Annotated in this window: 60 protein-coding genes and 1 other annotated feature (1 of these 61 running past the window's edge); of the genes, 52 read left to right on the forward strand and 8 right to left on the reverse strand. The window is 38.0% G+C overall.

The genetic code is table 11. The features are described 5' to 3' along the window. Positions 1–99 precede the first annotated feature (99 nt). Positions 100–408: a hypothetical protein gene (locus tag KC820_RS01190; protein ID WP_212367337.1), complete on the forward strand. Its 309-nt coding sequence runs from the start codon at positions 100–102 to the stop codon at positions 406–408. Between the two features lie 56 nt (positions 409–464). Here KC820_RS01190 and KC820_RS01195 read toward each other — a convergent pair whose 3' ends face one another. After that, positions 465–1,382 carry a COX15/CtaA family protein gene (locus tag KC820_RS01195; protein ID WP_212367339.1) on the reverse strand — a complete coding sequence of 306 codons (918 nt, stop codon included), beginning with the start codon at positions 1,380–1,382 and terminating at the stop codon, positions 465–467. A gap of 405 nt (positions 1,383–1,787) precedes the next feature. On the opposite strand from KC820_RS01195, the gene cyoE reads away from it, so the two are divergent. The 10 genes from cyoE (at position 1,788) to KC820_RS01245 (ending at position 12,860) form a co-directional block, all read left to right on the forward strand. Beyond that, positions 1,788–2,726, forward strand: a complete 939-nt coding sequence (gene cyoE / locus KC820_RS01200) for a heme o synthase (RefSeq protein ID WP_212367340.1) — start codon at positions 1,788–1,790, stop codon at positions 2,724–2,726. Positions 2,727–2,810: 84 nt separating this feature from the next. Further along, a complete protein-coding gene (coxB, locus tag KC820_RS01205; protein ID WP_144088703.1) occupies positions 2,811–4,004 on the forward strand; it encodes a cytochrome c oxidase subunit II in 1,194 nt (397 codons plus the stop codon). 48 nt (positions 4,005–4,052) lie between these two features. Next, the gene (ctaD, locus tag KC820_RS01210) at positions 4,053–5,918 is read left to right on the forward strand and encodes a cytochrome c oxidase subunit I (RefSeq protein ID WP_144088704.1); all 1,866 of its coding nucleotides are present in this window, start codon (positions 4,053–4,055) and stop codon (positions 5,916–5,918) included. Beyond that, positions 5,911–6,531: a cytochrome (ubi)quinol oxidase subunit III gene (locus KC820_RS01215; protein ID WP_144088705.1), complete on the forward strand. Its 621-nt coding sequence runs from the start codon at positions 5,911–5,913 to the stop codon at positions 6,529–6,531. Before ctaD ends, KC820_RS01215 begins: the two co-directional genes overlap by 8 nt. A 3-nt stretch (positions 6,532–6,534) precedes the next feature. Further along, positions 6,535–6,867, forward strand: a complete 333-nt coding sequence (gene ctaF / locus KC820_RS01220) for a cytochrome c oxidase subunit IVB (RefSeq protein ID WP_144088706.1) — start codon at positions 6,535–6,537, stop codon at positions 6,865–6,867. Between the two features lie 255 nt (positions 6,868–7,122). Further along, complete coding sequence (locus tag KC820_RS01225; protein ID WP_144088707.1) at positions 7,123–8,136, forward strand: ABC transporter ATP-binding protein; 1,014 nt, start codon at positions 7,123–7,125, stop codon at positions 8,134–8,136. Further along, on the forward strand, positions 8,117–9,085 hold the full coding sequence (locus KC820_RS01230) for an ABC transporter ATP-binding protein (protein ID WP_144088708.1): 969 nt from the start codon (positions 8,117–8,119) through the stop codon (positions 9,083–9,085). Before KC820_RS01225 ends, KC820_RS01230 begins: the two co-directional genes overlap by 20 nt. Positions 9,086–9,131: 46 nt before the next feature. Next, positions 9,132–10,835, forward strand: coding sequence for an ABC transporter substrate-binding protein (locus tag KC820_RS01235; protein WP_212367341.1), 1,704 nt, complete (start codon positions 9,132–9,134; stop codon positions 10,833–10,835). Positions 10,836–10,916: 81 nt separating this feature from the next. Continuing rightward, the gene (locus tag KC820_RS01240; protein WP_212367342.1) at positions 10,917–11,918 is read left to right on the forward strand and encodes an ABC transporter permease; all 1,002 of its coding nucleotides are present in this window, start codon (positions 10,917–10,919) and stop codon (positions 11,916–11,918) included. Positions 11,919–11,930: 12 nt separating this feature from the next. Further along, a complete protein-coding gene (locus KC820_RS01245; RefSeq protein WP_212367343.1) occupies positions 11,931–12,860 on the forward strand; it encodes an ABC transporter permease in 930 nt (309 codons plus the stop codon). 213 nt (positions 12,861–13,073) lie between these two features. Here KC820_RS01245 and KC820_RS01250 read toward each other — a convergent pair whose 3' ends face one another. Next, positions 13,074–14,264 (reverse strand): IS256 family transposase, encoded by a 1,191-nt coding sequence (locus tag KC820_RS01250; RefSeq protein WP_212367344.1) that lies wholly within the window; start codon positions 14,262–14,264, stop codon positions 13,074–13,076. Between the two features lie 234 nt (positions 14,265–14,498). On the opposite strand from KC820_RS01250, the gene KC820_RS01255 reads away from it, so the two are divergent. The 4 genes from KC820_RS01255 (at position 14,499) to KC820_RS01270 (ending at position 17,094) form a co-directional block, all read left to right on the forward strand. Then, positions 14,499–14,816 carry a PadR family transcriptional regulator gene (locus tag KC820_RS01255; protein ID WP_212367430.1) on the forward strand — a complete coding sequence of 106 codons (318 nt, stop codon included), beginning with the start codon at positions 14,499–14,501 and terminating at the stop codon, positions 14,814–14,816. Positions 14,817–14,976: 160 nt separating this feature from the next. Beyond that, entirely contained in the window at positions 14,977–15,351 is a 375-nt protein-coding gene (locus KC820_RS13145) for a DUF2812 domain-containing protein (RefSeq protein ID WP_336511004.1), read from the forward strand. Positions 15,352–15,726: 375 nt separating this feature from the next. Then, positions 15,727–16,638 carry a cytochrome c oxidase assembly factor CtaG gene (ctaG, locus tag KC820_RS01265; RefSeq protein WP_212367345.1) on the forward strand — a complete coding sequence of 304 codons (912 nt, stop codon included), beginning with the start codon at positions 15,727–15,729 and terminating at the stop codon, positions 16,636–16,638. 6 nt (positions 16,639–16,644) lie between these two features. After that, positions 16,645–17,094, forward strand: coding sequence for a DUF420 domain-containing protein (locus KC820_RS01270; protein ID WP_144087628.1), 450 nt, complete (start codon positions 16,645–16,647; stop codon positions 17,092–17,094). Between the two features lie 190 nt (positions 17,095–17,284). On the opposite strand, the gene ytvI is transcribed toward KC820_RS01270, so the two are convergent. Then, a complete protein-coding gene (ytvI, locus tag KC820_RS01275; protein WP_212367346.1) occupies positions 17,285–18,343 on the reverse strand; it encodes a sporulation integral membrane protein YtvI in 1,059 nt (352 codons plus the stop codon). 245 nt (positions 18,344–18,588) lie between these two features. Next, complete coding sequence (locus KC820_RS01280; RefSeq protein WP_144087630.1) at positions 18,589–18,960, reverse strand: YugN family protein; 372 nt, start codon at positions 18,958–18,960, stop codon at positions 18,589–18,591. 176 nt (positions 18,961–19,136) lie between these two features. Here KC820_RS01280 and ylbD point away from each other — a divergent pair, with 176 nt between their 5' ends. The 3 genes from ylbD to KC820_RS01295 all read left to right on the forward strand — a co-directional run bounded on the left by ylbD (position 19,137) and on the right by KC820_RS01295 (position 20,348). After that, a complete protein-coding gene (ylbD, locus tag KC820_RS01285) occupies positions 19,137–19,514 on the forward strand; it encodes a spore coat protein YlbD (RefSeq protein ID WP_186279517.1) in 378 nt (125 codons plus the stop codon). Between the two features lie 61 nt (positions 19,515–19,575). Further along, positions 19,576–20,022: a YlbF/YmcA family competence regulator gene (locus KC820_RS01290; protein ID WP_144087632.1), complete on the forward strand. Its 447-nt coding sequence runs from the start codon at positions 19,576–19,578 to the stop codon at positions 20,020–20,022. A gap of 41 nt (positions 20,023–20,063) precedes the next feature. Next, entirely contained in the window at positions 20,064–20,348 is a 285-nt protein-coding gene (locus tag KC820_RS01295; RefSeq protein ID WP_236782462.1) for a YlbG family protein, read from the forward strand. 58 nt (positions 20,349–20,406) lie between these two features. On the opposite strand, the gene KC820_RS01300 is transcribed toward KC820_RS01295, so the two are convergent. Then, complete coding sequence (locus KC820_RS01300) at positions 20,407–20,796, reverse strand: DUF7147 family protein (RefSeq protein WP_144087634.1); 390 nt, start codon at positions 20,794–20,796, stop codon at positions 20,407–20,409. A 437-nt stretch (positions 20,797–21,233) separates the two neighbouring features. Here KC820_RS01300 and rsmD point away from each other — a divergent pair, with 437 nt between their 5' ends. After that, complete coding sequence (gene rsmD, locus KC820_RS01305) at positions 21,234–21,818, forward strand: 16S rRNA (guanine(966)-N(2))-methyltransferase RsmD (RefSeq protein ID WP_289037237.1); 585 nt, start codon at positions 21,234–21,236, stop codon at positions 21,816–21,818. Then, positions 21,811–22,293, forward strand: coding sequence for a pantetheine-phosphate adenylyltransferase (gene coaD / locus KC820_RS01310; protein WP_212367348.1), 483 nt, complete (start codon positions 21,811–21,813; stop codon positions 22,291–22,293). The genes rsmD and coaD overlap by 8 nt, the downstream gene beginning before the upstream one ends. Before the next feature lie 5 nt (positions 22,294–22,298). Here the strand turns inward: coaD and ylbJ are convergent, their stop codons facing one another. Next, positions 22,299–23,528 (reverse strand): sporulation integral membrane protein YlbJ, encoded by a 1,230-nt coding sequence (gene ylbJ, locus KC820_RS01315; RefSeq protein ID WP_212367349.1) that lies wholly within the window; start codon positions 23,526–23,528, stop codon positions 22,299–22,301. A gap of 146 nt (positions 23,529–23,674) precedes the next feature. On the opposite strand from ylbJ, the gene KC820_RS01320 reads away from it, so the two are divergent. Further along, the gene (locus KC820_RS01320) at positions 23,675–24,457 is read left to right on the forward strand and encodes a patatin-like phospholipase family protein (RefSeq protein ID WP_144087638.1); all 783 of its coding nucleotides are present in this window, start codon (positions 23,675–23,677) and stop codon (positions 24,455–24,457) included. Continuing rightward, positions 24,458–25,486 (forward strand): SepM family pheromone-processing serine protease, encoded by a 1,029-nt coding sequence (locus tag KC820_RS01325; protein WP_212367350.1) that lies wholly within the window; start codon positions 24,458–24,460, stop codon positions 25,484–25,486. 117 nt (positions 25,487–25,603) lie between these two features. Here the strand turns inward: KC820_RS01325 and KC820_RS01330 are convergent, their stop codons facing one another. Next, on the reverse strand, positions 25,604–26,815 hold the full coding sequence (locus KC820_RS01330; RefSeq protein WP_212367351.1) for a nucleotidyltransferase: 1,212 nt from the start codon (positions 26,813–26,815) through the stop codon (positions 25,604–25,606). A 157-nt stretch (positions 26,816–26,972) separates the two neighbouring features. Here KC820_RS01330 and KC820_RS01335 point away from each other — a divergent pair, with 157 nt between their 5' ends. The 4 genes from KC820_RS01335 (at position 26,973) to KC820_RS01350 (ending at position 29,427) form a co-directional block, all read left to right on the forward strand. Beyond that, complete coding sequence (locus tag KC820_RS01335; RefSeq protein ID WP_212367352.1) at positions 26,973–27,527, forward strand: YceD family protein; 555 nt, start codon at positions 26,973–26,975, stop codon at positions 27,525–27,527. 40 nt (positions 27,528–27,567) lie between these two features. Continuing rightward, entirely contained in the window at positions 27,568–27,741 is a 174-nt protein-coding gene (gene rpmF, locus KC820_RS01340) for a 50S ribosomal protein L32 (RefSeq protein WP_144159674.1), read from the forward strand. Positions 27,742–28,104: 363 nt separating this feature from the next. Beyond that, a complete protein-coding gene (locus KC820_RS01345; RefSeq protein WP_212367354.1) occupies positions 28,105–28,863 on the forward strand; it encodes an enoyl-CoA hydratase/isomerase family protein in 759 nt (252 codons plus the stop codon). Positions 28,864–28,959: 96 nt separating this feature from the next. Further along, complete coding sequence (locus tag KC820_RS01350) at positions 28,960–29,427, forward strand: RsfA family transcriptional regulator (protein WP_212367355.1); 468 nt, start codon at positions 28,960–28,962, stop codon at positions 29,425–29,427. A 135-nt stretch (positions 29,428–29,562) separates the two neighbouring features. Here the strand turns inward: KC820_RS01350 and KC820_RS01355 are convergent, their stop codons facing one another. After that, positions 29,563–30,042 carry an N-acetyltransferase gene (locus KC820_RS01355; RefSeq protein ID WP_212367356.1) on the reverse strand — a complete coding sequence of 160 codons (480 nt, stop codon included), beginning with the start codon at positions 30,040–30,042 and terminating at the stop codon, positions 29,563–29,565. Between the two features lie 59 nt (positions 30,043–30,101). Between KC820_RS01355 and KC820_RS01360 the strand changes: the two genes are divergently transcribed. From KC820_RS01360 to ileS, 26 genes are all read left to right on the forward strand, one after another. Next, positions 30,102–31,052, forward strand: a complete 951-nt coding sequence (locus KC820_RS01360; RefSeq protein ID WP_212367357.1) for a ketopantoate reductase family protein — start codon at positions 30,102–30,104, stop codon at positions 31,050–31,052. 262 nt (positions 31,053–31,314) lie between these two features. Next, positions 31,315–32,937, forward strand: a complete 1,623-nt coding sequence (gene bshC, locus KC820_RS01365; RefSeq protein ID WP_212367358.1) for a bacillithiol biosynthesis cysteine-adding enzyme BshC — start codon at positions 31,315–31,317, stop codon at positions 32,935–32,937. A 185-nt stretch (positions 32,938–33,122) separates the two neighbouring features. Beyond that, entirely contained in the window at positions 33,123–33,554 is a 432-nt protein-coding gene (mraZ, locus tag KC820_RS01370; protein WP_144087648.1) for a division/cell wall cluster transcriptional repressor MraZ, read from the forward strand. A 17-nt stretch (positions 33,555–33,571) separates the two neighbouring features. Then, the gene (rsmH, locus tag KC820_RS01375) at positions 33,572–34,546 is read left to right on the forward strand and encodes a 16S rRNA (cytosine(1402)-N(4))-methyltransferase RsmH (RefSeq protein WP_212367359.1); all 975 of its coding nucleotides are present in this window, start codon (positions 33,572–33,574) and stop codon (positions 34,544–34,546) included. A gap of 3 nt (positions 34,547–34,549) precedes the next feature. Then, positions 34,550–34,924 (forward strand): cell division protein FtsL, encoded by a 375-nt coding sequence (gene ftsL / locus KC820_RS01380; protein ID WP_212367360.1) that lies wholly within the window; start codon positions 34,550–34,552, stop codon positions 34,922–34,924. A 21-nt stretch (positions 34,925–34,945) separates the two neighbouring features. Then, a complete protein-coding gene (locus KC820_RS01385) occupies positions 34,946–37,150 on the forward strand; it encodes a penicillin-binding protein (protein WP_212367431.1) in 2,205 nt (734 codons plus the stop codon). Between the two features lie 97 nt (positions 37,151–37,247). Beyond that, positions 37,248–39,167 carry a stage V sporulation protein D gene (locus tag KC820_RS01390; RefSeq protein WP_212367362.1) on the forward strand — a complete coding sequence of 640 codons (1,920 nt, stop codon included), beginning with the start codon at positions 37,248–37,250 and terminating at the stop codon, positions 39,165–39,167. A 189-nt stretch (positions 39,168–39,356) separates the two neighbouring features. Beyond that, positions 39,357–40,826 carry a UDP-N-acetylmuramoyl-L-alanyl-D-glutamate--2,6-diaminopimelate ligase gene (locus KC820_RS01395; RefSeq protein ID WP_212367364.1) on the forward strand — a complete coding sequence of 490 codons (1,470 nt, stop codon included), beginning with the start codon at positions 39,357–39,359 and terminating at the stop codon, positions 40,824–40,826. Position 40,827: 1 nt separating this feature from the next. Further along, a complete protein-coding gene (locus tag KC820_RS01400; protein ID WP_212367366.1) occupies positions 40,828–42,174 on the forward strand; it encodes a UDP-N-acetylmuramoyl-tripeptide--D-alanyl-D-alanine ligase in 1,347 nt (448 codons plus the stop codon). Between the two features lie 31 nt (positions 42,175–42,205). Further along, complete coding sequence (gene mraY / locus KC820_RS01405) at positions 42,206–43,189, forward strand: phospho-N-acetylmuramoyl-pentapeptide-transferase (RefSeq protein WP_212367368.1); 984 nt, start codon at positions 42,206–42,208, stop codon at positions 43,187–43,189. Next, positions 43,189–44,541, forward strand: a complete 1,353-nt coding sequence (murD, locus tag KC820_RS01410; RefSeq protein ID WP_212367370.1) for a UDP-N-acetylmuramoyl-L-alanine--D-glutamate ligase — start codon at positions 43,189–43,191, stop codon at positions 44,539–44,541. The genes mraY and murD overlap by 1 nt, the downstream gene beginning before the upstream one ends. Positions 44,542–44,673: 132 nt before the next feature. Next, the gene (gene spoVE, locus KC820_RS01415; RefSeq protein ID WP_212367432.1) at positions 44,674–45,747 is read left to right on the forward strand and encodes a stage V sporulation protein E; all 1,074 of its coding nucleotides are present in this window, start codon (positions 44,674–44,676) and stop codon (positions 45,745–45,747) included. 236 nt (positions 45,748–45,983) lie between these two features. Continuing rightward, the gene (locus KC820_RS01420) at positions 45,984–46,778 is read left to right on the forward strand and encodes a cell division protein FtsQ/DivIB (protein ID WP_212367371.1); all 795 of its coding nucleotides are present in this window, start codon (positions 45,984–45,986) and stop codon (positions 46,776–46,778) included. A gap of 150 nt (positions 46,779–46,928) precedes the next feature. Then, entirely contained in the window at positions 46,929–48,221 is a 1,293-nt protein-coding gene (gene ftsA, locus KC820_RS01425; RefSeq protein WP_212367372.1) for a cell division protein FtsA, read from the forward strand. Between the two features lie 62 nt (positions 48,222–48,283). After that, entirely contained in the window at positions 48,284–49,408 is a 1,125-nt protein-coding gene (ftsZ, locus tag KC820_RS01430) for a cell division protein FtsZ (RefSeq protein WP_212367373.1), read from the forward strand. 216 nt (positions 49,409–49,624) lie between these two features. Next, entirely contained in the window at positions 49,625–50,536 is a 912-nt protein-coding gene (locus KC820_RS01435; protein WP_212367374.1) for a sigma-E processing peptidase SpoIIGA, read from the forward strand. Continuing rightward, the gene (gene sigE / locus KC820_RS01440) at positions 50,536–51,261 is read left to right on the forward strand and encodes an RNA polymerase sporulation sigma factor SigE (protein WP_212367375.1); all 726 of its coding nucleotides are present in this window, start codon (positions 50,536–50,538) and stop codon (positions 51,259–51,261) included. Before KC820_RS01435 ends, sigE begins: the two co-directional genes overlap by 1 nt. Positions 51,262–51,342: 81 nt before the next feature. After that, complete coding sequence (gene sigG / locus KC820_RS01445) at positions 51,343–52,137, forward strand: RNA polymerase sporulation sigma factor SigG (RefSeq protein WP_144087661.1); 795 nt, start codon at positions 51,343–51,345, stop codon at positions 52,135–52,137. A gap of 96 nt (positions 52,138–52,233) precedes the next feature. Next, a complete protein-coding gene (locus tag KC820_RS01450) occupies positions 52,234–52,464 on the forward strand; it encodes a YlmC/YmxH family sporulation protein (protein ID WP_144087662.1) in 231 nt (76 codons plus the stop codon). A gap of 66 nt (positions 52,465–52,530) precedes the next feature. Continuing rightward, positions 52,531–53,331, forward strand: coding sequence for a peptidoglycan editing factor PgeF (pgeF, locus tag KC820_RS01455; RefSeq protein ID WP_212367376.1), 801 nt, complete (start codon positions 52,531–52,533; stop codon positions 53,329–53,331). An 18-nt stretch (positions 53,332–53,349) separates the two neighbouring features. Continuing rightward, positions 53,350–54,024 carry a YggS family pyridoxal phosphate-dependent enzyme gene (locus KC820_RS01460; protein WP_212367378.1) on the forward strand — a complete coding sequence of 225 codons (675 nt, stop codon included), beginning with the start codon at positions 53,350–53,352 and terminating at the stop codon, positions 54,022–54,024. Positions 54,025–54,034: 10 nt separating this feature from the next. Continuing rightward, on the forward strand, positions 54,035–54,466 hold the full coding sequence (locus tag KC820_RS01465; RefSeq protein ID WP_236782464.1) for a cell division protein SepF: 432 nt from the start codon (positions 54,035–54,037) through the stop codon (positions 54,464–54,466). Between the two features lie 4 nt (positions 54,467–54,470). Beyond that, on the forward strand, positions 54,471–54,737 hold the full coding sequence (locus KC820_RS01470) for a YggT family protein (RefSeq protein WP_144087665.1): 267 nt from the start codon (positions 54,471–54,473) through the stop codon (positions 54,735–54,737). Between the two features lie 22 nt (positions 54,738–54,759). Then, positions 54,760–55,533 carry a YlmH family RNA-binding protein gene (locus KC820_RS01475; protein WP_212367379.1) on the forward strand — a complete coding sequence of 258 codons (774 nt, stop codon included), beginning with the start codon at positions 54,760–54,762 and terminating at the stop codon, positions 55,531–55,533. Positions 55,534–55,616: 83 nt separating this feature from the next. Further along, positions 55,617–56,138 (forward strand): DivIVA domain-containing protein, encoded by a 522-nt coding sequence (locus KC820_RS01480; RefSeq protein ID WP_144087667.1) that lies wholly within the window; start codon positions 55,617–55,619, stop codon positions 56,136–56,138. Between the two features lie 72 nt (positions 56,139–56,210). Further along, positions 56,211–56,426: a binding site (T-box leader), on the forward strand. 58 nt (positions 56,427–56,484) lie between these two features. Continuing rightward, positions 56,485–57,671: the 5' portion of an isoleucine--tRNA ligase gene (gene ileS, locus KC820_RS01485; protein WP_212367381.1), read on the forward strand. The gene runs 1,570 nt beyond the window's last position; only the first 1,187 of its 2,757 coding nucleotides appear in the window; it begins with the start codon at positions 56,485–56,487; the stop codon falls past the right edge of the window.

Raw genomic sequence — 57,671 nt, forward strand, 5'->3', positions numbered from 1 at the left:
TATGAAATTACATGCCTAATATAAAATTGAACCGCCGTATACGGAACCGTACGTACGGTGGTGTGAGAGGTCGGAGGCTAACTACCTCCTCCTACTCGATTGAGTAAACGAATTAAATATAAGGTTTTGTTAAAGTCCGTTGTTCAATATTGGTTTCTCCACGATTTATCGACGGCTTCGCCCGGTTTATCGGCGGCTTCACATGGTTTATCGGCGGCTTCACATAGTTTTTCAACGGCTTCACTCGGTTTATCGGTGGCTTTACATGGTTCATCGGCGGAATGCTTTACACAGAGGACGTGTGCGGTTTTGGCGGAAATTCTTTTATATGTTGTCCCGCTAGAGTCGCCATCAATGCGATCCGCAATTCAACTACTCAGTGCTACATTGATTGAAGAACAACAATAACCTTTAACAGAGCCCAAAAATAAAAAAGCCGTCACCTTGTTTGGTGACGACGATTATTATTGCTCATTTGCTAATTTACTTCTCCGTGCCAACATTAAGAAATAGCAAAGGATTGTAAAGAATAATGATATGAACGTAGCGTGCAATAATCCTACGAAGATATTCCCTGTAGTGAAAATAATAAATGCACCAAGCACAACCTGCAACAAAATAAAGATCGTTGCAATTAACCAAACTTTACGAATGAACGGTTGACTTATTTTTCGTATTACCTGAATAAATAAAATAACTACCCACAAAAATAAGATTCCGGCCATTAACCGATGACCCATTTGAATCCACTGATCCGTAGATAATCCAGCCATAGTTGGCGAATTGTTATAGCAGAAGGGCCAATCAGGGCAGACTAAGCTCGAATATTTGTGTCGGACCAACGCTCCAGAATAGACAACGATTAACGTATAAACGAACAATCCCCAAAAGTTTATGCGTAACCATTTTGGTATGTGAACACGTTCGGTGTGTAGCTTGCGATCGACATCAAATATGATCAAAGCTAAAAGTACAGAAGCAGCGAAGGCTACAAGAGATATACCAAAGTGCATCGCTTTAATAATACTTGATTGTTCAAAAAGAACGGCTGCAGCCCCTAGTAAGGATTGGATGATTAAAAATAAAATCGAAAGGTAGACCAAAAATTTTGTTTCTTTGATATCACGATAGTCTTTCCATGCGATATAAGAAAGTAACAAGACAAGAATAATGCCAATACCAGACATGATTCGGTGCCCAAATTCTACGACTAATTCGAAAGTTATGTCGGTAGGGATCAACTGACCATCACATAGCGGCCAACTACGGCCACAGCCAAGGCCCGATTCCGTTTTTGTAACTAATGCTCCACCGATTAAAACGAAAAACATAGAGATTGAAGTGATGATAGCAATCGGTTTCGGTTGTAGTAATTTCTTCATATAATAAATTCACCTTTCTGATAGGCATAAACACATTCATAACCTATTTTAATACAAAATCAATTAGATGGAAATAAACAATGGTTACAACTTTTTAACATTAGCTATAATGTATATATTCAGTAACAAAACAGTGTACTACCGGCTACTAAAAATGAAAAGGGTTTAGTTTCGACAAAAAATAGGTTAGAATAATGGTATAAATACTTACTGAACGTCACGTAGCAGAGTTACAAAAAAGATATTACAGTCACTTTTCACATATTTTTCACACATAAGAAATCAATATATGCTTTAATAGAAGTAGTTGTGTTTACATGGTACAATAACTATGTAAATAAAATGAAACATTATGTAGGTTAGGCTATAAATGTAAAAAGGGTTTAAACGAGAGGGGATCCTACAATGAATGAATCACGCACAGTTCAATCTACGTCCTCACAGTTGATGGATTCACCGAATACTGGTGTAAAAGCCCTGTGGACAGACTTTCTCGCATTGATTAAGATAGGAATTGTCAATTCCAATCTTATGACAGCTTTCGCGGGTTTTTGGCTTGCGTTATACTATACAAATCAAACCTTTTCAAACAACTGGCTTGCATTTATTGGAATGATGGCAGGTACAGCGCTTGTTATCGCTGGTGGTTGTGTCATCAATAATTACTATGATCGTGATATTGATCATTTAATGGCACGCACAAAAGAAAGGGCGACAATTACTGGAACTATTCCTTTATCAGTGGTACTCGCCATGGGAATAGGGTTTTCAGCAATAGGAATGATCGTGTTGTTCCTTGTTTCTCCAGTTGCAGCGTTTTTTGGATTATTTGGTTGGTTTGTCTATGTATTTCTATACACAATGTGGTCAAAAAGAAAGTATACGATTAATACTGTCGTTGGATGTTTTTCTGGAGCAGCTCCACCGTTAATTGGCTGGGCAGCCGTAGACTCTACATTACATCCAGTCGCATTAGTTTTGTTTTTAATTATGTTTCTCTGGCAAATTCCACATTTTCTATCATTGGCTATAATGAAAAAAGAAGATTATTCAACAGCTAATGTACCGATGCTGCCAGTTGTATATGGTAATAAAATTACGAAAAGACAAATTTTCATTTATACGATTTGTCTATTGCCTTTACCATTTTATTTCTTTTCATTAGGCACCATATTTATGGTGTTTGCTACATTATTAACGCTCGGTTGGGTCGTCCTCGCTTTCGCAGGTTTTCGTACAAAGGATGATACCAAATGGGCAAGAAGAATGTTTCTATATTCATTAAACTACCTAACCTTGTTTTTCATCGGAATAGTCATTGCGACAATTCCACAAATCATTTGAAATAATTAAGAATTTATTTCTTAATTCTTTTATAAATTTCATACAACATAAGAATGAATAAGAGAAAGAGAGGTATCCAAAGACATGAAAGGTTTGACTAGTAAGTTTAAAGCCGTAGGTGCTTTAATGACTCTAGCGCTTATTTTGTCAGGTTGTGGTGAAGAATTTCTAAGTGCGCTCCGTCCACAAGGACAAGGTGCAAGTGATATTCTTAGCCTGATGATTTTAAGTATTGCTGTCATGATGTTTGTTTTCGTAGTAGTTATGGTCATTTATGTATTTGTAATTTTAAAATTCCGTCAGAAAAAAGGACAAGAGGACTTTATACCGGAACAGGTTGAAGGAAGCCATACGTTAGAAACATTATGGACAGTTGTTCCAATTTTCCTTATTTTGATTTTAGCTGTACCAACCGTACAATATACCTTCTCCTTGGTAGATACTTCGCCACAAGTAAGTGCTGAAGGTGAAGAAGATCAAATTTGGATAAACGTAACTGGTAAACAATACTGGTGGCATTTCGAATATGATGGAATGGACGTCACTACAAGTCAGGAATTATACATTCCAACTGACCGCCGTGTATTCCTATCATTGCATTCAGAAGATGTCATTCACTCTTTCTGGGTTCCTACATTACAAGGTAAGATCGACGTAAACCCAACAGGTAACCGGAATGAAATTTGGATAGACGCTGAGAAAGAAGGCGTTTACTGGGGTAAATGTGCTGAGTTCTGTGGACCGTCACACTCATTGATGGACTTCAAAGTAGTTGCAGTAAGCCCTGGAGAATTTGAACAATGGGTAAAAGACATGCGTAACATTGATCCGGAAGCAACACCAGAAAGTGAAGTTGCTGCAGCTGGTCAAGAAGTTTTTGCTAATAACTGTATGTCTTGTCACGCTAACGGAACTTCTCCAAACAAAATCGGGCCGAACGTGTCCAACTTTGGTGACCGTGAGCGAATTGCAGGAGTTCTTGAATATAACAAAGAAAACTTAATTGAATGGATTGAAACAAAAGGTAAAGATATGAAACCTGGAAACTTGATGACAAGTGCAGCTTACGACCTTTCTGATGAAGAGTTGGAACAAGTAGCTGAATACTTAATGTCATTGAGCCCAAGTGAAATCACACCTGAAAATGCAAATGATAATGAATACATCGAATCTGATTTAAGTGATTTATTTGTTGATGAAGAAAAAGATGAAAGTTCTCAAGAAAAATCAGAGGAAGAATCTGAAGAAGATTCAGAAGAGGACTCTGACAGTAATTAATATAACTATATTTCAGATGAATAGAACTAACATAGGGAGGTTAATATCGTGAGTGCAACAGCTAATAAAAAAGCTGGATTCGGTTCCGTATTATGGGATTACTTAACCACTGTAGACCATAAAAAGATTGCCATATTGTACTTGTTTGGTGGATTCTTTTTCTTCATTCTCGGTGGTTTGGAAGCTATGTTGGTCCGAATCCAATTAATACAACCAGATAATAACTTTGTTTCGGCTCAGTTTTATAACGAATTAATGACAATGCATGGTACAACAATGATTTTCCTTGCAGCTATGCCGTTGTTGTTCGCTTTAATGAACATTGCGATGCCACTCCAAATTGGAGCACGTGACGTTGCTTTTCCATTTGTAAACGCCTTAGGTTTTTGGCTGTTTCTAGTTGGTGGTATTGTTGTTAATATTTCATGGTTTACAGGAGGAGCACCAGACGCTGGTTGGACTGCTTATACTCCATTATCGATATTCTCGGAAAGCCATGGACTTGATTATTATTCCATCGGTCTACAAATTGCAGGTTTTGGTACATTAATGGGTGGGATTAATTTCCTTGTAACAGTTATTACAATGCGTACTCCAGGTATGACGATGATGCGTATGCCACTGTTCTCATGGACAACATTTATTGCGAGTGTATTAATCCTATTTGCATTCCCTGCATTGACTGTAGGTCTGTTCTTACTAACATTTGACAGATTGTTCGGAGCAAACTTCTTTGATCCGTCCATGGGTGGTAACGTCATTATCTGGGAGCATTTATTCTGGATATTTGGACACCCTGAAGTATATATACTGATTCTACCGGCATTCGGTGTGTTCAGTGAAGTTATTTCAACATTTTCTAAGAAACGCTTATTTGGTTACTCTTCAATGGTGTTCGCGACCGTATTAATTGCCTTTTTAGGATTCATGGTTTGGGCACACCATATGTTTACAGTTGGTCTTGGACCAATCGCTAACTCAATTTTTGCGATTGCAACGATGGCGATCGCTGTTCCGACAGGGATTAAGATCTTTAACTGGCTATTTACAATGTGGGGTGGGACGCTCCGTTTCAACTCACCAATGTTATTTGCTTTAGGTTTTATCCCGTCATTTACGATTGGTGGAATGACAGGTGTTATGCTAGGTGCAGCAGCTGCTGACTTCCAGTATCATGACACATATTTCGTTGTTGCTCACTTCCACTATGTAATTGTGGGAGGAACTGTATTCGGAATTTTTGCAGGTTTAATTTATTGGTGGCCAAAAATGTTTGGTAAAGTACTCAACGAGACTATGAACCATTGGTTCTTCTGGCTATTCTTCATTGGTTTCCATTTAACGTTCTTTTTACAACATTTCTTGGGACTAATGGGTATGCCTCGTCGTTACTGGGTATTCTTGGAAGGCCAAGGATTAGATTTATTCAACCTAATTAGTACGATAGGTGCATTCTTTATGGCAGCAGGAACAATCTTGTTCATCTATAACATGATTTGGACTGCTCTGAAAGCACCTCAAGCTCCTGCAGATCCATGGGATGGTCGTACACTTGAATGGGCAATTGCTTCACCGCCACCATTCTATAACTTTAAACAGTTGCCATTGGTACGTGGATTGGATCCTTTATGGATTGAGAAGACTGAAGGCAATGGTAAGATGCAACCAGCTGAACCTCTAGGTGACGTTCATATGCCGAATAACTCATTCATTCCTTTCGTCATGTCTGTTGGCTTAGGTATTGCAGGGATCGGTATTATCTATCAAGTGGATAATCCAATGTGGTGGATTGTCGCTGCAATCGGATTTATCATCTTCTTCGGTAGCATGGCTGTCCGTTCCTTGAAAGATGATTTAGGTTATCATATTCACAAAGAAGATTTTGAAAAAGAGGGGGATGGTTCTAATGGCTGATGAGCTTTTGAAATCAACTAACTTGCCACATGATCCCGAAAGAGCCACCCTTGAAGGAAAAAACAAATTCTTAGGATTTTGGTTCTTCCTTGGTGGAGAAACAGTCTTGTTTGCAAGTTTATTTGGAACTTATTTAGCACTGAAAAATTCTCATTTAGACGGAGTCCCGGCCAGCGAGCTTTATGGCCTTGGACTAGTCTTCATCATGACAATGATTCTTTTGACAAGTTCCTTGACGAGCGTTTATGCGATTTATCACATGAAAAATAATGACCATAAGAAGATGATGCTTTGGTTAGGGATCACAGTTCTATTAGGTTTCTCTTTCCTCGGCTTAGAGGTTTATGAATTTTATCATTATGTAAATGATTACGGACATGGATTTACAACTTCAGCATTTTCATCAGCATTCTATGCTTTAGTTGGGTTCCACGGTGCTCACGTAGCATTCGGTTTAGGATGGTTCATCCTGTTGATGGTGAGAAACAGAAAGCGTGGCATCAACTTGTACAACGCACCTAAGTTCTATATCGCAAGTCTTTACTGGCACTTTATCGACGTTGTATGGGTGTTCATTTTCACAGTAGTTTACTTGATGGGAGTGGTAGGTTAAACTATGGCAAATCAAAATAATTCCACTAACCTAACTGAAAAAGACCTCTTCTACAGAGAAAAAAAGAAAGAGGAAATGAAACATCAAATTATTACCTTTGCGATGATGATCATTTTCACTCTTATTGCTTTCGGTATTGTAATGGCCGATGTTAGTAAATTGTTTACAATTCCAATTATTATTGTGTTGGCAATTGTCCAAGTTGGTTTCCAATTCTTTTACTTTATGCACATGAGTAACGAAGGACATAGCTGGCCAACAACGATGATCTTCTCAGGAATTTTTGCAGCATTTTTGACAGTATTAGCTCTTACCACCATTGTTTGGTGGGGATAATACCATAAAAATACGTTTATCAAAGAACCAACTACTCGATATAGAGTAGTTGGTTCTTTTTTTTGTTCATATCTATATAATATATTGTGCATTAATACACTGTTTGGGATTGTATTCAAGACGTTTGTTAGATTTCTATTCGAATAATTTTAATTATACTGTTGATAATTACCAAAGTTTTCTGTATATTATAATATAATTAACAATATTCAGTTTATTTACAAGGAGCACAAATCATTGTTGGAGGGGAACTTTATGTCTGAACCAATTCTTACAGTACAAGATTTACATACCCATTTTTTTACGGATAATAAAGAAGTTCCTGCTGTTGATGGTGTCAGTATTGATTTACATAAAGGAGAAGTCGTAGGAATCGTTGGGGAGTCTGGTTGCGGAAAGAGCGTAACTTCTTTATCCATCATGCAACTTGTTCCAAATCCCCCGGGCAAGATCGTTAATGGCAATATTTATTTTAAAGGAAAAAATTTGACCGATGCGTCCGAGAAACAAATGCGGAAAATACGTGGGAATGAAATATCTATGATTTTCCAAGAACCAATGACTTCATTAGACCCGCTTTTTACCATTGGAAATCAATTGATTGAAGCAATTCGAATTCATCAAAAGGTTAGTAAAAAACAAGCAAAATCATCTGCAATTGAATTATTGAACTTAGTTGGTATACCGAGAGCCAGTGAAGTTGTTGATGAATTTCCACATCAATTATCTGGTGGGATGAGACAAAGAGTCATGATTGCCATGGCTATGTCGTGTGATCCTGAGGTTTTAATTGCCGATGAACCAACAACAGCCTTAGACGTTACCATCCAAGCACAAATATTAGACCTGATGAGAAAGTTAAATAAAGAGAAACAGACTTCCATTTTATTGATTACTCACGATTTAGGCGTTGTTGCAGAGATGTGTGATCGTGTAGTTGTCATGTATTCAGGCAAAGTTGTTGAAGAAGGAACTGTGCGTGAAATCTTGAAAGACCCGAAGCATCCATATACAAAAGGTTTAATTCGGTCATTACCTAATATTAAAGCTACGGACCAAAAATTATACTCGATACCTGGAACGGTGATGCGTCCATCTTTAGACCAAGTTGGCTGTCGATTTGCACCTAGGTGCGATTACGCATTTGACCGCTGTTGGGAAGAGAACCCTGAACTGCTTGAGCAAGACACTGGTAGACAGGTCAGATGCTTTCTTTATGAGAAAGAGATAGAAAGAGGTGTACCTTCTAATGACAGAACCTATTCTTGAGGTCAGCCATCTTAAAAAGTATTTTGATATCAAAGGTGGTGTTTTTGGAAAAAGTGTCGGTGAAGTAAAAGCTGTTGATGACTTATCATTTACTGTGAATGAAGGAGAGATTTTAGGAATTGTCGGAGAATCCGGTTGTGGTAAATCGACAGCAGGAAAATCAATTTTACGATTAATTGAGCCAACGGATGGCTCCGTTAAATTTGAGGGTACGGATTTAACGGATTTAACGAGCGAAGAAATGAGGCAGCTGCGTAAGAACATGCAGATTATTTTTCAAGATCCATATGCTTCTTTGAATCCTAGACATAAGGTGGAACGAATCATTAGTGAACCTCTACTAGTTCACGGGATGAAATCATCAAAAGAACGTAAGGAACGAGTTAAAGAACTGCTTGAAATTGTCGGGTTAGAAGCTTATCACGCATCTAGGTACCCACACCAGTTCAGTGGTGGGCAACGTCAACGAATTGGAATTGCGAGAGCTCTTGCGAACAATCCAAAGCTAATTATTTGTGATGAACCAGTTTCCGCACTAGATGTTTCTGTGCAATCGCAAATTTTAAACCTGATGGAAGAACTAAGAGACAAATTTAAATTAACCTATGTCTTTATCGCCCATGACCTAAGTGTTGTTAAACATATTAGTGATCGTGTAGGTGTCATGTATTTAGGAAGAATGGTTGAATTAACAGACAAACATACATTGTTTGAAGATCCGAAACATCCATATACACGAGCTTTGATGTCGGCTGTACCTATTGCTGATCCAGATGTTGAACGGGAGAGAATTATTTTGGAAGGTGATGTACCAAGCCCTTCCAATCCTCCGACAGGTTGTGCATTCCATACGCGTTGTCCTTATGCGATGGACATATGTAAAGAGGTTAGACCTGAGTTTGAAAATGTTGATGATAAACATTTGGTAGCTTGTCACTTATATAATTAGTCAAGCGATCGATGTTTATATAAATTTAATAAAAGGGGGCTATTTAATGAGGTACCGATTAACACTTTTTCTTACTTTCATGCTAGCTATTACACTCGTGTTGGCAGCTTGTAGCGGAGATGAAGATGAATCCGCTGAAGAAGTAGATGCTACAGAATCGTCCGAATCAGATGGTGAAGAAACTGATGGATCAGAAGGTGAAGGTGATTCTGAAGCTTCTGGTGAAAGTGCAGGAGACCAAGTTCTTGTCTTTGCACGTGGAGGAGATTCAGAAAGCTTGGACTACGCAAGTACAACAGATGGAGAGTCCTCTCGTGTAACAAAGCAAATTTATGAGAGTTTGCTTGATTTTGAAAAAGATTCTTTTGAAGTAAAAGCAGGACTTGCACATGATTGGGAAGTTAGTGATGATGGGTTAACCTATACATTCATGCTTGAAGAAGGCGTAACTTTCCATGATGGAACAGATTTCAATGCTGAAGCAGTTAAGACGAATTTTGAGCGTTGGGCTGATCCAGATCATGAATTTGCCTTTACGGATGATGGATATGTTTATTCTATGTATGGAACGATGTTCGGTGGATTCAAAGGAGATGAAGGTCATGTGATTAAAGAGATTAACGTCGTCAATGACCATGAAATCGAATTTGTACTTAATCAACCGTTAGGGTTTTTCCTGCAAAACATGGCAATGAGCTATTTTGCAATTACATCGCCAGCAGCTTTAGAAGAGCATGGCGCATCGATTAACGAAAATCCTGTAGGAACAGGGCCGTTCAAATTCGTAAGCTGGAGTAAAGATGATTCAATTATTCTCGAAAAGTTTGAAGATTATCGTAAAGAGGGCCTACCTAAATTAGATGAAGTCATTTTCCAAGTAATCCCTGATAATGCAGCTCGCTTAATTGCACTGCGCTCAGGTGAAATTGATATTATGGATGGCTTAAATCCAGATGATGCGGCTGGAATTGAACAAGAAGAAAGCCTCGTGTTGCATACGAGAGCAGCCAATAACTTTGGCTATCTAGGATTGAATACACAAAAAGCACCGTTGGATGATCCATTGGTTCGTCAAGCGATTAACCACGCAATCGACCGCTCTGCTATTGCGGAAGCTCTATACGCTGGATATGCTCAACCAGCTGTAAACCCAGTACCTCCTGGTTACCTTGGGTATAACGATGAGCTTGAACTATATGAGTATAATCTTGATAAATCGAAAGAGTTACTTGCAGAAGCAGGTCATGAAGATGGTTTAGAGATTGAGTTATGGACAATGCCAGTTGCACGTCCGTATATGCCGGACCCTGAAACCGTCTCAGAAATTATTCAAAATGACTTAGGTGAAATTGGTATAACTGCTAAAATTGTGCGAGAAGAATGGGCACCTTACCTGGAAAAAACAGCAGCGGGTGAACAAGAGCTTTATATGCTTGGTTGGTCTGGAACAAATGGAGATCCGGATTACTTCTTAAGCAGTCTATTGCACGGCTCTAACGCAGGCTCTAGTAACCGTTCCTTCTATGAAAACGACGAAGTAGATAAGTTGCTCGATCAAGCGAAGCGAGCTGTCGATCAAGAAGAAAGAGCAGATTTGTACAAGAAAGCTCAAGAAATCATCTATGAAGAATCACCAATGATTCCACTCGTTCATTCCGAACCAGTGTTAGCTACTTCAAGCGATGTTAAAAATTATGTACCTCACCCTTCAACGAGTGAATCATTAGCAGAAGTAGAATTAAATCGTTAATAAAATGAATAGGGCAGTAGAAAGCCTCTACTGCCTTTCATTTTTATTTAAATGATACATAGAAAGGATTGAGGCGAAGACATGCTAGCATATACATCCCGTCGCTTACTTATGCTTGTTCCAGTGCTTTTTGGAATGACAGTCATTACGTTTTCAATCATTCATTTGATACCTGGAAACCCAGCTCAAACTATTTTAGGTGAAACAGCAACCGAAGAGGCCATATCAAATTTGGAAGAAACGATGGGACTAAATCGAAATTATTTCATTCAATATACAGCATATGTAGGTGATTTGCTTCAAGGCGACCTAGGTACTTCCCTCAGAACAAAAGCAAGTATTACCACCGAAATCGGACCTCGATTGGCTGCAACGATGGAATTAACTTTCTTTGCCATGATATTTGCCGTTTTTATTGGAATTAATGCAGGAATTATTAGTGCGTGGAAACAAAATTCATGGTTTGATTTTTTGGCAATGGTCTTCGCCTTAGTTGGTGTTTCCATGCCTGTTTTCTGGTTGGCGCTTATGGAGCAATGGTTATTTGCTCAAGAGCTAGGGTGGTTGCCGGCATATGGTAGACAAGAAAGTCGCAATCCGATTGATCCGATTACACACTTTTATGTTATAGATTCCATATTACACATGGATATGAAGCAATTAATTACAACCTTGAAACATCTAGTTCTTCCAAGTATTGCTTTAGGAACAATTCCGATGGCAATCATTGCGAGAATGACCCGGTCAAGTATGCTCGAAGTGATGAAGTCAGATTATGTCAGAACAATTAGAGCAAAGGGGTCAGGGCAATTTTTAGTTATTTATAAACATGCTTTAAAAAATTCCATAATTCCTGTTTTAACGGTCATTGGTTTACAGGTAGGTGTCTTGCTCGGAGGCGCAATTTTAACTGAAACCATTTTCAGTTGGCCAGGAATTGGACGGTATGTATATGAAGCAATTAATTACCGAGATTATCCTGTCATTCAGTCAGGTATTTTGGTCATTGCATTTTTGTTTGTCATTATAAATTTAGTTGTTGATTTGCTCTACGCATTTATTGATCCAAGGATTAAATATTAAGGGGGTATGAAAATGCATAAAGAAGAAAAACAAGACAACCAACAAGTTATTGCCAACCAACCAAATAAGAAATTTAATCTGGATGCAGATGAAATCGAAGAAACTTCCCCTTTAAAAGAAACATTACAACAGCTTATGAAAAACCGGATGGCTATTACTGGATTTTTGATTATAGTTTTCTTCTTGATACTAGGAATTTTCGCCCCTATTCTTACACCATATGGGTTTGAAGACCAAGATCCTGTCAATCGATTACTTACACCATCAGTAGAGCATTGGTTAGGTACGGATGATTTAGGTAGAGACATATTTACGCGAATTGCCTATGGAGCAAGAATCTCTCTATACGTTGGCTTTTTTGCAGTGATTGGCGCATTGATTTTTGGAACGTTACTAGGAATTTTTGCAGGGTATTTTGGTAGATGGATTGATATGCTCATCTCTAGAATATTTGATATTTTACTGGCTTTCCCTAGTATACTTCTTGCCATCGCTGTTGTCGCAATTCTTGGATCATCCTTGGAGAACGCGTTGATTGCCATTGCAATCATCAATATACCTATTTTTGGACGTCTCGTACGCTCAAAGGTTATCAGTTTGCGAGAAGAAGAATATGTTCTTGCTGCTAAAGCACAAGGAATGAAAAATGGCAGAATCATTATGTACCATATATTGCCGAACAGTTTAGCACCAATTATTGTGCAAGCTACTCTCGGATTTGGAACAGCTATTCTGGAAGCTGCAGCTTTAGGGTTTTTAGGATTAGGCGCTCAACCACCAACACCAGAATGGGGGAAAATGCTAGCAGATTCAAGAGACTTCCTTCAACTTGCACCATGGACGTTAATCTTTCCAGGAGTCTCGATTATGTTAGTCGTTTTAGGCTTTAATTTAATCGGTGATGGATTGAGAGATGCTTTAGACCCGAGAATGAAAAACTAATTTTCATTTCGCAGAGTAAAGAAAGGTTAGTTTCTGAAGCAAGTAATATAGTCATTATCATGGGACGATCTTGATATGAATTGAGATCGTCTCTTTTATAGCTTTTTTTAAGCATTTGTTAAAGTATAATGTTGTTATATATTTTAAAAAATGACCTCCAATCAGGTACCGTCAATAAGTTTGTGTAAAAAAGTAGGGTGATCCGGTGGAGGGTTATTTCCCCTCCTCGCTTTCGGTCTGAGATCCATAACGTTCCTCAAACATGGCGTGCAGTTCAGGGCTTGCTTCTTTGAACCCACGGAGTTTGCGCGTAGACCATTTGGTGTTGCATTCATCTGAAACCAAATAAATCACCTTTTCCACGGCTTCTTCGGAGGGAAGACTGTTCATCGTTTTCAGACGTTTCTTGAACTCCTTCATGGTGCGCTCGATGATGTTTGTCGTGTAAATCATCGGACGGATAGAGGAAGGGTATTTCAGGAACGTGGTAAGGACGTTGAAGTCCTCCCTCCAGGACCTGGCGATTTTGGGATATTTCTTCTGCCAAGTTTCACAGAAGGCATCCAGCTGCTTTTCAGCTTCATCGTTACTGTTGGACTGATAGATAGCTTTCATGTCTTGACTGATCGCTGAGCGATCTTTCTGTCGGACCTTGTTCAGCGTGTTCCGTACTTTATGGACGACACAACGCTGCACATCAGCTTTCGGATAGATAGCTTTCATCGCTTCTTCCAGGCCTGGAAGACCATCGAAAATACCGAGAAGCACTTCTTCACAGCCACGACGGTAGATATCGGAGAGCACCTCCTCCCAGCCGAGGGAACTTTCCTGGCCACCGACATAGAAGCCGAGAATCTCACGATAGCCGTCTTCCGTGACACCAATGACGACGTATACGACTTCGTTAGCTACATCATCCCTGCGCAACTTCAGATAGGTGCCATCGAGATAAAGCACGGCATATCTTTTCTGAAGTGAACGTTCCTGCCAGGCACGGATATCTTCCATCACCACATCGGTGATGTTACTGATGGTACCTGGTGCGTAAGCGTGGCCAAGAATGCGCTCGAGGAAATTTCCGATTTCGCGCGTACTCATACCTTTCTGATACATGGTGATAATTGTTTCTCCCAACCACTGTTCATAACGCTGATAGGGTTGGAACACTTGTGTCTGAAACGCGTTTTCTCGATCTCGTGGCACCTGGAGGTCTTGGATGCGACCGTATTTCGTATCCAATTGACGACCGTAACTGCCGTTCTTATAGTTTTTTAGCTCAGGATTTTCTTCGAAAAATTGATTCATCTCTTCCTTCATAATTGTTTCTAGCTTCTCTTGGACGAAAGAGCGGACTAATTCGTCCAATTGATTTTCGAGGTTGTTTTGTCCTATACTTGTAGACATGAGGTAGGGCCTCTCCCTTCATGAGTTGATTTCGTTGTTTACTCTGAGGATACCCTACCTCTTTTTTTGTCTTCAAGAGTTTTACACAAACTATTGTACGTCATCCTCAATCACTCGGAAGTCATTTTGAATATACAAATGATAAATCAACATTAAGTATATCAATTTATGATATATTTAATTTAGATATATCATTTAGTGATTTATTATGATAAAGGTTTAGAGGGTGATCGATTGAAGGAAACGGAGCAATTAACAGAGTCAATGGCTTATATTATGGCTGCTTTGACAAATCCCAGACATGGCTATGGCATTATGAGCTTAATTGAGGAAACAACAAACGGAGCTGTAACGATTGGACCTGCCTCCATGTACACAATTATTAAGAAATTATTAAAACAAGAATGGATCTATTTATATGATAAGTCAGATTCAAGACGCAAAACCTATATGCTTACTAATAAAGGGAGAAAAGTGTTGGAAGAGGATATCAAAATAAGGAAACAGATGATTGAATTAGCGGATACAGGATTGAGGGAGGGTGAAGAATGAGTCAAATAAAGTATATAACATCGGGTGGTTTAGCCTTTTCAGAGAATCAAGATATGGAAAAATTACGTCGGTATTCTTTGAAAGGTTAGCATGTCAGTGATTTTAAATTTATGGGTTATTCACTTGAGAGAGAGGTGAGAAGTCCGATTATATATATAGTATTGATTACCGTTGGTTAAAAGAGGATGAGAGAAAGGAGTACTTCGATTTCTTCTCGTCTGCCGAATGGACACATGTTACCTCAGAAGGAAATGTTCATTTATTTCGTGCACATCCCGGTACAAAACCGATCCATACTGACCGCGATTCTAAGGTTGAAAAGTATAAAAGTTCAAATAGATTAATGAAAAACTTAGCCATTCCATCTTTATTAATAACTGCATTTTCATGGGCCGGCGTGTTGATCACTACTGGAACATTAAAATCGATGTTTATCGTAATAGCTTTTATGCTCAGTGCAATATCTATACCAGCAGTTTGGACGGCAATCAAAACTTACAGTAACAGATGGAAAGTTAAGGAAGAAGGAGCCTAGCAAGTTTAGGTTCCATCATACCATTCCTTTTACTATGCATTGCTGTTATTATATTGTTTTTGCCAATGGTACAGGTTCAGCAGTTAATATTATAGCAGCAGGAGTAATTGGGGGCATAGTACTTCCGACAGCAATTTGGATCATCGTGTCCCTTTACCACAAAATAAGCGGGCATTAGAAATTACTAAATTAGTTGCCTCATAAGCATTCGAGTTGATTGAGTGAAACGATTTAAAATAAGTCAATAATGTGAATGAAAGAGAATTTATTTATTACAATTTTTCAAACGTTGCTTTTATGAGTCGAGTACAATGAAAAATTGTTGTATACTGAAGTAAATACGTAACAGACAAAACTCCCGAGGTGAATTCAAAAATGTGGGATAAACTACAAATATTTGGTTTCCAAGCACTTTGGAATCCATTAACGTTACTAATAACCATTTTATTAGGCTTATTATATTACTTATTTACCGGACCACTGAAAGAGAAGACAGGGTTAAAGGAGAGACCAAGTGGAAGGCAACAACTTTGGTTTTATCTAGCGCTTGCGTTATTTTATTTAATTAAAGGTGCTCCTTTATATATCATGTCCCATATCTTTCTGTCAGTCCATATGTTGCAAATGGTAATCTTTTACTTGATTATGCCTATGCTTGTGATCAAAGGGATTCCAGAAGAATGGTGGAGAAAAGTATTTAACAATCGCACCATTGGTCCGATTATGAATTTTTTCACCAAGCCACTAATTGCGATCATTGTATTTCATGCAATGTTTTCGTTTTATCACTTACCTGTGATTCTGGATTTCTCCAAAACGAATAACTTTGTACACTGGAGCATTACATTGTTGATTTTTGTTGGGGCATTCTTTTTCTGGTGGCCATTAATGACACCATTTAAAGAGCGTGTGATCATTCGACCGCTATATAAAATCTTTTACATTTTCGGAAGTGGCTTATTGATTACACCGTCCTGTGCGCTAATCATCTTCGCTGATGCACCATTATATGCAACTTATTCACAACCGGATGCATTTATGAGCGCGTTGGCCTTATGTGTCCCTGTAGAAGTATTACAAGGTTTAAATCTAGGTGGACCACAAATCTTTATGAATGTTGATCTAGTGAATGACCAACAATTAGCAGGAATTGTAATGAAAGTTTCTCAAGAATTTATTTACGGTGGCGTTTTAGCTGCATTGTTTTATGCTTGGTATAACAGTGAAAACAGAGGAATCGATCCATTGCCATCATCACAGCAAACCATCACACCAGAAAGAGGTTGATTTTAAATGCCATTTCTACCAACCATCAGTACATTCTTTATCATATTAAGTGCGATACTTGTGGCAATCGGTTGGATATTTATCGCAAAGAAAAAATATAAAGCTCATCGAATTACAATGATTTTAGCTTCTATATCAGCGCTGTCTTTTTTCATCCTATATATGTCACGTACGATCTTTATAGGAAACACAGCGTTTGGTGGTCCGGATGATATAAAAATCTATTATACGATTTTCCTAATTTTTCACATTTTCTTGGCTACAACGGGAGGGGTTTTCGGAATAATTTCCCTTACGTTAGCATTTAAAAGAAAGATTACTAAACATCGTAAAATCGGACCTTATACAAGCATTATTTGGTTCTTTACAGCGATTACAGGTGTTGCCGTTTACTTGTTGTTATACGTTCTTTATGACGGTGGACACAGCACGAGCTTATTTAAAGCAATTTTCTAATACCATAAGTGCTTATCTCCAGGGAAAGACGTTTAGTCTCTTCCTGGAGTTTTTTAATTTAAACAAGCGTGAAGTAGTTCGAGTGTAATAGCGGTATTTGAAAATGTCGTACTAACTAAGTCACAGTCTTTGTTGCATATAAAAACCTCAATTTAGTCATATAGGACTGAAATTGAGGTCTTTAGTTAACTTAAAATTTCACTTTAAACCGAATGATTCCTGCTTCACGAGCTGAGTTGAATAAGATGACAACTAATGGGCCAAGGAAGAACCCGACAAAGCCAATTAATTGTAAGCCCAGATACATAGAGATTAATGTCGGTAGGGCACGTAAGCCGATGTGATGGCCCATCATTTTCGGCTCTATGATTCGGCGTATAGCGAGTAATATTACTGCTAATATGGAAAGTTGTATCCCCATGCCAATGTCTCCAATGATGAACATATATAATGCCCAAGGACCGAGAACAATGATAGAACCGATGATTGGAATTAAATCGACAAGCCAAATGATTATTGACATGATGATCGCAATCTCAGGTGTAATAAATAACAAACTTACTAAAGTAACACCAAGGATTATCAATGAAACGAGAAATTGTGCCTTAAAAAATCCGAGAAACACATGAGATAACCTGGCATTCATGTATTTCAGTTTTTCTTGAGACTCTTCAGAGAGGAATGAATAAACTTTATTTCGCAACAATGGCAAGTCGAGCATAAACAAAAATAGCGCAATTAAATAGACGATTAAACCAACCAAAAATTCAGGTATTTTAACAAAAATTTGTGCGATATTATCGATTTCAATATATTCCATTAGTTGTGCTTGGAAATTATCAAAGTTTTGAATAGCTCGTTCTTCCACTTCTCGAATAAATTGAGGCGGCCAATCCTTCGTATACGACTCAATATCTTCTCTTAAATCGACCAATACGTCTTCAACATTTGAAATATAAGATGGCGCGTTTTCAGCCATGTGTACGACCTGACCAATTGTTTTTATCGTTGTATATGTACCGATTGTTCCGAGGAATAGGATAAAAACGAAAAAAACAATCAATACTGATGTCATTCTAGTTAACCGCAGTTTTCGCATGAAGAGACGAATCAAAGGGTTTAAAACAAGAGCTGTCAGAAATGCTAGTATAAGAGGTATTGAGATTGGCAAGATAAAATATAAAAATAAAATGAAGAGAATAATGAGTAAAGCAATGATCCAATATTTTTTATTTAAATTTCTTACCACTTAAATATAAAACTCCCTTCATAATACTGTGTAATTACAATATACCACGTTCAGCAAAATGCTAACAACAAATAAAAGAAATAATATGAATTTATTTTCAATTCACAAGTGACTCACCCAAAAGTCTGATATGTTGTTGTTAAGTAGCAACAAAAAAATGTAATTGCTCTTTTTAAATCAGTATAAACAAAAAAACTTCATTCCATTCTGTATTTGAATGAAATGAAGTTTTCACTAAAACTAATTTAATGAGTTTCCATATATTTTTGTAAGTCATCGCCAAGCTTTTGAATAACCCGATCAACTTTGTCCAATACTTGTTGAGGGTATTCTTCATCTTCACCATACTCTACACCGTGTGGGTAATAATGTGTACCTAAGTATGGTTCTTTCAAACGAATGACTGCTGATTTAAAATCAACGTCACCTTCAATGGCTTCCCCTGCTACACGTAGGTAGTAAGTAACATTTTTTAAAGTTGAGTTTATTTTATAATCAAAAGTCATACGTTCATAATCCCACTGAGAACCTAACACAAAGCCGTTTTTCTCCATGATATGCGTCAACGGTTCTTGGTGAATTACTGTTCCATCAAAATTCTTGTTCTCGATTTTCATTCAATCACCTCTTCTATATCTTCTCACTAAGATTATCATAGTATGAAATTCATCAATAATCAATTGTTAATGGGGATTTATCAGCAATGTGTAACAAATTAGACATAATTGATTCTTTGAACCAAATCGCCTGATTGTACGTAGTATATAGCATCAATGTAAGGGAAGGGATGAAAATGTCAGGAATTATATTGCCGAAACGGGTCCAAGAGTTTCGTAATTTTGTTCGTGAAAAACCAAAATTATTCGAGCAATTGAAAAAAGACGGATATGATTGGCAATCACTCTATAATGAGTGGGATCAATATGGCGAAGCGGCTATCCTGTTTCAACAAGACATTGAATCAAAAGCAGAGGGGGATGAACAAAAAGATTCGAGCCAAAAAATTAAATGGCAAGATATTTTGCATAAACTATCTGAAATGGATGTTGACCGTATTGAAAAGCATGTCAAACAATTATCCAGTACGATGGAACAAATTCAACGCATATCAGACCAAGTAAATCAATCGAAGCGACAAAACAAGGGATCTCATATGGGCCCTTTCTTCTAAATAGTAAAAGCATGGTAAAATGCTTTTCATTTTGTTATGATAGCCCTATGGAGGTGTCAGAGTGCTAGCCAATATTGAAGTTATTGAATTACTCGAGCAAGCTGAGAAACTTGGTCAAATGATCAAGCAATCAGAAGAATATGAAGCTTATCAGATAGAGAAAGATCTTTTATATAAAGACGAGGGAGCTGCACAGCTCATTCATAATTTTGTAGCGATGAAAGATGATTATGAAGATGTGCAGCGCTTTGGTCGTTACCACCCAGACTATACAAAAATTATGAAGGAAATTCGAGGGACGAAAAGAGAGCTCGACATGCACGACCGTGTAGCCATATTTCGTCAAAAAGAAACAGCACTGCAAGGTTTATTGGACGATGTTTCCGAAATTGTGGCCACTTCAATTAGTGAGAACATAAAAGCGCCACGTGAAGGGTTTGCATTAAAAGATCACGGTTCCGGCTGCGGATGTGGCAGCGGTGGTTCATGCGGCTGTCAAGCTTCCTAATGAATGGTTAGACGATATAGCGTGAAAAGTGGGGGTAGATGATGTTCACAAAGCGACAAGGTCTTATTATTTGGTTTAGACATATGAAGAATTTGCGCAAATTAAAGCGTTTAGGGCATTTAATCTATGCCTCTAAGAAAAAGAAATACGCATTGATTTACGTAGATCAAGATGAGCTTGAGGATGTGAAACAGCAAGCTGAAAACTATAACTTCGTTAAGCGAGTGGATATTTCGTTTAGACCTGAAGTTGAAATGGAGTTTGAACATCGGCAAAAGCCAATCAAAAGACAAGGGGAGTTGGAAAGCTTCCCAAGGACTAGTTAATACAAAAAGCTCCAAAGCAGTATGTACGACATACACTTTGGAGCTTATTTTTATGCTCTTATAACGGCGGAAGCAAATGGTTAAGCCGTAAAATAGAAATCAATTGATTAAAATATAAAGTTAATTCATGATATTGATCAGAAGAAGGGACCTCCATTTCGACAATTTGGAGCTGATATTTTTCAGCTAGTTCTTGAAACTGTTCATATCGAACATTTTTATCAACGTCATTCGGGCGGGGTATTCCTTCTAAACAAATATAGATCGGTTGGAAATTACCTTGCTTGGTCGGTTGAAAAGATGCCGCTAAAGAAGTTCGATCTTCACCATCTTTTTTTGTATGAAAAGCATATAAGTGCATTACCCGTTGTGGCATATGCTCGATGAGAGTCACTAATTCAAAAAAGTCGCTGTAGCCTTCTCCCAATTGAATAAATCGTTGTCCCATAATCATTCTCCTCATTGTGCGCGATTGTTTCGTCTAACTTCATGTCTCACGTAAGAATCTTCCTATAATCTATCATGTCAAAAGAAGTTTGTGAATTTATTCGCAAGAAAGCAGACTTTTTGGTAAAATGAAAAAGAATTTGCTGAATGGCAGGACATTTTGTTGTAAGTGATGGATATACAATAAATATGTGTTAGTTGTTTAGGTAAAACATTTAACCGCTTACATTTTTGTTCATAAAAAAAGCTCTTTTTCATAATGAAAAAGAGCAAAAGGTCTCTTTGCATAACAAAGAGTACAAAAAGGGAGAGGAGAAACCGGAAGAAGTACTTATGGGGAATGATAAGACTTCTCCGTATAGAACGGTTCCTCTAATACCGCTCTTGTGAATATCTTTAACCGAAACAATCAAAGATATACATTAAACTCTTAAAAAGGTGAATTACATGCGTGTTATTTCTGGAAAATACAAGAGTCATCCGATAAAAACAGTATCGAACAAAAAAACGAGACCTACTTCAGATAAAGTGAAGGAGGCACTTTTCCATTCAATCGGTCCTTACTTTCAAGGAGGCAATGCTCTTGATCTTTTCGCTGGAAGCGGTGCTTTAGGAATTGAAGCGTTAAGCCGAGGGATGGACCATGTCATATTCGTCGACAAAGACTACCAAGCGAACCAATTGATTAAAGAGAATATTCGTCGGCTAAAATTAACTGATCAATGTGAGATATACAGAACAGATGCTTTTCGTGCGATAAAAGCCGCCGGTAAAAGAAGTAAAAGATTTGATTATGTATTTCTCGACCCACCTTATGGGAAAATATCCTTTGACGATTTATTTGCGAGTTTGCATGATGAACATGTGTTAGCTGACAATGCACTTATTGTGTGTGAACATGATCAGGATGAAACATTACCTGAAAGCACGGACCAACTTATAAAAGAAAAGCAATCTTCGAAGACATCTTTAACATCGATCACCATTTATCGTTATTATCAGAGGGGGAATGAAAATGAGTAAAATAGCAGTTTGCCCAGGAAGCTTTGACCCAATCACAAATGGACATTTGGACATCATTCGACGAGGGGCTGAGATTTTTGAAGAAGTGATTGTTGTTGTTTTTAAGAATCAGTCAAAATCTCCTCTATTTTCCGTTGAAGAACGCATTGAACTAATTAAAGAAGCGACAAAGGATTTACCGAATGTTTCTGCAGATGAGAGTAAAGGACTCGTCGTTGATTATGCCAAAGAAAAAAACGCTTCAGCTATTTTACGAGGCCTTCGAGCAGTCAGTGACTTTGAATATGAGATGCAGATTACTTCAATGAACCGCAAGTTGAATGCTGAGGTAGAGACTTTATTTATGATGACGAACAACCAATATTCCTTTTTAAGTTCCAGTATTGTAAAAGAAGCAGCAAGATATCAATCAGATGTGTCCGATTTGGTACCGAAAGCGGTAGAAAGTGCGCTACGAAAAAAATATCAACAATAGACCAATCAACGTGAGGGCATTTTTTTAACTTTGAAGATCATATAGATACAAAACATAATTAATGTAAGTGTTGTGAAAATGGGTCCTAATTGAATGAAATACTCGTAAAATTGACTGATCCAACTTGGACTTGGTTCCGATTGTATAACCGGTAGTTCATTAGTTGATTCCGAGAAACGGTTGATATACAGCGGTTTATAAAGAATGTAAGTTAGCGATGTCGCAAAAAGAATGTGCAAAAATCGTGCAAAGAAATATGGAGCAAATCGTAAATCCGTTTCTGCTACAATCGAAGCGATCTGCGCATGAATGGATAATCCATTGAATGCAAGAACTCCACTGACAACGATCAATTGGGCAAGTATTGTCGTATGCTCTGTTTGTGTAATCAACTGGGAACCGATTGTGACTTCAAATATGCTTGAGATGATTGGCAATGTGAATTGTGTAAGATTCTCGAAAGGATATAGAATCGAGTTCAACAAATCTGCCAATTGAACAGTCACACCAGTATGGTATAAAATTCGATTCAGTACTGAAAAGAGAACAATAAAACCACCGATCATACATAATGTTTGAATAGCTGATGTGACGGCTCGACCGAGCACATGTCCGAGTGTCTGCTTATGTTCCAAGCGGTGAGTGTGGAGTTCTTTCCACGCTCTCTTGATAAGCAGACCTTCTTTTTTTGTGTTTTTTTCTGGATTTCCGCTAGAGCGCTCATTCTTCTTATAAAAACGCATGCACAATCCAACCAATATACAGCCAAGATAATGACTGACTGCAAGCAGTAGGCCTACTTTAGCATTTTGGAAGAACCCTATGCTGACGGCACCAAAAATAAAAAGGGGATTAGAAGCATTCGTAAAGGAAATTAAACGCTCTCCTTCTGTTTTGCTAATCGCATTCTCTTTGCGTAACTGACTTGTGATTTTCGTGCCGGCTGGGTATCCACTGGCTAACCCCATACCTAACACAACACCGCCTGTCCCTGGAACATTGAATAGCGGTCGCATCATCGGCTCCAATAAAACACCTATGAATTTAACGACTCCAAATGCCATTAATAATTCTGCTACAATAAAAAACGGAAGCAGGGAAGGGAAGACGACCTCGATCCAAAGTTGAATACCTCGGAAGGAAGCCTCAAAGGATTGTTCAGGAAAAAGAATAATACAAACACCTAAAAAGGAAGCTGAAATTGCCATAACGAGTGATTTAATGTGTTCTTTCACAATGGTTCCTCCCTGAAGTACCCTGACTGTACGAATAGTCCTGTACATAGTAAAATAAACTTGTAAATAACTACCTGGTTCAAATATACGCTTGTACATCATTCAGATATGCATTGAACTGACGAAGAGTGGAGGAGTTCGTTCATATGGCAAGACCGAAAATTGGTTTGGCGCTAGGTTCCGGTGGGGCTCGAGGCTTCTCACATTTAGGCGTAATAAAAAAGTTAGAAGAAGCGAACATACCGATTGATTACATAGCAGGATCCAGTATGGGGGCGTTAGTCGGGACTTTTTATGGTGCAGGCCAAAAGATTGAGGATTTATATATGCTCGCTTCGACCTTTAAATTAAAATATTTTATGGATTTTACTGTTCCAAAATTAGGATTAATTCAAGGTGACCGAATCAAAACATATATCCAAATGTTTACGTATCAAAAACAATTAGAAGAACTTCCAATTCCAGTCCATGTAGTTGCTACAGATATTTATAGTGGAGAGAAGGTTGTTTTGAAAGAAGGTAGCGTTGCGAAAGCTGTACGAGCAAGCATTTCCATTCCCGGTATATTCGCACCAGAAGAAATAGATGGCCGCATGCTAGTTGATGGTGGCGTAATTGACCGTGTTCCAATCTCTGTCGTCCGCGATATGGGAGCGGATTTGGTCATTGCTGTAGATTGCTCTAAGTTTGAGAGCAACTCCGATGTAAACACGATTTATGATGTAATTATGCAAAGTATTGATATTATGCAAGATGATATTACCCAGCAAGCAATCATGAACGCTGAAGTTGTCATGCGTCCGCATGTTTATCAGTATAGTTCTAGAAACTATACCCAAATTGAAGAAATCATTCGAGAAGGTGAGATTGAGGCTGTCAAATATCTTGATCCCATCAAAAAAATGATTGCAGATTGGAAGGATCAATAAATGTATTTTAGACGAAAACATATATTAGTTTTAGTGGTAACATTAGCGATTACGTTCTTTTTAAGCTTTTATAAATTGGACTATTACATTTATCAGCCAGGTGACATACGGGCATTGGATGGTGTAGTGAAAGTAGAAGAAGGTAGTGACAGCGAAGGTGAAATGAACCTTGTAACAGTTCGTGGTGGGCAAGCAACCCCACTCTTTTATCTAATGGCAAAAATACGTCCATATTTTGATATTTATGATTTGGAAGATGTCCGACCAGAAGGAATCAGCCAAGATGAATATATGGAAGCGCAGTTACACTTCATGGAAAGTTCTCAAGAGGCAGCGACAGTTGTCGCTTTTCAAGCAGCTGGAGAAGAATTGACGATTAATTATCAAGGTGTTTATGTCGGCATGGTAATGGAAGATATGCCTGCTGAAGGAGTATTACAATCGGGTGACCAAATTGTTAAAGTCGAAGGTCAGCAAGTCAATTCGGCAGAAGAAGTCATTGAACTTACTTCATCAAAATCAGTTGGTGATGAACTGCATTTGACAATCAGCCGAGAAGATAAGGAAATGGATTTACAAGTTGAATTAGTTCCTTTAGGTGATACACTTGACCGTCCTGGTATTGGAATCTCGCTTGTAACCGATCGTGAAATTGTTCATGATCGTGAGGTGACCTATGACAGCGGCCGAATTGGTGGACCAAGTGCAGGGTTAATCTTTTCCTTAGAGGTTTACGATCAACTTGTAGATGAAGATATAACGAAAGGTTATCAAATTGTAGCTACAGGTGAAATTGATTATGATGGGAAAGTCTATCCGATTGGTGGTATTGATAAAAAAGTAGTAGCTGCAGACGATGCAGGGGCTGACATCTTTCTTGCTCCTAACGAGGGTGGAAAAAAAGGCTCTAACTATGAGGTGGCCAAAAAAACGGCGGAAGACATTGAAACGGATATGAAAATTATACCAATTGATCAATTTCAAGATGCTGTTGATTACTTGGAAAGCTTGCCTGTAAAGGAAGAATAAATAGGAAATCGGAAGCGGTGCATGGAACGCATGAAAAAGCTTCCGATTTTTCTATTCATCGGAAGCTGATTTAAAGTTATGCATACTGATACTTTCAATGGACTGATTGTAAGGAAATTAAAGTAAGATCGGTCCCGTTAACTCTTGTTTTTTTAATTTCCTTGCTATTTCAGGTTCAATGACAGCATAATAAGCATTCGTTGCCCGTTCTTCAATTGTCAAAAATTCATGGGTCATTTGCTGTAAATTTGAAATGAGTGGCACAGTCATTTTTTTCTTCTGCTTATTGATAAAGGATCTGCCTTGCTCATTCATTCCAAGAATTCTTACGTAAGGGACTTGATCGGTTTCCCTAGCTTTAAGCATGTCTTCAGCTTTAAGCTGGGTTAACAAGTGGACAAACACGCGTTGAACACGTGTGTATGTATATCGCTTCGTCTTTAATCGTTCCAACCATTCATGAAAGTAATTCACTTTATCAGCTGTCTCTTTTAGTCGATACTCAAGACCTTCAATAACACCATGTATTTGTTGTAAACCTTCAATCGGTGTTACTTGGACGATATACCGAAGTAACGAGAAATAACCCTCCCATTCATGCCAACGCCCGGCTGTTTGTAGATAGGTTTCTAACTCGTTGACTGTCGATTGTGGCATCGCTTGCTTTGCGTGAGTAGTCATGAGATGCTGATTGAACAGTTCTTTCCGGATACTCGTAGCACTCGCGATTGAATACTCGATTTCCTCATCGTGATAATGACTTTTAGTTCTCCTTACCGTTACGGGCTCGATGTTAGCATTAAGTTCTTTAATGGCTTTCACATAACTAAAGCCAAGGATGTTATTCGGTTGGCTCAAGTCGAAATTTTCAGAGGTTAGATTAAGCTTTCGGTATGCCTCTCTGCTAGCTTGTGGAAATGAAGAGCCGCTCTTTAAGGCTTCTTTTAACGTTTTTTCAAAAACCGCCTTTCCAGTAGACCATTTATTATAGCCATCTAAAAAGGGTTGTATATTTCCAGACTCACTTCCAAAACATACTTGTTCTACACCTAAAGCGTCTAATGTGGCGATCGCTCCTTTGGAAAAAAGATCAGCATATTGACAGGCATAGACATGAGGCAATTCAACAACTAAATCAACACCACTTGTTAAAGCGGCTCTTGTTCGGGAAAACTTATCAGTAATTGCTGGTTCACCACGCTGAAGAAAATTTCCGCTCATCACTGCAATGGTGACATCTGCATTTGTTTTATGAATGGATTGTTCCAAGTGATATGCATGTCCGTTATGAAAAGGGTTATATTCGACAATCAGTCCACAAGTACGCATTTTCCTCGCCCTTTCTTCATTCTTTAAGTATAATTTAGAAGGAAACAAAGGAAAAAATCAAGGATGGATAAAAATATTTTCCTGCTGTTAAGAAAAAATATTGACAAAAGGTGTATTTCCTTTTAAAATTACTTTTGTTGCCTTGAGGTGATAAACAATGATTATACCGCTTCAAAAAATCAAAGCACATGAACCTTACACGTTCCAAGGTAGTCTAGATGTTTCTGACTTGGAAGAGATGAATAATGATATTCGTCGCATTTCTGATGTGGAAGTTGACGGAGAAGCTACATTGGTCGGTAAAGTTTATCAATTTGATTTGAACCTAAAAGGGACGATGATTTTACCTTGCGCAAGAACGCTAGTCGATGTTAAGTATCCTTTTTCGATTGATGCGACAGAGAATTTCACGAAAGTGGATTATGTAGCGTCGGGAGAAGAAGAGATTTTCTTAATTGAGCAAGAAGTACTTGACTTAGCGCCTTATATCAAGGAAAATATTTTATTGGAAGTCCCTGTACGGGTATATAGTGATGAAGAACAATTGAGTGAAGCAGAAGATGAGGGAGAAGGTTGGGAAATGCGAACCGAAGACACCCATATCGAACAGCAAGAAATCACTCATGAAGAAGATAACGGAGAAGATAAACCGGTAGATCCGCGTCTAGCTTCGTTACAGAAATTTTTTGATAAAGATCAAAACAATGAATGATGAAATGGGTTTGTTGATTCATTAGAGGAGGTGTAGAATCATGGCAGTACCAAAAAGAAAAACTTCCAAAAAAGTTAAAAACCAACGTCGTACACATAAAAACCTACATGTACCTGGTATGGTTGAATGCCCTAACTGTGGCGAAATGATGAAACCACACCACGTGTGTAAAGAATGTGGACAATACAAAGGTGAAGAAGTTGTAGAAAAGTAAAGCTAGAATAAATGAGATGTCTCTTACAAATAAGAGGCATCTTTTTTAAAATTACTGGCTCAAAATATTTGTTGGGGTACATACTATTCGTGGATAGATCACAAAAATGAAGCACTCCCCTTGATTAGGAGCATTCTATTCAGGGATAGCACATCGAAATTCACCTCTATCTTTGATTAGGAGCGTTCTATTCAGGGATAGCGTATCAAAATTTATCTCTATCTTTGATTAGGAGCGTTCTAATCGAGGGTAGCACATCCAAATTCACCTCTATCTTTGATTAGAAGCACTCTATTCAGGGACAGCACGCCAAAATTCACTTCTATCTTCGAATAGCACATTAAATGACGGGGGAAATCTTTTATGGAACAAGTATTGAAATATGAACGATATGAAAATGGTCTGGCGGTACTAACGATCAACCGACCGAATAAACGAAATGCGATTTCTAAAGAAGTTGTTTCCTTATTCGCTCAATACATAACCGAATTGGAGAATAACGACAACATAAAACTGTTGGTCATAACAGGTGAAGGACAGCAAGCATTTTGTTCAGGGGGCGACTTAAAAGATTTCCATGGCTATTTAAAGGCTGACGAAGCATATGAGTTGTTAAAATCGATGCAAGAAGTTTTATATCGAATTGCAACACTTCCTTTTCCGACGCTTGCCTGGATGAACGGTTCTGCGCGAGGTGGCGGTATGGAACTTGCATCTGCCTGTGATTTTCGCTTTGCATCAGAGAATGGCAATTATGGTTTTGTACAAGGAAACCTAGGCATTGCTACCGGTTGGGGAGGCGGATCGTTACTTTATAGACGAATACATCCTCAACAGGCTCATTATTGGCAAATTGAATCAGCAATAAAAAGTGTGAAAGAATTAGAAGAAGCGGGATTTATACAAAAAGTTATTCATCATGAATTTGCACCTCATGCCGAAGAATTAACAATATTTCTATCAAAAAGTGTGGAACAATTAAGAAGTTGGAAAGCTCAATGGTTGCGACACTACTCCATTGAACAATTGAAATATGAAATGGATGAAGAGGTGGCTGCCTGCAGCAAGCTTTGGGAGAGTGAAGACCATATTGAAGCTGTTAATCGATTTTTCTCCAAATAATTAAAAGCAATCCTATAATTATTATATTTTTCGTCTATCTTCCTAAGCCTATGCATAAATATTTAATACAGTAGCTAGGTTAAGGGGGGAAGATGTGTGGTAACTCGTCAAGATTCATGGACAAAAGATGAAGATTTATTATTAGCCGAAACAGTCATTCGGTACATACGAGAAGGCAAAACACAGATGAAAGCGTTCCAGGAGGTTGCAAATAAACTCTCGAGGACACCTCAGGCTTGCGGGTTTCGGTGGAATGCCAATATTAGGAAGCAATATAGTAAGGCGATTGCTCTTGCAAAAGAAGATCGGAAAAACTTGAAGAGTGAGCCTTCAAGCAACAAGTCATTTACGAAACAAGGAAAAGATTCTACCAAAAAAATTGAATCATTCGATGAAGTCATCGGTCAATTGGAACGGTTGAAAGGTGAATATTCTCAACAACCACATAACAATGGTTCAATCGATTCGAGGGTTGAGGAACTGAATAAAAAGTTAGCATTGTATAATCAAGTTTTAAATGAAATATCAGAAAAGATTCAGTCCTTAAAAGAACAAGAAAAATAGTCTTGCATTGAGAGTAGAAATTCAATAAGCATTAAAAAATCCGGAAATTGGAGTCAATTCCTCCTGCAGGCCAACGAAAGGTTGGGTCAGGAAATTGAAATCGGTTTCCGGATTGCTTTGATTATTAGAAATCATTTACTTAGCATCAACTTGCTCTGAAACGCCTTCAGGTAACCAAATATAAGGATTTTCACCAAAATCACGCTCTACTTCATAGTGAGCAGCTTGAAAGCCCATTCGTTCCCAGAAGTCGTGTGAGTTCACTCTGGCGTTCGTTTTAACAGGTAGGTTGAAGCTCTTAGCGTATTCTACTAACTGTTCACCAAATCCTCTTCTTCGATAGCCTTCTAACACTTCTAACTTCCATAATTCTAAATAATCTTGTTTCGGTTCAAAATAGTAATCATATTTTGATTTAACTTTATACAAACTCATGCGAGCGACTAAAGAATCACCGAAATAAATTCCATAAAACGGAGATTCACTATTGTTTTCGATCATATCATGTTCTAGATCTTCTTTCATCGAAAGTTCTTGCATCCCATACTGTTTAAACTTTTTGAATTCTTCAATCGTACGGAAGTTTATCAATAATCTCTCAACTTTTACCGACATAAGCTTGTTCCTCCTTTTGTTTCTCTTTATTATTATAGTATATTGGAGATTGAATTTAAATGAAATCGTTCACATCGAATAGAATGATCAATTTACTTATTTCGCATGCTGAAATGCAAAAGGGAGCAATGGATATGAATATAGCCGTAATTGGAATGGGTGCCGTCGGAATGTTTATGACACATCACATAGCAAAGAGTGGGTTGGATGTGACAGGTTATGTTCGCCGTGAAGACCAGCTTGTTGAACTGAAAGAAAAAGGTGTCCAACTAGACGGTGAAAAAATACATATTCCGGTATACTCATATACCGATTTATCTGACGAGCATGATTTCTACATTATTGCGACAAAGAAAACAGCTACCAAAACATTGTATCCTTACTTAAAAAAACTGAAAGCGTCTAGTAATCTAGTGTTCGTTCAAAATGGAATGATCGATGAAGATGAGCTTAAAGGTATACTAGCAAACATTTTTATTGGTGTTTTCGATCACGGCATTACCCGGTATGGCAATACAGAAATTCAGCAAAAAGGAGCTGGACAGTTATCCCTTGGAAGCATGGATGATAAAAGGAATATAGCGGTTAAACAATTCGTTGCGCAAATAAATAGTCCGATATTCCCGGTTATTTTCGAACAAAACATTGAAAGAAGGCAAGCTAAGAAGCTAGTCATAAATTGTATCATCAATCCGTTAACAGCTATATTTGAATGTTTTAACGGTGAGATTTTGGAAAATAGCTATATGAAGCGTCTTGCTGCGAAATTAAATGAAGAAGCTTGTGAAGCTTTGAATTTACCATCTAAAGAAATGTGGGAAAAAACGATAGCCATTTGTGAAAAAACAGCACGGAATAAATCTTCCATGTTTGCTGACATCGAGTCAGGAAAACGGACGGAAATAGCCTATTTAAATGGTTATTTAGTTAACCAATTTCCAAACATCGTTCCGACCCATGAAGCGATCACTTTACTAGTGAAAGCAAAAGAAATAGGTCATAAACGTTAGCTGATTGAATCAATTTCATCATTGCTTTTCTCGAAGGAGTATATGTGGATTTGGAGGAACACAGCCGCCATTTACTTCATTGTATTCATTTGTTTTTGTTTATTGAATTTTCCTTCACTCTCCATATGTTTTATATATCATTTTTATGATTATCATTCTATTTTCCAGTATCCGCAAACAGATTTAATGAAAGTCAATGGGTTTTTCGGTAAAATGACAGCTAGGTATGGACCGAGTAAAGTAATAAAGGCAGGGTTAAACGATGCAAACAATTCCAATTCAGTTACAGCAATCACAATTGTTGCAAGATTATCGAGATCGTAAGGAATCGATTTTCTCACAATTCGACTATGATCCGTATCAAATTCGAAGTTATAAAAGTCGACTTTCTCAGCTTCAACAAGGTGATTATCAACGGCAAGAACTCGCCCAAGTATTGTTAAAGCAAAATCGAAAATGGGGGGCGGGTCCAGCTGTTGAAAAAAATATAGAAGCGTTAAAAAATCCGAATTCTTCTGTTATCATCGGCGGACAACAGGCGGGGATTTTAACCGGTCCGTTGTATACAATTCATAAAATGATCTCTATTCTTGTTCATGCAAAAGAGCTAGAAGAACATTTGCAGCAACCCGTCATTCCGGTCTTTTGGATTGCAGGTGAAGATCATGATTTTGAAGAAATCAACCATATATATATTCAGAAAAATACTGATCGGTTGAAGAAGGTTGCCATTGATGATGAGTTAGAATCCAAGCAGTCTGTCTCATCAAGAGAGTTGCCGAAAAAAGCAGCGGCTAGTTTCTTGGAAAAAATATTTTCTACTTTTCAAGAAACCGACCATACGAAGAAGATATACAACCAATTGAAAGAAGCTGCTGAACAGAGTAATACGTATGTAGATTTCTTTGGAATACTCACCCAAGAAATCTTTCAAGATGAAGGGTTAGTGTTAGTTGATTCAGATGATTCTGATCTAAGAAAACTTGAATCACCTTATTTTGTGCGGATGATTGAGGAGCAACCGAACATCGCAAAAGCCGTTGTTCGAGATTTACAGCATCAAGAAGACAAAGGTTATACCATTTCAATTGATGCAGAAAGTGATGATGGGCATCTGTTTTATCACGTTGATGGTGAAAGACAGTTACTCATTAGAGAAGATGATATATGGAAGACGAAGGATGGACAAGTTTCTTTACGAACGGAAGAACTATTAGAAATCGCAAAAAATCATCCTGAATTATTAAGTAATAACGTAATTACACGTCCCCTCATGCAAGAATTCGTTTTTCCAGTGTTAGCTTTTCATGCAGGACCTGGGGAATTGGCATATTGGTCAATATTGAAAAATGCTTTTCGATGTTTGGACTTAACATTGCCAATCGTCATGCCTCGTCTATCGATAACGCTTCTTCAATCCAACCATCAATCATGGATGGAAGGCATGGATCTATCATTGGAGTCACTAATTCAATCAGGTGTATACACTCAAAAAATGAACTGGTTGAAGAGAAAGACAAAATTGCCAATTGAAGAAACATTTCAAGAAGTACAGAAACATATTGAGACGATTCATCAACCGATTCAAGAAATCGCTGAATCAATCAGCCCTGATATGGAAGGACTCTCGAATAAAAACCTGGAAAAAATACAAAGAGAGTTAGCGTATGTTGAGAAGCGATTCATGCGAACTGTTGAAAATAATCATCAGCTTCGGATAAAGAGATATGATACGTTAGATACGTATTATCACCCAGATGGTGGTTTACAAGAGCGGAAGTGGAATTTGATTTATTGGATGAATCAATATGGGTGGGACTTACCATCGAGATTGGCAACAATACCACCAAAATGGGAAGTGGACCACCTAGTAGTGAATTTGTAACCACTCACTTACCACCACGCCCCACTTTTCAGTAAAATCATTAAAAAACTTTAAATAATAAGGTTTTTAGCATGTTCAGTCTTTCGGCTGAGCATGTTTTTTTATTAAAAATATAATTTTTTATTAAAAAAGTGGTTCAAAGTGGAGGAATGTGGTAGACTATAAAAAAAGGTGGGGCGAAGTCTATGTTTATGGGTGAGTTTCAACATAATATTGATACAAAAGGCAGAATTATTATTCCATCTAAGTTTAGAGATGGGTTAGGTCACTCCTTTGTGCTCACTCGTGGAATAGATCATTGTTTGTTCGCCTACCCCATGGATGAATGGAAAATCCTCGAAGAGAAACTGAAGAAGTTACCAGTTACAAAGAAAGATGCAAGAGCATTTACGCGTTTCTTCTTTTCTGGTGCTGTTGAGTGTGAAATTGATAAGCAAGGCAGAATCAATGTTCCATCACCCCTCCGAAAATATGCCAATTTGGATAAAGAATGTATTGTGATCGGCGTGTCGAATCGAATTGAATTATGGGCGCGCGACGCTTGGACAGACTATGTAGAAGAATCGGAAGAATCTTTTGCTGAAATCGCAGAAAATATGATGGATTTCGACATTTAATGTTGGAGGGTGAAGAGATGTTTGAACACTTCAGTGTATTAAACAAAGAAACGATTGAGGGTTTGTCTATCCAGCCGAATGGCACCTATGTGGACTGCACTCTTGGAGGCGCAGGTCATTCAAAGAAAATTATTGAACAATTGACAGACAAAGGCCATCTGATCGCTTTTGATCAGGATGAAACGGCTATTACACATGCGAAAGCATTGTTATCTGAATACGAGAATCAAGTTACTTTCATCCATCGAAACTTTTCTCAGCTTGAAGAAGCGTTGGATGAATTGAACATTAATGAAGTTGAAGGGATTGTCTTTGATCTAGGTGTTTCTTCTCCACAGTTGGACCAAATCGAAAGAGGATTTAGTTACCACAATGATGCACCACTGGACATGCGCATGAATCAGTCTCAAAAATTGAGCGCATATGAAGTAGTCAATCATTGGACGTATGAACAGCTCGTTAAATCTTTTTTTAGATATGGAGAAGAAAAATTTTCTAAACAAATTGCACGAAACATTGAGCGTAAAAGAGAAGAAAAGCCGATTGTGACAACACTCGAGCTAGTGGAGATTATTAAGGAAGCAATACCAGCACCGGCAAGAAGGAAAGGCGGACATCCAGCTAAACGAATCTTCCAAGCAATTCGAATTGCCGTAAATGATGAATTGAACGTGTTCGAAGATGCGCTACATCAAGCGGCTAGAAAAGTGGCAATTGGCGGTAGGATTGCTGTCATCACATTCCACTCATTGGAAGATAAAATTTGTAAGCAAGCAATGAAAAAATGGAGTACACCCGAAGATGTTCCAAAAGAAATACCATTATTGCCTGAAGAGATTCAACCGCCATTTAAGCTCATTAACAAGAAGCCGATTGTACCGAACGAAAATGAGTTGGATGAAAACCGTCGATCAAGATCGGCAAAATTAAGAATTTGTGAAAAAGTCACTGAATGGGACGAAAAATACGCACTGAACGGAAAGGGGAAGTAAAAAATGAGTGCTGAAAGACTGAGACAATATCAAACATTACCACATCGAAAGGACCAAACATCCCATCAAACGGAACATCATACTGAGCAAGCCAAAAAAACGTTATTTACAAAAGGTGAAAAGTTTTTGTATACTTTAGGAATATTGGTAATCACTTGTTTTGCAATTTACATGGTTATGTTTTCTACATCAGTCAATTCATTAAACCGTGATATTCAGCAATTGGATAATAATATTGAAACGATACAATCCCAAAATGTTTCCCTTCGTGCAGAAGTTCAAGAACTGAGTAATCCAACAAGAATTTTGACCATCGCAGAAAAACATGGACTTGATATTAAAAACAGTAACGTAAAACAAGCCAATAATACCCCTTAAGGGAAGGGATTTTCGGTGAAAATGAAACAAAAAAACATCATGCTGATCTTCTTGGTTAGCATATTTACATTAGGGTTTTTAATAATAATCGGCCGATTTGTGTACATCCAAGTAGGAGGAGAAGTGCAATCGGTCGATTTAATTGATTATTCGAATAAGTATCGTCAGGTCGGCAAGGAATTGAGTTATGAGCGTGGTAAGATTATGGACCGAACAGGTATGATTTTAGCGGATAATCGACCGACCTATAAACTTTATGCCATTATTGACGAATCTTATTCTGAAAATTCGCCTTCTCCTTTACATGTCAAAAACCCTACAAAGACTGCTGAGAAGTTAGCTCCATATTTAGAGAAAGAACCGAATGAAATTGAAAAAATCATTACTAATGGAATTGAGAATGATCGATTTCAAGTGGAATTTGGTACAGAAGCGAATAATCTATCTGAAGCTAAAATGGAAGAAATAGAAGCATTAGGTTTACCAGGAATTAATTTTGAACAGCAAATGCAACGATATTATCCGAATGGAGCGTTTGCCTCACATATACTAGGCTATACGAGAGCTGAAAAAGGAGAACCAGTCGCTGAATTCGGCGTTGAGTTAGAATGGGACGAATATTTACAAGGTGAACCTGGTTCAGTTAGCTATAAGCGTGACAAATATGGATATAAACTATTGAATGCGGATGAAGTCGTCAAGCCACCTAAAAATGGGGATCATGTTTACTTAACGATCGATCAAAAAATCCAAACATTTTTAGAAGATGCGATGACGACAATTGAAAAAGAATATCAACCAGAACGTATGGTAGCAGCTGTTATGGACCCTAAAACGGGAGAAATGTTGGCTATGAGTAATCGACCGACATTTAATCCGAACCACCCAGAGAACATTACGAATTGGTATAACGATGTCATATCCTACCCGATTGAACCGGGATCGACAATGAAAATGTTTACAGTAGCCGCAGCAATGGAGGAAGGCGTTTATAACGGAAGTGAGACTTATGAGTCTGGGAAATATCGTATTAATGAGAATTACCGATATATCCGTGACCATAATAATGTCGGTTGGGGCAGAATTACGTACGATGAAGGAATCCAACGTTCTTCCAACGTCGCCGTCGCAAAATTGCTTTGGGAAAAAATCAAACCAGATACGTTTATGGAATATATCGAAGCGTTCCATTTAGATCGAATGTCAGGGATTGACCTTTCTGGGGAGCGTCTTGGGAAAATGGTTTATCAGTATCCGATGGAAAAGGTGACTATGGCCTATGGTCAAGGATCTACTTTTACTCCGATGCAGATCATGAAATCCGCTACAGCGATAGCAAATGACGGTAAAATGGTGAAGCCGTACGTCATTTCGAGTGTCGTTGACTCAGAATCTGAGGAAATCTTGTACGAAAAAGAGCCGGAAATCGTTGGTGAACCAATTAGTGCCGAAACATCAAAACAATTACGAGATTTATTCGAGACAGTCATTACCGGAGAACATGGTACTGGAAAGAGTTTTAAATTGGATAGTTATTCATCTTTAGGAAAGACTGGAACCTCTCAACTACCTGACCCTGAGACAGGTGGATGGTTAACAGGACCTTCGAATTATCTGTTTTCATTTATGGGGATGGCACCAAAAGATGATCCTGAATTATTGATGTTTGTAGCTGTGAAACAACCGAACATTGATTATTCTTATGAGGGTTCACGCACAACTTCTTATATTTACAAAACCGTTATGGAAAACAGTTTAAATTACTTGAATGTACAACCAGACCAAGAAAGCTCTGACCAAATGGAGCCAATCGTCCTTGATAACATCATAGGTTCATCCATAGAAGGATTGGAAGAAACCTATGAAGAAAAAGGCATTGAAGTCGTTTCATTAGGTACAGGCGAAAAGGCTGCAGATTCAAGACCGATTGAAGGAGATCGTTTATTTCCAAGTAATCGTTTGCTCGTTCTGACGGAAGGCGAAGCCAAAATGCCAAATCTATTAGGATGGCCGTTACGAGATGTGCTTCACCTTAGTGAATTGCTCGGTTTGGAAATTGAGTTTAATGGCAGTGGGTTTGTTGTCGAACAGAGTATCAAACCTGGAACAAAACTGAATGAAGATGATCAGTTGGTTATAGAATTACATAGCAAGGAACAACAATTCGAAGATCAACAAAGTGAATCAGCAGCCGACGATTCATCTGATCAAGGCGCAGCCGAATAATTCATTCAGATAAAATTTGTATAAAGAAAGACAATGGTCTAAACAGACAAGCTTTCTCATAAATTAGGTACTACGCTTACTTCAGGAGGATTCAAGAATGAAGCATGTATCGATGTTGACCGTGAGAAGGCGATTGATCATTGTCTTTTTTTTATTGGCCATTTATTTTTTAATTATGTTAGGTAGGCTTTCCTTCGTTCAGCTCGTTTCGGGTGATGAAATTATGGAAAGTGCCGAAGACTTATGGACAAGAGATATACCATTTCAAGCAGAACGCGGCGAGATTGTCGACCGGAATGGAGAAGTTTTAGTAGGAAACACTGTCGCACCAAGTCTTGCAGTCGTTCCGAAACAGATTGAGAATCCAGAGAAAGTGGCAGATCAGTTGATGGATATTATCTCCATTGAACGTGAAAAATTAATGAAACACCTAACGAACAAGGTATCTGTTGAAATGATTCACCCAGAAGGAAGAAAGCTGACAAAAAAGCAAACGAATGAGATTCGTAATTTAAATCTACCTGGAATCTACTTAGCAGAAGACTCTACTCGTTATTATCCGTATGGTACACAACTTTCACATGTGCTCGGCTTTACTGGAATCGACAACCAAGGATTGGCAGGACTTGAAGCTAGCTATGATGACCAATTAAGCGGTAAAAATGGCGCGCTTTCATTTTTTTCTGATGCAAAAGGTGGAAGGATGAATGATCGGTCGAACCGCTATACGGAACCAATCGACGGAAAAAATTTATCATTAACGATTGATGCCGAAATACAAGCAATTGTCGAGCGTGAATTAGATCAAGCTGTTGCAAAGTATAACCCAGATAGTGCTTTGGCGATTGTCATGAATCCTCAAAATGGAGAGATTCTCTCAATGGCAACGAGACCTACCTATCATCCGAACGAATATCAGTCAGTCAGTCCAGAAGTATATAATCAAAATTTACCTGTGTTCAGTACTTTTGAGCCAGGATCGACCTTTAAAATCATAACGTTGTCTGCAGCGCTTGAGGAAGGACTTGTCGATTTAGATAAAGATACGTATTACGACCAAGGATATGTCAAAGTTGATGGAGCTCGACTGCGATGTTGGCATAAAGGTGGGCACGGGGATCAATCATACTTGGAAGTTGCACAAAACTCTTGTAACCCAGGGTTTGTTAACTTAGGACAGATGGTTGGCAAAGAACGTTTATTTACGTATATTAAAGAATATGGCTTTGGGAGTAAAACCGGAATTGATTTGGAAGGGGAAAGCTCGGGTATTCTATTTAAAGAAGATCAAGTAGGACCTGTGGAATTAGCGACTACTGCGTTTGGTCAAGGTGTATCCGTAACGCCGATACAGCAAGTGACAGCGGTTGCTGCCGCAATTAATGGCGGATATCTATATGAACCGTATGTCGTAAAAGGGTTATATGATCCTAAAACGAAAGAACCGATTATGGAGCGCGAACCTGAGTTAAAAAAGCAAGTCATTTCGAATGAAACATCGAAAGAAGTAAGACGTGCTCTCGAGCATGTCGTCAGCAACGGCACAGGGCGAGGAGCTTATGTAGATGGTTATCGAGTTGGCGGTAAAACAGGAACAGCACAGAAAGTCGGCAAAGATGGAAAATATCTAGAGAATAACCACATCGTTTCGTTTATCGGATTTGCACCTGCTAACAAGCCAGAAGTATTAGTGTATGTTGCAGTAGATAACCCAAAGGATACCGTTCAATTTGGTGGTGTTGTTGCAAGCCCAATTGCTGGAAGAATCATAGATGATGTATTAAGTCACAAAAATACAAAGAAACAAAAAGGGTTGGAGAAGGATTATCAGTGGCCTGAATCTCCACCGGTAGAAGTACCGAATCTGATTGGAGAAACGACGAGCGACTTGCAACAATATCTATCAACCTTGACTATTGATGTGCAAGGTGATGGAAAAGAAGTGATCTCACAATCACCTGAAAGCGGAACAAAAGTAAAACCAGGTTCAACCATTCGAGTTTTTATGGGTGATTAACACCTTTTCGATTTAAAAATAACAACCAATCGACACGAAGCGTTTACTTCGTGTCGATCACTCATCATATAAAGCGTATTCGTGAAGTAAAAAGGAATTTGGAAACACATAGTTTTCATCGTTTTATCAATTAAAGTTTGCTATAATAACCATTACAAAGATACGAGTTGTAAGGTAGGAGATATATATATGAAATTAAAGGAATTAATCGATCAATTGAAAATTAAAGAGATCAAGGGAGAGATATCCGATCAAACGGTTCATTCGATTGAGATGGATTCTCGTAAAGTGAGTGATCATTCACTTTTTATTTGTATAGATGGTTTTACTGTAGATGGGCACGACTATACTGAGCAAGCAACTCGGAATGGAGCAATAGCAATTATTGCTGAAAAACAAGTCGAAACGAGTGTCCCTGTCATTCAAGTACCTGATACATCGAAAGCAATGGCTCAGCTTGCTGATTATTTTTATGGTCATCCAAGCAGTCAGTTGAATGTGATTGGTGTGACAGGTACGAATGGTAAAACTACTTTGACGTATTTACTAGATGATATATTTACTTTTTATGGTCACAAAACGGCAGTAATAGGTACTATTGACATGAAAATTGGAGATCAGCGTTACCCGGTTAAAAATACAACGCCGGACGCTTTGTTCTTACATAAAAACTTCCGTAAGATGGTCGATGAAAACGTCGAGACAGTCATCATGGAAGTTTCTTCGCATGCACTGAGCATGGGGCGAGTTCATGGAGTGGATATTAATACGGCTACGTATACGAACCTTACACAAGACCATTTGGATTACCATACGGATATGAATGATTATGCACATGCTAAGTCACTATTATTTTCTCAATTAGGCAATCGATTTGACGATAGGAAAACAGCCGTAATTAATATCGATGATCCATATGCAGGCGTTATGGGGCGTGCGTGTGCTCAACCAATTGTGACATATGGTTTGAGTGAAAAAGCGTTCATCAGAGGAACTGATCTGCAGCTAGGTGCAGACTTCAGCTCTTTTTCTGTCAGTTCACCAGCATTTACAACGAAAATAGAGACAAAGCTTTCAGGAAAATTTAATGTTTATAATATGTTGGCAGCTATTGCGGTAGCCTATACGTATAATGTTCCAATCGAAACAATCAAAAAAGCTTTACAGCAAACAAAAGGAGTACCAGGACGTTTTGAATCGGTTTCTAATGATTACCCAGTATCTGTAATTGTCGATTACGCTCATACGCCCGATTCATTGGAAAATGTATTACAATCGATTTCTGAGATAAAAACAAATCAAGTTTATACGGTTGTTGGTAGTGGTGGCGATCGAGATCGAACAAAACGGCCTAAGATGGCAGACGCAGCTATGAAATATAGTGATCATGTTATCTTCACATCGGATAACCCACGAACGGAGGATCCACAAGCAATTTTGGATGATATGACAAACCATCTTTCGGAGGAATCTTTTTCTGTAATTGAAGATAGAAAAACAGCTATACAATATGCGATTGACCGAGCAGTGGATGGTGATATTGTCTTGATTGCCGGAAAAGGACACGAGACGTATCAAGAAGTCAATGATGTGAGAAATCATTTTGATGACCGTGAAGTCGCAAAAGCAATGATTGAAGAAAAGTACGAGGAGTCCTAGTATGGAAAAATTTACGTTAAATTTCGTGGCAGACTTATTTGAACAACAGTTAACAGAGCAACAGAGGAATTTATCGATTCATCATATTTATACGGACAGTCGTCAATCGGTAGAAGGTGGACTTTTTGTACCGATTGTTGGAGATCGCTTTGATGCGCATGATTTTATTTCTGGCGCAATTGAGCAAGGTGCTGTAGCAGCGTTGTGGTCGCGCACGGAGAAGCCAGATGATATACCAGAAGATTTTCCGTTAATATATGTAGATGACACCTTAAAAGCATTGCAAGATTTAGCGAAAGCATATCGTCAAGAACTCAACCCAACTGTCATCGGTGTGACGGGTTCAAATGGAAAAACAACGACGAAAGAGCTGATTGCCGCTTGTTTAAGCGTGAAGTATAAAACTGCAAAAACAGAAGGTAATTTGAATAATCATATCGGTCTTCCGTTAACAATTTTACGGATGGAGCGAGACGTCGATGTATTAGTCGCCGAAATGGGAATGAGTGCTTTTGGCGAAATTGAGCTACTATCTTTAATTGGACAACCTAATCATGCCGTCATTACAAATATAGGGGAATCACATATCGAATTTTTAGGAAGCCGTGAAGGTATTGCGAAGGCCAAGTTAGAGATTAAGGCAGGCTTACAAAAACAAGGGCAGTTAATCATTGATGGTGATGAACCATTGTTAACGAGTGATGATTATCCGAACAAGGTTCATTGTGGTTTTCATTCAAAAAATGATTACCGTGTAGAAGCATATGTACAAGGTCAGGAACAATCCAATGTTACCATCAACGAGACAACGTTTACGTTACCGTTATTGGGGAAACACCAAGCATTGAACGCAGCTTTTGCGATCGCTGTTTCTGAGTTGATGAATGTATCAATCGACCAAGCGGCCAAACAATTAGAGACCGTCATTATTCCAGGAATGCGTTTTGAAAAAATAGAAACAAAAGAGGGCGCATTATTAATTAATGATGCTTATAATGCTTCAGCTACTTCGATGATTGCATCTCTTGATGTTGTTAAAAAGATGGATTATCAACGAAAAGTAGCCGTACTTGCAGATATTTTGGAGCTCGGTGACTTTGCGGAAGAAGCGCACAAGAAGGTCGGACAATCATTGGATGAACAATTTGATGCTATTTTTACATTTGGGACGAGTAGTCGGTTTATTTTGGACGGATTACCCGCTACTTTTTCAGGAAAACAAAAACATTTTACGTCTAAACAAGCATTGATTGAGGAAATAGCTTCATATCTTGATGAAGATACAGTCGTATTATTTAAAGGCTCGAGATCAATGAAACTAGAAGAAATAATTGAAGCAGTGCATTAAGAAAACGCGTCAATAGAAGGGGAAAAATACTGTGAGTGTACTAACAATAATCTTAACAATCGCTATATCATTTTTAATTACGGTCTTGCTATCACCAATTATCATCCCTTTTTTGCGTCGGTTAAAATTTGGGCAAAGCATTCGTGAAGAAGGACCAAAATCTCACCAGGCAAAATCAGGAACACCGACGATGGGAGGCGTCATGATTATCGTTTCTATTGTCCTGACAACGTTAATCATGATTGTTAAAGATGGATTGAGTGAATTCTCAAGTTCCACATTTATCTTACTCTTTGTCTTATTAGGATATGGATTAATTGGCTTTTTGGATGATTTTATTAAGATTAAATATAAAAGAAACTTAGGTCTTACATCAAAACAGAAAATGCTTGGTCAAATAATAATTGCCATTATTGTATTTTTCATTCTTGACCGGCAAGGCTATAATACCGAGGTAGCTTTACCTGGTACCGATTTATCAGTTGATTTCGGTTGGTTTTATGCTGTGTTTTTATTATTGATGCTTGTAGGAGCTTCCAACGCCGTCAACTTGACAGATGGTTTGGATGGTCTCGTTGCAGGAACTGCCTCAGTAGCGTTCTCAGCCTTTGCTATTATTGGTTGGTATCATCAACTACCGCCTGATTTGATTATTTTCACTCTTGCAGTTGTGGGTGCTTTGTTAGGTTTCTTAGTTTTTAACAGTCATCCGGCAAAGGTTTTCATGGGTGACACTGGCTCACTGGCATTTGGTGCCTCATTAGCTATGGTAGCTATCTTAATGAAACTAGAAATTTTACTTGTATTGATTGGTGGCGTTTTTGTTATTGAGACACTATCTGTCATCATTCAGGTGATTTCTTTTAAGACAACTGGTAAACGTGTATTTAAAATGAGTCCATTACATCACCACTATGAATTGATCGGGTGGTCTGAATGGAAGGTCGTTACTAGTTTTTGGCTTGTCGGTATTTTATGTGCAGCACTAGGTATATTTATTGAGGTGGGGATTTAATGAAAACGTTGACGAACTTCCCATATAACAAAGTATTAGTTTTAGGCTTGGCCAAAAGCGGAGAAGCAGCTGCACAGTTATTATATGATTCTGGCATTGACTTTAGAATTAATGATCGTCTTCCGTTAGAAGAAAATGAAACGGCAAAACGGTTTACTGAAATGGGTTGTGATGTCATTACTGGCAAACACCCATTAACCGTTCTGAATGACATTGACCTAGTGGTGAAAAATCCTGGAATTCCATACGACAATCCAATTATCCAAGAAGCATTAAACAGAGATCTTCCTGTCATTACGGAAGTCGAGTTATCGTATCCATTGGTGGAAGGTCCGTTGATTGCGATTACTGGATCAAACGGTAAAACAACAACGACTACGTTAATATTTGAGCTATTGCAAGCTGGAGGATTTAACCCACTCATCGCCGGTAACATCGGTAATGTGGCATCAGAGGTTTTGCGGGAGCAGAAAAAAGATCAGCCAGTTGTAATGGAATTATCTTCATTTCAATTAAAAGGGACAAAAACATTCAAGCCTGATTATGCCATTTTACTGAATTTGACTGAAGCTCACTTAGATTATCATCATTCGATGGAAGATTATATTAACTCCAAGTTAAAGATTTTTCAAAACCAAACGAACGAGGATGTAGCCATTTTAAATCAACTTGATTCATTAACTTCTTCACAACAAATCCCTGGTAACGGAAAACGTGTATATTTTTCCGTAATCAATGATTCCGATAGCGAAATTATGCTGAATGAAGATGACCAAATCCAATATCGTGGGGACAAATTAATGAGCAAGAACGAAGTCGCTCTGCCAGGGAACCATAATCTTGAAAACGTCTTAGCAAGTATTGCGATTGCCAAATCATTTCACATATCGGATGAAGTAATTATCGAAAAGCTACGAACATTTATAGGTGTTAAGCATCGTTTGCAATTTGTCGAACGATTGAATGAACGGCTTTTTTATAATGATTCAAAAGCAACGAACATCCAAGCGACATCAAAAGCTGTCCGTTCATTTGAGCGGCCGATTGTATTGATTGCAGGTGGATTAGATCGAGGCAATGAATTCGATGAGCTGTTCGATTCTTTCAATAATGTGACAAACTGTATAGTGTATGGTGAATCGAAAGATAAATTGTATGAGGCAGGAAAGCGAAAAGGATTTAAACAGATAACGATTACAGATAGCTTAGTGGAAGCGACGAAAAAAGCATATGAATTGAGTAAACCAGGTGACATCATTCTACTCTCCCCAGCCTGTGCTAGTTGGGACCAATTCCCATCCTTTGAAGCACGCGGTGACATGTTCATCGAAACTGTGCATAAACTAAAGTAGGGGCTTAGGACAAGGTAGTGTTTGTCTTCTGTTTCTTACCGGACTCATTTAGCCCCTGACTTCCGAATGACGAAGTAAGGGGATGTTTTTTTGGTTAAAAATCGTACAGAACAATCAATTGATCTCGTTTTAATGACGGCTATTCTAATCCTTCTGTTTTTAGGAGCTGTGATGGTTTACAGTTCATCATCCGTTTGGGCAGGTTATCAATTTAATGATCAGTTTTTTTATTTAAAAAGACAGACTTTATTTATTGTCTTTGGGTTAGTCGCGATTTGGATTACGATGCGAATCTCTTATCATCATTGGTTACGTTTTTCTTTGTGGATTTATCTACTATGCTTATTTTTATTAATGGTTGTATTGATTCCCGGAGTTGGACTTGTTCGTGGTGGTGCGCAAAGCTGGATAGGGGTCGGTGCGTTCAGTATTCAACCGAGTGAATTTATGAAAATTGGTTTGATTATTTTATATGCATCTTTACTTCCAAAAGTCCAAAAAGGGTTAAAGCATTTTGCGAAGGGTTTTCTACCAATTTTGTTATTCATTGTGATTCCTTTTGGCTTAATGATGTTACAACCTGATTTAGGAACAGGACTTGTTTTCATCTGTACTGGAATCTTTATGATTTTTATTTCCGGAGCTAAAATTAAGCACTTTGTAATTCTAGGTGGCGTAGGCATTGCGGGTTTTATTGCATTGATTGCTTCTGCACCATATCGAATTAGTCGAATTAATGCTTTTTTGAACCCATGGGAAGATCCTTTAGGTGATGGTTTTCAAATCATTCAGTCTTTATATGCCGTCGGCCCAGGAGGGTTAATGGGTCTAGGATTCGGTAACTCCATGCAGAAATACTTTTATTTGCCGGAGCCTCAAAATGATTTTATTTTTGCAATCATTGCTGAAGAGTTAGGCCTAATTGGGTCAACCTTCATCCTCTTTCTGTTCTTTGTCATTATATGGCGTGGGGTGCTCATCTCTCTACATACAGAAGACATTTCCGGTTCGTTATTAGCTTTCGGTGTGACAACAATGATTGCGATTCAGGTGATGATCAATATCAGTGTTGTCATTGGGTTAATTCCAGTTACGGGAATCACTCTACCTTTATTGAGCTATGGAGGTTCCTCATTAACCATTACATTATTTGCATTAGGCATATTATTAAACATTAGTAAACATGCTAGGTTTCCGGCTCGATAAGCATTATAAAGATTGATTCAATGCTCATTTTCCTTGATAAATATCGGGAGATTGAGCATTTTTATTTTTGAAAACACGTTTTACGGAATCATAAATTGTAAATTGTTATAAAACAGTAATCTTATCTATCAAAGTTTGGATAAAAATTGGGCAAAAAACCATATTTTAAGTCAATCAAACTATGCTATAATGAAAGAATAATATATTTGAAATGTATTGTTTAGGAGAAACATTTCATGGCTGATAAAAAAATTATTTCAATTGAAGATCGAATACCGCAACTCAAGAAAGCGAGAAAGCGAAAAGCAAATCGACGTTTTGTCATGTATTTAACTATAATATTGCTATTGGTGTTAGTGATAGTTTATATTCAATCCCCTTTAAGTTATGTGAAAAGCATCGATGTGAAAGGCAATCATCGTGTCGAAGAATCCAAAGTTATCGAATTGAGTGAAATCTCAATGGACGAAAACTATTGGGGAGTCGAATTGGATCAAGCGAAAGATTTTATTTTAAACCATCCAGAAATTAGCAGTGTAGAAATCGAGCGAAAATGGTATAACGGTTATGAAATCACTATTAGTGAGTTGGCGCGTGTTGCCTATGTCCGTGAAGGTGATCATTATTATCCAATCCTAGAAGACGGAACAATGCTAAAAGACCAGCAATTAGGCCAACCTTTAGGAGACGCTCCGTTATTACATGACTTCAATAGTCCTGAAATGTTAAGATTATTAACAGAACAGCTTGAGAAACTACCTGAATCTATTAATCAATTATTATCAGAAATTTACTGGATCCCTAATGAAATCAACAACTATAAAATTTTAATTTATACAGCGGATGGTCATGAAGTAATTGCTTCAATTCGTGACTTTTCGTCAAAGATAAAACTATACCCATCTATTACTGCTCAAATTCAACCGAATCAAGAAGGTGTCATTCATATTGACGTCGGTGCTTATTTCCAACCTTACTCAAGCGAGGAAGAAGTGAGCACACAAGAAAATCAAGTTGAATCACAGCAATGAATGGACAGCTCTATAAATGTAGAATTTTGTTGAATATGCAGGGATTTTAAAGGATTAAATCGAATAAGTATGGAAGAAGTAAATCATTTGTATTTGTTACACGAAACAAATTTGAATAATGACGGGTGAGCCTTACGTGGAGGTGCAGGCATGAATCGCAGTAATGTATTAGTTAGTTTAGATATTGGTACATCAAAAGTAAAAGTAATCATCGGTGAAGTAACGAATGATGGTTTAAATGTCATTGGTGTAGGAACAGCTGAGTCCAACGGAATGAAAAAGGGTGCAATTGTCGATATTGACCAAACTGTTCACTCCATTCAAAATGCCGTTGAACAAGCTGAACGAATGATTGATATGGAAATAAAAAATGTTATTGTGTCAATCAATGGTAGTCATGTTCATTTGCAAAACTGCCATGGTGTTGTCGCTGTATCTAGTGAAACAAGAGAGATTGGCGATGAAGATATTCGAAGAGTCATTGATGCATCACAGGTAATCTCTATTCCTCCAGAAAGAGAGATTGTCGATGTATATCCACAGCAGTTCGTTGTCGATGGACAAGATGAAATTAAAGATCCGCGTGGAATGATTGGTGTTCGTCTAGAAATGCACGGGTTATTAGTTACTTGTGGAAAGACGAATCTACATAACATTCTAAAGTGTGTAGAGCGGGCAGGGTTGGAAGTCGAAGATATTTGCTTACAGCCTTTGGCAGCAGGAGAAGTCGCCCTCTCAAAGGATGAAAAAAATCTCGGTGTAGCTCTTGTTAACATCGGCGCTGGAAGCACTACTGTTTCTGTATTTGTGGAAGGCCAAATGATTGATACATTGGTTGTTCCGCTTGGTGGAGATAATATAACTAAAGATTTATCCATCGGATTGAAAACGACAACTGAAGAAGCTGAAAACGTGAAAAAAGATTATGGACATGCGTATGTTCCTGAAGCACAAAAGGATGTTACATTCTCAGTCACTACAATTGGAAGCAATGAGAAAAAAGAATATGATCAAGTATTAATTTCGGAGATCATCGAAGCTCGCTTAGCTGAGATCTTTGATTTCGTCAGAAAAGAAATCCGACGTATGGGTTTGCTTGAATTACCTGGTGGGTATGTGATGACAGGTGGCGTTGTAAATATGCCAGGTGTAATGGAACTTGCTAAAGATATTTTCCGAACAAATGTCAGAACATCGATTCCTACTTACATAGGTGTTCGTGAACCACAATTCACTGTAGGACTGGGAACCTTGCAATTCGCACATCAAAATGCGAAAATACAAGGTAAAGTTTTTCAAGAAGGTATTGGAAAATTAAACCAGACTGAACCGGTTCCATCAATGGATAATCGAGAAAAGCCTCGTAGTGAACAAAAAGCTAAGCAAAAGAAAGAAGATAAGGAACCAATTCTTAAAAAATTACAAAATTATTTCTTCGATTAAAAATGAAGCGTCTCCTTCAACATAGAAAACGGAAAAAGGGATAATGAATGGGAGGAACGAATATGTTGGATTTTGAGTCAAACAATGATCAATTAGCAAAAATAAAAGTCATCGGTGTCGGTGGCGGTGGAAGTAATGCTGTTAATCGTATGATTGAAAATGGTGTACAAGGTGTAGAATTTATCGCCGTTAACACAGATGCACAGGCATTAAACTTATCAAAAGCTGAAACAAAACTACAGATTGGTGAAAAATTAACTCGTGGTTTAGGAGCGGGTGCCAATCCAGAAGTTGGAAAAAAGGCAGCTGAAGAAAGTAAGGAAGCTATTGAAGAAGTTCTTCAAGGTGCGGATATGGTGTTTGTCACTGCTGGAATGGGTGGCGGAACAGGTACTGGTGCAGCTGCTGTGATTGCACAAATTTCAAAAGAGTTGGGTGCTTTAACCGTTGGTGTCGTTACACGCCCATTCTTATTCGAAGGTCGTAAACGTTCTGTCCAAGCAGGCAGTGGAGTAGACTCATTAAAAGAAAATGTCGATACATTAATTGTCATCCCAAATGATCGACTACTTGAACTTGTAGATAAAAACACACCGATGCTTGAAGCGTTCCGGGAAGCTGATAACGTTCTTCGACAAGGTGTCCAAGGTATTTCTGATTTAATTGCAGTACCTGGATTAATCAATGTGGACTTTGCAGACGTAAAAACGATTATGCAAGACAAAGGTTCAGCATTAATGGGAATTGGTGTAGCAACAGGAGAAAGTCGTGCTGGAGAAGCTGCGAAAAAAGCTATCTCATCTCCATTATTGGAAACATCAATCGATGGTGCACATGGAATCTTGATGAACATCTCTGGCGGAACTAACTTAAGCTTGTTCGAAGTACAAGAAGCTGCTGAAATTGTTACCTCTGCAGCAGATCAAGAGGTAAACGTCATTTTTGGCTCAGTAATCAACGAAAATTTAAAAGATGAAATTGTTGTTACTGTAATTGCGACAGGATTTGATGAAAGTGCGCAATCAAGTGAGCAAAGACCTCATACGCAGCGACCGGCTGCAGGTCCAACTCCTACAACTACGTCTCAATCACAGCGCAGACCTGAGCGCCCAACTGCACAACAACCTTCTTATGAAGAAGATACGTTAGATATTCCGACGTTCTTACGTAATCGCAACCGCGACTAAATGGATAACGAAAAACAATCAAAAGCCTGATTTAACTGCTACTCGTTAAATCAGGCTTTTTTATTGTTGATTTAGTCGACCTACGTCCATTTCCTCTCCTCAAAATATTCGTCAAAAAAGACCAAAATAAGAAAGAAGATGCACTGATAAAGTGACAGTTTTTTTATGGTAGCTCAGCTATACTCTTGTTAAATGCTTGTCAAAAGGGAGTAAGCAATGCAGCTATATTTGGATTTAATTTGGTTACTCAATTTATTATTTGATTGGACAATCTTACTACTCGTTGCTTGGTTAACGAAATCTGTATTCTCCAGGAAGCGAGTCTTCTTCGGTGCACTCTTTGCATCGTTGATCATCCCATTATCCATTGGACTAGGGCTTGAGTGGTTGTTTCATCCGTTAGCGAAACTCATTTATTCCATTGGAATTGTTTGGATCGCTTTCTCTTATCGTCATTTGAAGACATTGGTTACACAATGGTTTTGCTTTTACATTGTCAACTTTACGATTGGTGGAGGTATCTATGGACTTTATACATTTTTGGATGGAACTATACCGATCAATAACCTTACTCAAGGTTATGGAAATGTTTATAGTTGGATTACTGTATCTGCTCTATTTCCTATCGTTCTTTATTTAACAAAAGAGCAATTTCAGCGACTCACGATTCATCGGATGAATGAGCAACAATTATATCCAGTTTTTTTGACTTATAACAACACCCAAATTAAAGCAAATGGTTTTTATGATTCTGGAAACCAATTGACACATCCGATATCAAAAAAACCTGTCATTTTATTAGATGAATCGACTTCTCAGCGATTATTCGGGGAGTCAATGACAAACAAAATGATTCAATCAGCGTCATTATCTACAAGTGAGCAATCGCAATTATCGATTCAACTTATTCCATACAAAGCTGCAGGAGGAGGGGAGAATTATTTAAAGGCAATTTTATTGGATCGTGTGAGCATTGAATATAACTCGATTACGTATACAACGAAAAATGTCTATGCTGGTGTCCAACCGGGCCGATTCTCAAACTCAATTGACTTTCAAGTGTTATTACATTCATTGGTATTTCAGTCAAAAAGAACGAAAATATTTCAATCAGAGGGGGCATCTTAATGGTTCGTAAACTTCTAGGTGATATTCAACGATTTTTAATTAAGCTACTTGTTAAGTTAAGGATTATTAAGAGAGATGAAGTATATTATATCGGTGGTAGTGAAGCATTACCGCCACCATTATCAAAAGATGAAGAAAGGCATGTACTTGAGCGAATGACAAATGGAGATCAAGCAGCGAAATCAATGTTAATTGAACATAATTTACGTTTAGTCGTTTATATTGCAAAAAAGTTTGAGAATACTGGAATTCATATTGAGGACTTAATTAGTATAGGTTCAATAGGTCTCATTAAAGCGGTCAATACGTTTAACCCAGAGAAAAAAATTAAACTGGCAACCTATGCGTCTCGTTGTATCGAGAACGAGATTCTCATGTACTTAAGAAGAAATAATAAACGAAAGACAGAAATTTCATTTGATGAACCGTTGAATGCAGACTGGGATGGAAATGAATTATTGCTGGCTGATGTGCTTGGAACGGAAGATGACCTGATTACGCGGGAATTGGATCATTCCGTTGATAAAACGCTATTATTAAATGCCTTGAAAAATTTAAATGGTCGAGAAAAGCAAATTATGGAAATGCGATTTGGCTTAGCAGGGAATAAGGAACAAACACAAAAAGATGTAGCGCAGGAATTAGGGATTTCGCAGTCTTATATATCAAGGCTCGAAAAGAAAATTATCAAACGATTGAAACGAGAGTTTAATAAAATGGTTTGATTTGATTTTTATTTGTCGAATAAAATCCGTCTTGCTGGAGAAACTGATAAATGACATCAACTCCAGCGGGAGGGGTAAACATTGGCAAGAAATAAAGTCGAAATTTGTGGTGTAGATACGTCAAAATTACCTGTTTTAAAGAATGACGAGATGCGATTTTTATTTAAAAGAATGCAAAAAGGGGAGCTCGATGCAAGAGAACAACTTGTTAACGGTAACTTAAGATTAGTATTAAGCGTGATAAAAAGATTTAATCATCGTGGCGAAAATATGGACGATTTATTTCAAGTTGGTTGTATCGGCTTAATGAAATCCATAGACAATTTTGATTTAAGTCATAATGTGAGATTTTCTACTTATGCAGTACCGATGATCATAGGTGAAATTAGAAGATACTTACGAGATAATAATCCGATTCGTGTGTCACGGTCTCTAAGAGATATTGCCTACAAGGCTTTACAAATTCGTGAAGATCTAATCGGAAAAAACAATGCTGAGCCGTCGACGAAGCAAATAGCGGAAGAAATGGAATTGCCTCATGAAGACGTCGTATTTGCTTTAGACGCAATACAAGATCCGGTCTCATTATTCGAACCAATTTATAATGATGGAAGCGACCCTATTTTCGTCCTTGATCAACTGAGAGATGAAAAAGAAAAAGCAACTTCTTGGGTCAATGATTTAGCGATTCGGGAAGGAATCCAGAAATTAAATAGTCGTGAAAAATTAATTATTAATCAACGTTTCTTTGAAGGAAAAACACAAATGGAAGTAGCCGATGAAATTGGTATTTCACAGGCTCAAGTATCTAGATTAGAAAAAACAGCCATACAAGAAATGAATAAAAGTGTATTAGAAAAGATGGATGAAGCATAGTCTTCAAGCTGTTGATTCGTACTTGTATAAAAAAGTCCAGAATTTCTGGGCTTTTTTTGTTGTTCAGCGACATATTCTATAATGAGGTGATCGTTTATGTTGCTTTCGGAATTGCAATCAAAAGATATTATTAATATTGATTCAGGTGAAAAAGTAGGGTTTGTTGGAGATATAGAAATTGATGTAACAGTAGGTGTCGTGACGTATTTGATTGTAACCATCAGTCAAAAATGGTTCGGGCTACTCGGAAATGAGGAGGAGTTAAAGATTCCATGGACGAATATTGTTAAAATAGGAACGGATGTCATATTAGTTCGCCTGAATTAAGCGATTGTTACATGAGAAAAATCCTAACAATTATGATAAAATAAGCGTATGTAAGGAGCGTTCAGTGTGAAAGATGTATTTAACTACGATGAATCGACAGCAATGCTGCTCATAAAAGAGTGGGAAAAATATGGAGTTATTGCTGGATTCACAACGAAAAATAACGGTGTCAGCAAGCCTCCATTTGAAGGTTTGAATCTCGGATTGCATGTGAATGATCATAGAGAAGATGTCATGGAAAACCGTCAGATCATAACAAATGCTTTGAATAAAGACCTGATTCAGTGGAGATGCATTAACCAAATACACGGTGACCGAATCGTGGATTTGACGGACAGGCAGATGGATGACAAACAACTGCAACATGACAAGCCATTGCTTGATGCTGATGGAATGTTTTCCAATGATTCGAATGACTTTTTGGTTACATATTATGCCGATTGTGTACCGTTATATGTAATTGATAGTAAGAACCACTATTTCGGCATGGCTCACGCTGGGTGGAAGGGAACAGTAAAAGGCATCGGCAAAAAGTTAGTGGAAACATTTCAACAAAAGGGAAGCAAACTCTCGGACATGCATGTAGCAATCGGGCCGTCGATCTCACAAACTCACTATGAAGTGAATGACGCCGTGGCTGAACAGATACCTAAAGAACACGCACAAATTTTAGTTGCAACGAAACCAGGTCATTATCTGCTCGATTTAAAAACACTTAATGAACGAATCTTTGTGGAAGCAGGTATTCGACCAGATCAAATTTTAAAAACCAATTATTGTACATTTGAGCAAGAAGATTTATTTTATTCTTATCGTAGAGACCAAGGCAAGACAGGCAGGATGGCTGCTTTTTTAGGAGTATTATAATTCAAAGGAGCGTTAGACGTGTCTGTACAAAACAATCTAGCAAACATTCAAAAAAACATTCAGAAAGCATGTGAGATCACAAATCGAAATGCAGAAGATATTCAACTAATTGCTGTTACTAAATATGTTACTGTTGAAAGAGCTCAAGAAGCCATTGAGGCAGGGATTCAACATTTAGGAGAAAACCGAGTGGAAGGATTCCAAAAGAAATATACAGCGATTGATGATCAAGCGAAGTGGCATTTTATTGGAACATTACAATCTCGGAAAGTGAAAGAAATTATTCACCAAGTAGATTACATTCATTCATTGGACCGGAAGTCGTTGGCGAAAGAAATTAATAAACGAGCAGAACATCCAATCTCATGTTTTGTCCAGGTGAATGTAAGTGGTGAAAGTTCAAAACATGGACTGGACCCAAATGAAGTGAGCGACTTTATTCAGTCTTTAAAGGACTATCCAAAAATAAATGTAGTTGGCTTAATGACAATGGCTCCTCACACGGACGATGAAAAGGTTATTCGAAACTGTTTTCAATCATTAAAACAATTACAAACAGAAATTCAACAGCTATCGTTAGATTTTGCACCCTGCGACTATTTATCGATGGGAATGAGCAATGATTATCAGATTGCCATTGAAGAAGGTGCAACACATATCCGTTTAGGATCAAGTCTTGTAGGTGAGGAATAGGAGGAGACGAATGATGGGTTTTATGGATCGAGTAAAAGGGTTCTTCGATTTGGATGGAGAAGAAGAAAATTACTATGCAAGTAAAGAACAGAAAAAAGAAGCATCTATTGCAACTCATGAACAAAGTAATATCGTTAGTATACACTCCGTCCAACAAGACTCACGAATGGTTCTCTGTGAACCGAAAGAATTTGAAGAAGTAGAAGAGATTGCAGAACACATTAAGAAAAGAAAATCAGTCGTAATAAACATGCAGCGCTTAGATCAAACCAATAGTAAGCGTATGGTTGACTTTCTTAGTGGTACAGTTTATGGCTTAAATGGAAAAATTCAAAAACTAGGAAGCCAAACCTTTTTATGTACACCAGAGCATGTCAGCATTTCTGGTAGTATCAACGGTTTGATCGATGAAGAGTTTGAGTTCCAACGAAAAGGTAGGTAAGAGTATGTTATTTGAAGTATTTAAATTACTTTCAACCGCATTATCCATTTATTCCTGGGCATTAATCATCTATATTTTGATGTCATGGTTTCCAGGTGCACGGGAAAGTGGTGTCGGTGAATTTCTTGGAAAAATTACCGAACCCTATTTAGAGCCTTTCCGAAAAATCATCCCACCAATTGGTATGTTGGATATTTCGCCAATTGTTGCGATTATCGCATTACAACTAGCATCAAACGGTGTATGGGTTCTATATGGAATGCTAGTTTAATTCGTTAAGAAAGAGGAGAACCATGAAGATCTATCAGCACTTCAGACCAGAAGAACAGCATTTGATCGATCAGATTTTAGATTGGAAAGATCAAGTGGAAAGGACTCATGTTTCTGTATTGACGGACTTTTTGGATCCACGTGAGCAGATCGTCTTTCAATCGGTAATTGGTCAAGATGAAGAGTTTCGTTTATCCTTTGACGGCGGCTATGATGAAGCTGAACGTAAAAGAGCGATCCTCGCGCCGTTTTATGTTGAAACTTCTCAAAAGGATTTTCAAATGACTGCGCTACGGGGCACTTATCCGGCGAAATTTGTCACGTTAAGTCACAGAGATGTATTGGGAAGTATGATGTCGTTAGGCATACATAGAAAGAAGCTAGGTGATTTGACAATTGCTGAAGGAGAATTTCAAATCATTTGTGATGAGAGTCTAGCTCCTTATTTTCAAATGAATTTGACACAAATTAAAAAAAGTCGTGTATCATTAGAAGAAGTAAAGTTAGAACATGTTGTTGCTCCAAGCCAAAATTGGGAAGTAAAAGAAAGTACTGTTTCATCCGTTCGATTGGATGTCGTCATGAAAGAAATCTATCGTATGTCCAGACAGCAAGCACAAAAAATGATCGAAAAAGAAGCAGTCAAAGTGAATCATCAAGTCATACAGCAACCGGCATACCAACTAGAAGCAGGAGATTTATTATCTGTACGTACTAAAGGGAGAAGCAAGATGTTGGAAGTGCTTGGGACTACGAAAAAAGATAAACAGCGAATTAAAACCGCATTGTTAAAATAAATTGCCGAAATGGCAGGAATTCCACTGTTTTTGTCGAAAGTTAACCAGTAATCGGTAGTGAACGTACAATAGGGGGAGATTACATGGCATTAACGCCACTTGATATTCATAATAAAGAATTTACACGCGGATTCAGAGGTTATGATGAAGATGAAGTCAATGACTTTTTAGACCTTGTCATCAAGGATTATGAAAAAGTCATCCGCGAAAAGAAATCACTTGAAGATAAACTTTATGAAATGGAAGAGCGATTGAGCCATTTCACGAACATTGAAGAAACGTTGAATCGTTCGATCTTAGTTGCACAAGAATCAGCTGATGAAGTTAAAAGTAATGCGAATAAAGAGGCGAAGCTTATTATTAAAGAGGCAGAGAAAAATGCCGATCGCATTATTAATGATGCATTAGCTAAATCAAGAAGTACGGCAATGGAAGTCGAAGAGCTTAAAAAGCAAGCAAAAGTGTTTCGTACACGTTTGAAAATGCTAGTGGAAGCTCAACTGGATATTATTGACACGAATGATTGGGAAGAATTATTTGAAATTGATTCTAACCAAGACCAAGAAGAAGAGCCAAGACTGAATCAATATTCTACATCCGAATAATTAATTGAATACAAATGCTTGACGAATTATTTTTCTTTCCATATAATTTTCATGCAATCAATAAATTATTATATATAAACGTTGATGGGAACAGTACTTTATGAGATTGTCCAAAGCGAGCCAGGGAAGGTGTGAGCCTGGTGACTTCAAATAAAGGAAGATCATCCCTGAGTTTTCAAGTCGAAAGAAAGTAGGCTTGAACGTATTGTTCACGTTACGAACGAACGAGTGGAGCGGAAAAATTTTCTGTTCAATTAGGGTGGTAACGCGAGCTTTCTCGTCCCTTTATAGGGGATGAGAAGGCTTTTTTTATTTGTTTTAAATGAAGCTATAGAGGAGGATAATAATGAGTTATAAAGATACATTACACATGCCGCAAACGGATTTTCCGATGCGTGGAAACTTACCAAAACGCGAACCAGAAATGCAACAACAATGGGAAGAACAACAAATCTACCAAAAAGTTCAAGAAAGAACAAAAGATCGACCAAAGTTCATCTTGCATGATGGTCCTCCGTACGCAAATGGTGATTTGCACATGGGCCATGCCTTGAACAAAGTATTAAAGGATATTATTGTTCGACATAAATCAATGAATGGTTATGATGCTCCGTATGTCCCTGGTTGGGATACTCACGGTTTACCGATCGAAGTCGCATTAACAAAAAAGAAAAAAATTAATCGGAAAGAAATGTCTCCAGCGGAGTTTCGTAAACTTTGTGAAGAGTATGCGTTGCAGCAAATTGACAATCAACGAACACAGTTCAAACAAATTGGTGTTCGTGGTGACTGGGATAATCCATATATTACACTTCGACCAGACTTTGAAGCGAATCAAATTAAAGTCTTTGGTGAAATGGCGAAACGTGGTTATATTTATAAGGGTAAAAAACCAGTCTATTGGTCCCCGTCATCAGAATCAGCACTAGCTGAAGCGGAAATCGAATACCAAGATAAGCGTTCTCCATCAATCTACGTCGCATTTAATGTAACAGATGGAAAAGGTGTACTGGATGGAGATGAGAAATTCATCATCTGGACGACAACTCCATGGACGATTCCTGCGAACTTGGCGATTGCTATACATCCTGAACTGACATACGTGTTAGTTTCGGTTAATGGCGAGAAATATATCATTGCAGAAGAATTAATTGACGAAGTCGCTGAAAAGTTGGAATGGAATTCTCCAGAAGTTCAGAAGACTTGGAAGGGCTCCGAGCTTGAAAATATTGTAGCTAAGCATCCTTTCTATGATCGAGATTCTTTAGTCATTCTCGGTGATCACGTCACAACAGATGCAGGTACCGGTTGTGTGCATACAGCACCAGGTCACGGTGAAGATGACTTTTGGGTAGCGAAACAATATGGTTTAGAAGCGCTCAGTCCTGTTGATGATAAAGGTGTTTTCACGGATGAGGCGCCAGGCTTCGAAGGTGAGTTTTATGATAAAGCAAATAAATCCATCACCGAAAAATTAGAAGAAACAGGTGCATTGTTACACTTGGAATTTATTACACACTCTTATCCGCATGA

This window comes from Allobacillus saliphilus (assembly GCF_018138385.1).
Classification (GTDB): domain Bacteria; phylum Bacillota; class Bacilli; order Bacillales; family Alkalibacillaceae; genus Allobacillus; species Allobacillus saliphilus.

Excerpts from the sequence above, each read along its gene's own strand:
- ftsL (WP_212367360.1), top strand. The coding sequence starts at position 34,550 with ATGAGTGCTGAAAGACTGAGACAATATCAAACATTACCACATCGAAAG.
- KC820_RS01320 (WP_144087638.1), top strand. The coding sequence starts at position 23,675 with ATGGCAAGACCGAAAATTGGTTTGGCGCTAGGTTCCGGTGGGGCTCGA.
- KC820_RS01270 (WP_144087628.1), top strand. The coding sequence starts at position 16,645 with ATGCCATTTCTACCAACCATCAGTACATTCTTTATCATATTAAGTGCG.
- KC820_RS01345 (WP_212367354.1), top strand. The coding sequence starts at position 28,105 with ATGGAACAAGTATTGAAATATGAACGATATGAAAATGGTCTGGCGGTA.
- ftsZ (WP_212367373.1), top strand. The coding sequence starts at position 48,284 with ATGTTGGATTTTGAGTCAAACAATGATCAATTAGCAAAAATAAAAGTC.
- KC820_RS01465 (WP_236782464.1), top strand. The coding sequence starts at position 54,035 with ATGATGGGTTTTATGGATCGAGTAAAAGGGTTCTTCGATTTGGATGGA.
- coxB (WP_144088703.1), top strand. The coding sequence starts at position 2,811 with ATGAAAGGTTTGACTAGTAAGTTTAAAGCCGTAGGTGCTTTAATGACT.
- coaD (WP_212367348.1), top strand. The coding sequence starts at position 21,811 with ATGAGTAAAATAGCAGTTTGCCCAGGAAGCTTTGACCCAATCACAAAT.
- KC820_RS01225 (WP_144088707.1), top strand. The coding sequence starts at position 7,123 with ATGTCTGAACCAATTCTTACAGTACAAGATTTACATACCCATTTTTTT.
- sigE (WP_212367375.1), top strand. The coding sequence starts at position 50,536 with ATGGTTCGTAAACTTCTAGGTGATATTCAACGATTTTTAATTAAGCTA.
- KC820_RS01280 (WP_144087630.1), bottom strand. The coding sequence starts at position 18,960 with ATGAAAATCGAGAACAAGAATTTTGATGGAACAGTAATTCACCAAGAA.
- KC820_RS01295 (WP_236782462.1), top strand. The coding sequence starts at position 20,064 with ATGTTCACAAAGCGACAAGGTCTTATTATTTGGTTTAGACATATGAAG.
- rpmF (WP_144159674.1), top strand. The coding sequence starts at position 27,568 with ATGGCAGTACCAAAAAGAAAAACTTCCAAAAAAGTTAAAAACCAACGT.
- ftsA (WP_212367372.1), top strand. The coding sequence starts at position 46,929 with ATGAATCGCAGTAATGTATTAGTTAGTTTAGATATTGGTACATCAAAA.
- ylbD (WP_186279517.1), top strand. The coding sequence starts at position 19,137 with ATGTCAGGAATTATATTGCCGAAACGGGTCCAAGAGTTTCGTAATTTT.
- KC820_RS01475 (WP_212367379.1), top strand. The coding sequence starts at position 54,760 with ATGAAGATCTATCAGCACTTCAGACCAGAAGAACAGCATTTGATCGAT.
- KC820_RS01420 (WP_212367371.1), top strand. The coding sequence starts at position 45,984 with ATGGCTGATAAAAAAATTATTTCAATTGAAGATCGAATACCGCAACTC.
- cyoE (WP_212367340.1), top strand. The coding sequence starts at position 1,788 with ATGAATGAATCACGCACAGTTCAATCTACGTCCTCACAGTTGATGGAT.
- KC820_RS01400 (WP_212367366.1), top strand. The coding sequence starts at position 40,828 with ATGGAAAAATTTACGTTAAATTTCGTGGCAGACTTATTTGAACAACAG.
- bshC (WP_212367358.1), top strand. The coding sequence starts at position 31,315 with ATGCAAACAATTCCAATTCAGTTACAGCAATCACAATTGTTGCAAGAT.
- KC820_RS01235 (WP_212367341.1), top strand. The coding sequence starts at position 9,132 with ATGAGGTACCGATTAACACTTTTTCTTACTTTCATGCTAGCTATTACA.
- KC820_RS01230 (WP_144088708.1), top strand. The coding sequence starts at position 8,117 with ATGACAGAACCTATTCTTGAGGTCAGCCATCTTAAAAAGTATTTTGAT.
- KC820_RS01355 (WP_212367356.1), bottom strand. The coding sequence starts at position 30,042 with ATGTCGGTAAAAGTTGAGAGATTATTGATAAACTTCCGTACGATTGAA.
- KC820_RS01470 (WP_144087665.1), top strand. The coding sequence starts at position 54,471 with ATGTTATTTGAAGTATTTAAATTACTTTCAACCGCATTATCCATTTAT.
- rsmH (WP_212367359.1), top strand. The coding sequence starts at position 33,572 with ATGTTTGAACACTTCAGTGTATTAAACAAAGAAACGATTGAGGGTTTG.
- KC820_RS01325 (WP_212367350.1), top strand. The coding sequence starts at position 24,458 with ATGTATTTTAGACGAAAACATATATTAGTTTTAGTGGTAACATTAGCG.
- KC820_RS01240 (WP_212367342.1), top strand. The coding sequence starts at position 10,917 with ATGCTAGCATATACATCCCGTCGCTTACTTATGCTTGTTCCAGTGCTT.
- mraZ (WP_144087648.1), top strand. The coding sequence starts at position 33,123 with ATGTTTATGGGTGAGTTTCAACATAATATTGATACAAAAGGCAGAATT.
- KC820_RS01390 (WP_212367362.1), top strand. The coding sequence starts at position 37,248 with ATGAAGCATGTATCGATGTTGACCGTGAGAAGGCGATTGATCATTGTC.
- KC820_RS01335 (WP_212367352.1), top strand. The coding sequence starts at position 26,973 with ATGATTATACCGCTTCAAAAAATCAAAGCACATGAACCTTACACGTTC.
- KC820_RS01360 (WP_212367357.1), top strand. The coding sequence starts at position 30,102 with ATGAAATCGTTCACATCGAATAGAATGATCAATTTACTTATTTCGCAT.
- KC820_RS01450 (WP_144087662.1), top strand. The coding sequence starts at position 52,234 with ATGTTGCTTTCGGAATTGCAATCAAAAGATATTATTAATATTGATTCA.
- KC820_RS01195 (WP_212367339.1), bottom strand. The coding sequence starts at position 1,382 with ATGAAGAAATTACTACAACCGAAACCGATTGCTATCATCACTTCAATC.
- KC820_RS01395 (WP_212367364.1), top strand. The coding sequence starts at position 39,357 with ATGAAATTAAAGGAATTAATCGATCAATTGAAAATTAAAGAGATCAAG.
- spoVE (WP_212367432.1), top strand. The coding sequence starts at position 44,674 with ATGACGGCTATTCTAATCCTTCTGTTTTTAGGAGCTGTGATGGTTTAC.
- KC820_RS01245 (WP_212367343.1), top strand. The coding sequence starts at position 11,931 with ATGCATAAAGAAGAAAAACAAGACAACCAACAAGTTATTGCCAACCAA.
- KC820_RS01250 (WP_212367344.1), bottom strand. The coding sequence starts at position 14,264 with ATGTCTACAAGTATAGGACAAAACAACCTCGAAAATCAATTGGACGAA.
- murD (WP_212367370.1), top strand. The coding sequence starts at position 43,189 with ATGAAAACGTTGACGAACTTCCCATATAACAAAGTATTAGTTTTAGGC.
- ctaG (WP_212367345.1), top strand. The coding sequence starts at position 15,727 with ATGTGGGATAAACTACAAATATTTGGTTTCCAAGCACTTTGGAATCCA.
- KC820_RS01215 (WP_144088705.1), top strand. The coding sequence starts at position 5,911 with ATGGCTGATGAGCTTTTGAAATCAACTAACTTGCCACATGATCCCGAA.
- ctaF (WP_144088706.1), top strand. The coding sequence starts at position 6,535 with ATGGCAAATCAAAATAATTCCACTAACCTAACTGAAAAAGACCTCTTC.
- KC820_RS01330 (WP_212367351.1), bottom strand. The coding sequence starts at position 26,815 with ATGCGTACTTGTGGACTGATTGTCGAATATAACCCTTTTCATAACGGA.
- KC820_RS01385 (WP_212367431.1), top strand. The coding sequence starts at position 34,946 with ATGAAACAAAAAAACATCATGCTGATCTTCTTGGTTAGCATATTTACA.
- KC820_RS01480 (WP_144087667.1), top strand. The coding sequence starts at position 55,617 with ATGGCATTAACGCCACTTGATATTCATAATAAAGAATTTACACGCGGA.
- KC820_RS01435 (WP_212367374.1), top strand. The coding sequence starts at position 49,625 with ATGCAGCTATATTTGGATTTAATTTGGTTACTCAATTTATTATTTGAT.
- KC820_RS01300 (WP_144087634.1), bottom strand. The coding sequence starts at position 20,796 with ATGGGACAACGATTTATTCAATTGGGAGAAGGCTACAGCGACTTTTTT.